The organism is Acidobacteriota bacterium (assembly GCA_035471785.1).
Lineage (GTDB): Bacteria > Acidobacteriota > UBA6911 > RPQK01 > DATIPO01 > JANQFM01.
The window spans coordinates 1-45,552 of the sequence record DATIPQ010000034.1 but is presented as its reverse complement, the minus strand read 5'-3'; the positions used below and the strand labels follow the sequence as shown (position 1 = coordinate 45,552).

The following is a 45,552-nucleotide window of genomic DNA, read 5'->3' as shown; positions in this document are numbered from 1 at the left end:
GGCGCGCCACGAAGGTCGACCCCCTTCGCTCGCTGCGCACGACCTAGTGCTGCCTGTCAAGAAATTCTGAGCCAGGACCACCCTCCGTTTCTTGTCCTGCAACGGACAGATTCGCGGGCCCCTTCCTCCTCCAAAGGCAGGAGGCCGAGGCAAGGCTTCGGAAGGCCGGCAGCGACTGTGCTGAACGTCGAGCACAAGCCCCCTGAAGGGGAGCCATTCGCTAGCCCAGCGACTGTGTTGAAAGTCAAGTCCGGGCTCGCCGAAGGCGAGCGATTCGCCAGCCCAGGGTCAGCCCCGGCGAGCGCCAGCGAGACGGCGGCGCCACCCTGGGTTTCGGACGGCAAAGGTGCGAACGCTGAAAGCGTGGAATAACGCGACGGGGAGGCTCAAAACTCCTGATGCACTGCACTAGGTGAGCACCAGGTGGCCGTCGCGGATCTGTCCCTTGCAGCCAGAAACGGGGGCACTATCTTCAATCCTCGATGCGCTTGGCGGTGAAGACGCCGTTGGGCTGCTTGAAGACGAGCTGGGTGGCCCTTTCGCCGCCCTCCTCGTCGAACTGAAACTCGACGCTGAAGCCCTGCAGGTCGCCGATGTTGAACTCGGTGCCTTTGTAGGGCTTCAAGGTGTAGGTGGGCTGGCCGGTGATGGACAGGGTCAGCTTGTCGCCTTTAACCGCGATCGTCATCTTTTGGGGACCGAGTTCGAAGCGGCCGGTGAAACGGGCCAGGTAATCCGGATCGGACAAGCGGGCCTCAGCTTCGCGCCGGAAGACGATGGGATCCACCGAGGGCTCGAAAGGCGCCGAGACGCTGGTGATGTCGCCCCTCAGGTTGGTTTCGAACTGCAGTTTGAAGTCCTCGAAGGTGCGGTCGTCGGGATTTTCCAGTCCGTTGAAGGTGTCGTAGTGCCAATGCTCCAGAGGCGTCACGATGCCGTTGTAGGTGAGCGTCAGTGCGTCCCCGTCGTAGGCGATGGAGAGCTTGCCGTAGCCAGGATGGACGTAATCGCCGGCATAGTCTTGCAGGGGATGGGAATGCTGGGTGCCGGTGATGCGCAGGGTCTCCTTCTTCTCCTCGCTCTCCTTCTGCATCTCGAGCCCCTTGGCCCGGTTTTCCAGGGCCTCAGCCATCCAGTCCTTGCCTTCCAGGTCGAGGATGCGGTCGGTGGCGTGGGCGGTCAGCAGCGAAGGCAGGGCCGAGGCGTTCTGATTGGTCAGGACAACGATTCCCAGTCCTTCGAAGGGATACATGGTGACCAGGGCTGAGAAGCCGTCGATGTTCCCGCCATGCTGGACGCGGTACTTGCCCTGGTAGGTACTGAGCATCCATCCCATGCCGTAGCTGGCCGGCGAACTGCGGCCCGAGGCGGGAAGTCCAGGAATGACCATTTGAGGCGTCACCAGTTCGGTCAGGGTATCGAGCTGGATGATCTGCTCGCCTCCAACCTTGCCCTTGTTGAGGAAGACCCGCATCCACTGCACCATGTCGTTGACGCTGGAGTTGATCGACCCGGCCGGCCCCACGTTGCTGATGTCGCGGAAGTTCATGCCCTCGATCTCTTCCTCGTGGACCTGGTAGGGCAGAGCGTAATCGTCGCTCTGCTGCGAGTCGGCCACCGAGAAATTGGTGTTGATCATTCCCAGCGGATCGAGGATGCTTTCCTGAATGGCCTGCTCCCAGGTGGTGCCGCGGAGTTGTCCCACCAGGTATCCGGCCATAACGAACATCAGGTTGTTGTACTGCCAGACTTCGCGCAGCCCTTTGCTCAACGGCAGGAACTGAAGGCGATGCAGGATTCCCTCCCGTCTCAGGTCGCGGTTGTTGTACCAGACCAGGTCGTGGCGGGGCAGCCCGGTGCGGTGGTTGACCATGTCGCGGGGAGTGACGCGATTGCCCACGAATTCATCGTGAAGCCTCCACTCGGGCAGATATTCGCGCACCGGCATGTCCCAGTCCAGCCTGCCCTCATCGACCAGGAGGCCCATGGCGAAAGCGGTAAAGGCTTTCGAGGAGGACCCGATGGCGAAGAGGGTATCGGGGGTGACGGGCAGGTCTTCTTGCCGGTTGCGTTTGCCGAATCCCTTGGCGTAGACCACTCGGTCGTCGGCCACCACTCCCATAGCCAGCCCCACGGCCTGCCAGTCCTCCAGCCCTTTCTCGATGAACGCGTCGAAGCCCTCCAGCGACTGAGCGGCCTTGGCCGCCAAGTTCTTGCCGCGGGTCAGTTTGAAGGGAATCGTCTGTCCGGCCTGAGTGAAGTCGCCGCTGATGGTCTCGCCGTCATCGGCGAGTTTTCCGGCAAAGGTCGGATCGCCCGGGGCGCCGGGGATCTTGAAAGACACGTCGTTGCGGGAAAAGGCCACGTCCTGCAAGGGCACGCCGCTAGCGCCTTGGGCAGGTATGGATATCTTCCCGGTCCAGACGCCGTCCTCGAGAGCGAAATCGACCTGGATCTCGAGGGAATTGGCGGGGATCTCTATGGCGCCTTCCCAGTGTCCTTCAATGGACGGAGTCTCAGCGCTCGAAGCGGCGCCGACGGCAAGAACGAAAACCAGCCAAATGGTCAAAATACGGGTATTCATCGACAACTCCTCCTCATGCTGCACATGCACTCTGCTGACTCCGCCTCTACGGGCGAAGACCGGGATTCATTCGTGGAGAATGTCGAGGGCTAAGACGGCTCCCACCTTCCAGAGACCTGCCAGCCCCAGAAGTCTGAGCAGGAGCAAGTCTGGTGGGAGGCGCATCCTTGCGGCGATGGAGGAGACCCGACACCAGGACTAAATGGGCCAGACCAAGGCGGTGGCCCAACTTGAGTAGCTCTGGATGAGTTCCAGACTGCTCCCACACCTCATTGAACGCTGCGAACGGAGAAACTGGAATCTCCACCCACCTCAAAAGTCTCCACCGGCTCACCCGAGTTGTCCATTGCCTCCATCGCCGCAGGGATGCGCCTCCCACCCTCTGTGGAGCGGTTCGGCGGGAAAGCTGGGCTGAGACGCCTGCAACGTTCAGGCAAGCAGTTCGGCCGGCAGCTTACCCGTGGGCACATCCCGGCGGCAACCACTACGGCTCAGCGGGCTGCTCGCTCTCTCCAAATGGGCTACCATACGGCCATGCTGAGAACCGCCTTGTTTCTGATCGCCACGCTGCCCTTTTGCGTCAGCCTGGCCGCCCAACATGCCATCGAACGGCTGCCGTCGCCAGCCGGCAACGGCAGCGCCCAACCCAGCCTGACCACCGGTCCTGACGGACGCGTCTACCTCAACTGGCAGGTAAAAGAAGGCGATGACGTCCTGCTGCGCTTCGCCATATGGAACGGCGAGTCCTTCGCCGAGGCCCGTACCATCACCCGCGGACCCGACCTGCTGGCCAACTGGGCCGACTTTCCTTCCCTGGCAGCGACTTCCGACGGGTTGCTGACGGCCCACTGGATGGTGCGCCGCGACCAGCGTTACTCCTACGACGTCTACGTCTCCCGCTCCGCCGATGAGGGCAAGACCTGGACCGAGCCCGTCCTGCTCCACAAGGACGGCAAGTTGGCCGAGCACGGATTCGTCAGCTTCATTCCCCACCCCGACGGACGGCTGGGCGCGGTGTGGTTGGACGGGCGCGAAATGGCGGCGGCCGAGGGCTCGTCGGGCGACGGGCATGGGCACGGCGGCTCGGGCGGAGCGATGACCGTCCGTTACGCCGAACTCGATTCTCAGGGCCGCCCTGGCAAGCGTCAGGTCTTGGACGCCCGCGTCTGCGAATGCTGCCAAACCGACGCCGCTGCGACCTCGGCAGGGGCCGTGGCTGCCTTCCGCGACCGCTCGCCCGAAGAAGTCCGCGACATCGGCATCGCGGTGTACGATGACCGCCAAGAGGCTTGGCAGGAAACCAGCATCGTGGCCCCAGACCACTGGAAGATCCCGGGATGCCCGGTCAACGGTCCCCGCCTCGACGCCGACGGCGACCGCGTGGCACTGGCTTGGTTCACCATGGGGCGGGACGGAGTACCCAAGGTCAAAGCCGCCTTCTCCACAGACGCCGGACGCACCTTCTCCACTCCCACCGTCATCAGCCAAGGCCTCACGCTCGGGCGCCTCGACACCCTGCTCCTGCCCGACGGCAGCGCCGTCGTGGCCCTGCTTGAAAAAGCCGGCAAAGAGGCCGCCGACCCCGACATCCGCCTCAAGCGCATCACCCCGGACGGCACGCTGACCCACGACCTGAAAGTCGCCCCCACCAGCGCCCGACGTCCCTCCGGCTTCCCCCGCCTCGCCCTCTCCCACAACCACATCTACATCGCCTGGACCGACCTCGCCGCCGACCAGGTCCGACTGGCCCGCCTTCACCTGCCCGAATAAGGCCCGCCCTTTCTTGTAAAGAACAACCCGGCCCAAGGGGGTCTGGTAAACTTACGAGGATCGACGGTCGGCCGCGGGCGGCCGGCTTTTTACTGAGACGAGGACGGAGATGGCTCGTATTTACAAGGCTCCCCGCGGATCGACGGAACCCAACCTGGGACGCACCCTTCCTTCTCTTCTCATCGAGGCTCTGGAAAAGAACCCCTGCCCCAAGGCCCTCAATCAGCGCAGCGGCGACGGGTGGCGTTCGTTTTCGACGGGAGAGTTTCTGCGCCTTTCCGAGGAAACCGCGCTGGGATTGCTGGAAATCGGACTGGCGCGGCAGGACCGCATCGCCCTCTTCATGCATTCCGACGTGTATTTCTGCGTGGCCGACATGGCCTGCCTCATTGCAGGCATGATCGACGTCCCCATCTACCTGACCCACGCCCCCGAGTCGATCCGCTTCGTGATGCGCCACGCTCAAGCCCGTGCGCTCTTTGTCTCAAACATGGAACTGCTGGAAAAATTGGGGCCATTCCTGGGGGAACTGACGCGCACCAAGGCCATCATCGTAGCCCAGACCGAGGACTTCGCCGAGCCTCCCACCCATCCCGACATCCCCGAGGACGTGGAAGTGCGTACCCTGCACCAGGTCCGCATGCTGGGCCGGAAGCTGCTGGAGAAAGATCCCGAGGCGGCTGCCCAACTGAGGGAAGAAATCGATCACCGCGACGTCGCCACCATCATCTACACCTCGGGAACCACCGGCAAGCCCAAGGGCGTCATGCTCACTCACGAAAACATCAGCTTCAACTCGCTGGGAGCTTTCCACGAGAACACCGTGGTCAAGAAGGGCGAGGGACGCATCTTGTCCTTTCTGCCGCTGACCCATGTCTTCGCCCGCATGCTGCAATACGGCTACATGAACTACGGCAGCGAAGTCTACTTCTGCGAGCCGGAGGAAGTCTCCCGCCTGCTCAAAGAAGTCAAGCCTTCGGGATTCGCCACCGTCCCCCACTTGTTGGAGAAGGTCTACGAAAAGATCGTCCTGACCGGCGCCCAATTGACGGGAACCAAGAAGCGGGCCTTCGACTGGGCGCTGAGGCTGGCCAAAAAGTACGACCACAACAAGCTCAAAGGACCCCTCTTCCTGGGACAGCTCAAACTGGCCGACAAACTGGTCTTCAGCAAGTGGCGCCAAGCCCTGGGCGGCGAGGTGGAGTGCGTCATCAGCGGAGGCGCCGCCCTGCGCCCTGAACTGAACAACCTCTACCTGGCCGCCGGAGTCACCGTAGTGCAAGGCTACGGCATGACCGAAACCTCCCCGGTCATCACCTACAACCGGGTGGAAGACAACCACCCCGGGACCGTGGGGACGCCCCTGCCGGGAGTGGAGGTGACGCTCGCCGAGGACGGCGAGATCCTCACCCGCGGACCCCACGTCATGCGCGGGTACTACCGCAATCCCGAGGGCACCCGCGAAGCCGTCGACGAAGAGGGATGGATGCACACCGGAGACATCGGCAAGGTCGTCAAAGGCCGCTACCTCAAGGTGACCGACCGCAAGAAGTCTCTTTTCAAGCTCTCCACCGGAAAATACGTCTATCCGCAACCTCTGGAGGGCCGCCTGACCGCCCAGCCCCTGGTGGACGAAGCGGTCGTTGTGGGTCCCGACCGGAAGTACGTGACCGCCCTCCTCGTTCCCGACGAGGAAGCCCTGAGGGTGTTCGCCAAGATCAAGGGCCTGGACAAGGACGCCCCAGTGGAAGAACTGTTGGCGGCGACGCCCGTCGTCAACCGTTTCGACCAAATCGTGCGCGAAGCCAACGATGGCATGCCTTCCTGGGTGCAGATCCAGTATTTCCGCCTCATCACCGACGAGTTCTCGGCCGAGAACGGACTCCTCACTCCCACCCTCAAAGTCCGCCGCCCGGTAGTCTACGAACGCTTCGCCAAAGTGATCGACGACATGTACCGGGAATCGCCGCAAGAAGCCCGCAAGGCCTCCTAGCAATTCCTCCGTCCTCTCTTGCCATTAGAAAAATAGGGCGCTTCCCTGGGATAACCAGGGACGTCGCGACAGAGGAATGACGCGTCGAACCCTTAACACAACCTAGGAGGTTAATCATGTCAGTACCTGTGCTTGGCACCTATGAGTCCGAAAACGGGAACTTCAAAATCCAGATCACCTCGGCAAACCCGAGCAACGGTCAAATCGAAGGAACCTACGAGACCAACTACAGCCCCAAGGGCGGTTTCAAAGTCTCGGGGAAGATCGGGAACTATTCCTGGGTGGCCCCCGCCGGTAATGCCCCCTTCGTCATTACCTTCTCCGTCCTGCGGCGTCCCGACGGCTTCCCCTATGCCATCAGGGACACCTGGACGGGCGCCTATCAGAAAGGGGATACCATGTGGCTGGACGGCTCACGCTCCTACATCAACGAAGCAGGCAATCCGCAGCAAGTCGGAGGCCTGGGCACTTTGACCTTCTCGATGTAAGGACGCTCCTGGGTAACTTCCGGGAATGTCCTTAGCTCTCACGGGAGGGTGAAACCCGCTGCCGGCGGGCATCTCGCCCTCCCGCCCCTTTTCCGCCGCCCCTCAAAGCCCGCCCTCTGCCGAGAAATCGCTTGACAGGTGATCCCCGCCTATGTAATGTGACGTTATCTAATATCGGATGAGGGGGTACGGCGGATGCAGATACCAGACATCACACACCTGCAATTCAAGGTCTTGTGCCAGTTAGCGGGACGGGAGCGTTGCGGCGCCGAGGTGCGGGAGCAGCTTCGCCAAGTAGGGGTGCGTCAGACGGGTCCCGCCTTCTACCAGATGATGTCGCGCATGGAGAAGGCCGGATGGGTGGAGGGCTGGTACGAGCAGGCTGAAATCGAGGGCCAAGTGGTCAAGACGCGCCGCTACCGCCTCACCGAGCCCGGCGCCAAGGCTCTTCGCCAGACCCGCGAGTTCTACCTGGAAAGCCTGCGCAGGCTGGAGGAAAACGAGGGGTTGGCCGGTGCTTGAGCGAGTGACGCGAAGACTGGGCGCGCTGCTGCCCGAGAAGTACCGCCGCGAGGTCTTCGAACCCGTCTGCTCAGACTGGCGCATGGCCCATCTCAAAGCCAGGAAGGCAGGGCGCGGAAGCAGGCGTTTCGGACTGGTGTTCGGGTCCGGGCTGGTGCTGCTCTTCCTTCACTGCCTGTGGATCTCCTTGAGGCAGGAATCGGCATCCCGGAAAGGATCGGCCAAGATGAGATGGATTCTTCAAGACATACGCCTGTCGGGGCGCGGCTTGATGCGCAACCCCGGATTCGCACTGGCCGTGGTGGCCGTCCTGGCCCTGGGCATCGGAGCCAACAGCGCCATCTTCACTTTTCTCGATCAGGTCGTCTTCAGGCCGCTGCCTTTTCCCGATCCCTCGCGGGTCTTAATGCTGTCGACCTTCAATCCGCGCCAGGGGAGCGAGCGCGAAGAGGTCTCCATACCCGACCTGATCGACTGGCGCGAGCGCAACCGCTCCTTTTCGTCGCTGGTGGGCTATACCGCCTGGGGACTGGTCTTGAGCGGCGACCACGAGCCGGAAGACATCGCCACGGTGGCCACCCAGGCCGGACTCTTCGAGGCTCTGGGCGTGAGTCCTCTGCACGGACGGACCATCCTCGAGTCGGACGAACCCACCCGTGCCGTCATCCTCAGCCATCGCCTCTGGCAGAGGCGATTCAACGGCGACCCTTCGGTGGTGGGACGCACCGCCCGCATGGACGGCCAGCCTTACCTGGTGCTGGGCGTCATGAAGCCCGACTTCGCCTTTCCCACCCCCGCCGTGGAGGCCTGGGTGCCCCTGCACGTGGAGGCTCGGGAGCAATCCCGCCGCTCGCGCTGGATACAGGTTATCGGACGGCTCAAGGAGGGAGCGACCCTGGAGCAGGCGCGCCAGGAGTTCAACGCGCTGGCGGCGGCATTGGGCCAGGAGCATCCCGACACCAACAAGGATTGGCAGATCGCATTGGAACCGCTTCCTCAAGTGGTAGCGGCCCAGGCCCGCTCGGCCCTGTGGATGCTGCAAGGAGCCGTCATCCTGGTCTTGCTCATCGCCTGCGTCAACGCCGGCGCCCTGTTGCTGGCGCGCTGTCACCTGAGGCGCCGCGAGATCGCCATCCGCAGAGCGCTCGGGGCCGGACGCGCACGCATCTTCCTGTCGGCCTTGACCGAGAACTTTCTGCTCTGCCTGGGAGGCGCGGCGCTGGGAGTGGCAGCGGCGGCGCTGGGAGTCCGCGTGTTGGCGTCAATGATGCCGGCCACTTTGCAGTCCTACGACTTCTACAAGGCCTCCGCGGCCGCCTTCCCCCTGCTCAAGCAGGCAGGACTGGACTGGAGAGCGGTGGTCCTGGCACTGGGGCTCAGCTTGGCGACGGCCGCAGCGCTGGCGCTGCTCGCATCGGGCTTCACCAGAGGAGCCTGGTCGCAGCGGCTGCGGGAGGGAGGGGGCACCGACGTGGGCCACCGCTCACACCGCGCGCGCCGCCTGCTGGTGGCGCTTCAGGTGGCGCTGGCCCTGCTCCCCCTGGCCGGAGCCGCTCTCCTTTCCCGCAAGTTCGTGGAGCAGCTTCAGGTGGACCCCGGTTTCGAAGTCGACAACCTGCTCACCTTCGAGGTGGGGATGGGACACCTGGAAAAGGCCTCTGACCGGGCGGCCTTCGTGCGCCGGGTGCGGGACGAAGTGGCTTCAATCGCGGGGGTGGAGGCTGCCGGATACACCACCGTACTGCCTTTCACAGGCGTCGACTGGCGGGCCGGCTTTCACATCCTGGACCGCGATCCCGCCGCTCAAGACACCGACCCCACGGCCCTCGTCCACCGGCTTCACCCCGAGTACTTCCGCGCCTTGGGAATCGCCTTGCAGCGGGGACGCCTTTTCGATTCCCGCGACCACTCGGCCAGTCCGCTGGTGGCCCTGATCAATGAAGCCGCGGCCCGCCGCTACTGGGGGAATGACGACCCGCTGGGCGAAAAGATCTACTTCCGCTCGCCCCAGCAGAGCTTGCAGATCATCGGCGTGATGGCTTCCATCCGCTCCTCCGGGCTGAGCCACGAGCCGGTGCCCGAAATCTACCTGCTCTTCGACCAGAGTCCCGCCCACTACTTCCGCATGGCGGTCCGTACCCCACTTGGGCCCGGCCAGGTCATGCCCGCCGTCAAGGAGAGGATCTGGGCCGAGGACGCCGAATTGCCCGTCACCGAGGTGTCCAGCATGCAGGAGATCCTCGACCGGACCATGGCTCCGCAGCGTTTTACGCTGACCATCATGGGACTCTTCGCGGCGGCGGCGCTTCTGCTCTCCGCCACCGGAACCTACGCCGCCATCGCCTACCTGGTGGCGCAGCGCCGCAGGGAGATGAGCGTACGCATGGCGCTGGGCGCGGGACGCGGACAACTGATGTCGCTGGTGATCCGCACCGGGATGCGGCCGGCCCTGGCGGGGTCGGCGCTGGGACTGGTCGGTGCCGCCGCTCTTTGGACCTTCCTGGAACGCGTGATGGGCGGGTTCTCGTTGGCCGACCTGACGGCCCTGGCCGCTGCCGTCTTGCTGCTTTTGGCTGCTGCCCTGTGCGCTTGTTGGCTGCCCGCCCGACGGGCCTCGTCGGTCGATCCCGCTTCAGTGATCAGATCCTCTTGAAGGACCAGAAGAAGCAGAAAAAACAGCAGATTAGGCATCCGCCTGCCGAAAGAGTATCGTAATAGAAGCGTAATTGCTCTAAAGCAACAATGGCTACTTCTGTTCACCTCTCTCCCAAGGAGGAGCTATGTCGACCTGTTTTCGGGTGCTTTTTCTAGCACTAATCTCCCTTGCCTTTCTTCAACCGCTGGTGGCCCAACCCGTCGAGGGCATTACCTTCGGCAGAGTCATTGCCGGAGACTTGACCGACGAGATCGATGCTTCCACCGAACTGCTGCTGACCAATCGCGATGCCCAGCAAAGCGACTGCGACGCAATTGTGTTTTTCACCGGAGCCTCCACCGCAGGGGGCGTTCCCGTGGTTCTCTTCAATGGGGAAACCCGGCCCAGCAACGCTTTCGAGGTGCAAATCCCGCGGGGAGGAGCCAGCAAGATCACCATTACCGCCGAGGGCCCCTTGGTCGAAGGCGCCGTATTGGTGGCGCCCCTGGCTCCCTGCGGCCAGGACTCCATCAACGGAACGGCCCGTTTTGTCCTGAACGAAGGCGGCGCCCTCAACGAGCTCTACACGATCGCGCCCAACAACCGGAATACTTGGCTGCGCAACAATCAGTGCTTCGCCATTTCCACCTGCCTGCGCACCGGTCCCAGTTCGGGCTTCGGCAACAACCTGGGACTCGCCACCACACCCGTTGCGCCCGGTTTTCCGGCGCCCAGCGGAACCATCCTGGAAACCACCGTTTTCGATGAGAACGGAGATATGGCGGCTGGACCCGGCACCCAGGTGCTGCCCAGCGAACACCAGGCCTTCTTTCCGCTCAGCAACTTTCCCGGCCTCTCCGACGGCGTCTACACCCTGGTTATTTGCCTGTTCAGCCCCGACACTCAATTCAATGTCGATCTGACCACCATTCAGGTAGGAACCGACAACCAGGGCAACGCCCAGTTCGACGCTCCGATCTTCGCCGACGGCTTTGAGTCCGGGGACGTCTCGGCTTGGACGAATCAAACCCCTTGAGGGCCAAGGGGAGGGAGGAGATGGCGGAAGGGTTTGCGTCCGCCATCTCCCCCAAAGGGCCCAGGCGGGAAGGGCAGCCGGGGCAGAGAAAAGTGAGCCCGGGCTCAGAGCGAAGTGAGGAAGGCCAGCAGCGCTTCTTGCTCCTCTCGGCTGAGGCGGTTGAAGAGTTCGATGACTCCCGCCGCCTCATTGCCGTGTCGGGCAATGGCTTGCGATGGGGTCGCGGCGCTGCCGTCGTGCAGCAGAGGACGCCGGAAACGAAGGCCCCACAATGAGGGAGTGCGGATCTCGTTGGCTGCGGCGTCCGCCTGTTCGATGCCGTCCCCGGTGCCCACGTCGTGCAACAACAAATCGGAGTAGAGGTTTACGAGCCGGCGGTCGAAGACCGGATTCGGATTGGGACCGGTCATCAACGTGGGGACATGGCAACCCGAGCATCCCACCAGGCGGAAGAGCGCTTCGCCCTCACGGACCTGGGCGGTGCGCGGTCCCCTCTCGATGGGAGCCAGGAACTTCATAAAAGCTTCAAAGGCGTCGATTCCGCGCAGGCCGGTGAGGGGCTCCACCCCGTCCTCGGGGTCGGGCACGGGATCGCACAGTGCAAGCGTCTCCGGGTCGATGCCCGCCGCCATCTCATTGCGGAAGAGGTCGTTGGTGATGCCCATCTCGTTACGATAGGCGTCGGCCCCGAAGGCCAGCAGGGTAGCGTGCTGGGCCTTCCATCCGAAGCGCCCCACCCGCTCTTCTCCCGAGTCGAGATCGATGACGCGGGCGGCGCGTCCGCTGATGCCGTCTCCGTCGAGGTCCTCGGGATCTTCCAGAGCCAGCAGCGTGGCATCGGCGATGGCCTCCACCAGACCTGCTCCGAAGAGCGGGATGGGAACACGGCGCGAGACCACGTTGGCCGCAGGCGGAATGCTTGGCTGGCATACCTGGTTGGGCAGGGCGAAGAGGTGATAAAGGGTATCGCCGCCCAGCACGGTAAAGGTGCCGTCATCCTCCAAGCGTCCGGCCCGCACGCCCGCCACGGGACTGATTCCGCCGATGGCCGGCGTAGCGTGGCATTGTGCGCAGGACAGGCCGTTGAAGGCCGGACCTAGACCTTCGCCGGCGTCCTCCACCTCCAAAAAATCGTCCAAACCGATGCGGAAGAGTTCGAACTCGTCGGCCGTAATGCCCGCCAGCGGATTGCCCGGCTGGGAAGGACGGCCTTGACGGGGCTGTGACCCCGGCTTGGTCCTGAGTTCCTGGGGGCTGAGCGCGGATACGCTTGGCAGCGGGCTCCAGTGGAATGCCAGCAGGCCGAGCGGAACAAGACCCGAGAACAGAAGCGCCAGTAGTTTTTTGCTCATTACTTCACCACAATCTGTCCGCGCATCAACGTATGTCCGGCGCCGCAGGCTTGCGAACAGTGAAAAGGAAAGGTTCCTTTTTCCTGGGCTCGGAAGAGGACGCGGGCCACTCCCCTTCTCCGCTTGGGCACGACGACGTCAACGCCCGCGTCGGGGATGAAAAAGCCATGATTGGTATCCAGGCTGCGGATGCGCAATTCCACCACTTCGCCTTGAGTAAGCTCGATTTGCGAGGGAATGAAGTGGAAACGCTCGGCCACGATGTGAATGACCCGGTCAGCCTCGTCGGCCTTGTCTGAAGACAAGGGCCATCCTCCCAGCAGCCCGCCCGCTGTCACAGCAAGAAGGGCGACCAGGATCAAGCTCCAAAACGCATTCCTGAAAAGAATCTTGTATTGCATTAGAACCACCATCCGATTCCGAAATTGAGGACGTTGCGGGCCTTGATGAAGCGGCTCTCGTTGCGCAGTACGGTGTAGTCGAACTTCAAAGCCACGTCAGGATCGGGAAAGAAGGTAAATCCCGTCACGAAGGCATCACGGTCGAATTCCCCCAGCGGCAGAAAGCCCTCGGCCATCTTGTGCTGAGTGTTGAAGTTCTCGTAGCGGTGAAAGAACACCAACTCCTGGCGCCAGAACGAAGGCAGCACTTGAGCCGCACCCTCCAGGTAAAATCCGCGCATCTGCTCGGCGATGTTGGGATTCACGCCGGTCGTGAGCTGCAGACGCGAGTTGAGACGAGCCGTGTCGCTGATGTTGACGTGCGCGAACTGCCCCCGAAAGCCGAAGCGGCCCATATCAAGGCGACCGTCAAACTCGAAAATGTCGACGCGGGGATTGATACCGGGCGTTTCGAATCCGGCCTGGCTGGTCCAGAAGCTGGTCCCCAGCAGGAGCCCGGGCAACCCATGGTATTCCAAGCGGCCGGTGAATCCGGGATTCTCGGAAACCGATTCGAAGGCCTTCTGGGGAGCCTCGGCCAGACCCTCCTCGGCACTGATGAAAGAAGCGTTGAGGGGAGACATGACATAGGCCCGGTAGACGAAGCCCTTGCCCAGGTCACCGTGAATGCCGACCCCCGGATCAAACCAGGTGGTGGGGATGATGAAGGTATCCACAAAAGGCCGTTCCACCCCGTTGAAGGTAGGGGGCTCATGCCTTTCATTAATCAGCCCCACCGGAGCCAGCAAGACCCCGGCCCGGAAGTTGAGCCAGGGCTTGACGGCGAAGTCGAGGTACGCCTGCTCCAATTCCAGTTCACCGCTCCTTTCAGCGCCTTCGACGAAGGCGTGTTCCAGTTCCAATTCGCCCCAAAAGCGGATGCGGTCGGTGAACTGGTGCCCGTAGAGAAGCACAAAGCGGTGAAAGTCCGCGATTCCGGGCTGTGACTCCGGTTTGTTGAAGTGGAATTCCATATACCCGGAATAGGGCATGCGTACTTCGCTGGATTCATACGCGATCACGCCTTCGTCGGTCGGCAGAACCTCCGCCATGGGAAGCTCTTGATCCTGCTCTTCTTCGGTCCCGGCGACCGATTGCGGCGGCTGGGCCTCTTCCTTACCGCCTTCGCGGCCAGCCTTCTCGGCCTTCAATTCTGCAAGCTCGCCTTCCAACTGCCGGATGCGCTCTTCCAGCATTTCAAGTTTCCGCACCAGATCTTGCGACTTGGCTCCCTCCTCTGACCATTCCGCCAGAACCGGCGAGAAGAAGAGAAACAAAAGAGGAAGCAAAAATTTAGTATAGGCTAATTTCAAAATCAGACTCCATGAAATTCAAAATATACAGCCCCTAAACAGCTCCGTCAAGTCACGGCCTCCAAGTCGCCTTCGTGCAGCGTTCAAGAGGCGCCACGCCGGGAGTGCAGATAGGGTAAAGTGGAGACATGCTGGGCGTGCTGCTGGTTTTGGCGTTGCTGACGGGAGTGGCGGCCATGCTGGTGGTGCGTCTGGCGCCGCCGCCATGGATGGGTCTGGTGGTGCTCGCGGGCATGGCCGGAGCGGTGCACATGACAGCGCTGCTGGCACTGGCCCAGTGGCGGGCCCGCCGCTTGGAGAGCGATTTCCGGCAGGCTCCGGCCCAGGTCGTGAGCAAACAGGGCCGGGCCTTTCGCCTTTACTTTCTGGCGGGCGGTTTGATGCCTGTCTGTGTCCTGGCGATCGTGTCGGGAGTGCTCTTGCTGCTGCTGGGAGCGGGCCATGCGTCGGCCGCTTTGCTGGGAGCCGTTGCGGGAGCCGGCGTAATCGCTCTGCTGGGCGGACTGCAGGGACTGCTGCTGCCAGGCGCAGCGCGGGCCACGCTGGCGCTGTGTTGGAAACGGCTTCCCCACCCGAGCAGCTTGGTCAGTTCTCCGCCGCTAGCGGTTCCCCGGAGGATCTGGAAGCTGCTTTCCTCGGGCCTGCTCATCACAAGCCGCTACCGCAGCGTCGCCGACGCCGATCTGAGATCGCCCCGACCGGCCTTGCCCGGCTTGACCCGGGTGCTCGACCGGCAGCGGACGGGAGGCGGGGGGCGTCCTCCCCGCCTGGTGGCCGGCGGATGGACTTGGCCGGCCCGCGATCTCGTCCATCGCGCGCTGGCGGTTGCCGCTTTGGTGCTGTCACTGTTCCCGCTGATGTGGCTGGCCGCCGCACTGCTGCCCGCCGGCGCCCCCCCGGGCATGAGCCAGCAACTTCGGCGCCTGGCCTATTCGCGTCCCGGCCCGGGTCAGTCGCCCGCACAATCTTCGCGCGATTCCGGAAACGGTTCGGACAGCGGGGACCGCTCCGCTGAGGAGAGCGGGCAAGGCGGCCAGGAGGGCGATAAGGGATCCTCCTCCGGCCGGCAAGGCTCGGGACAAGCAGAATCCGGCCAGCCCTCCTCCTCCTCGCAGGATTCCGCTTCGGAAGGCGATTCGCAGTCCGGCGGCCGGGGAGACCCGCCGCAGGGGCAAGAGGCGAGCGGCGGAGAAGGAGGCTCGGGAGAGTCCGCCCAACAGGAAAACCAAGGCGATTCGGGGCAGGGATCGACCTCAGGCGAAGGCGAGGGGCAAAGCGAGTCCGCCGGAGAAAGCGGCGAAGAAGGTTACGGGCGCTCGGGCAACGACCCCGAAATGGACTTCCAGCAACCGCTGGTGGAGGTGCCCGAACTGAATCCCCAGGAGGCCCTGGAGCTGGACTTGCCTCCCCTGGAAGACGGCCGGCCCGGCCAGCAGCCGTCGTCCCGGGAGAGCGGAGAGGAGCCGCCTGCGGAGGCGGTTTCGCGGGACCGCATGGCGCCTGCCAGAGGGCGCAGTCCCGCCGGCGAGTCCTCCTCGCAGCGGCTGCCTAACTGGATTCGGGTACTTTGGGACCGGATCTCGCAGTCCTCGGCCGGCGATCAGCCGCCCTTTACGCGAAAGGAGAACCCGTGAGCCGCAACGTGCAGCACTTCGCCTCCACCCTGCTCGAGTCGGTGGGACGGCGCATGTACGGACTTGAAGAAGTCACCCGGCTCTGCCTGTGCGCCCTTTACTCGGGCGGCCACGTCCTCCTGGAAGGCAATCCGGGGCTGGGCAAGACCGACCTCATCAAGAATCTGGGACGCCTGCTGGCGCTGCCCTTCGGACGCATCCAGTTCACGCCCGACCTGATGCCCGCCGACATTACCGGGACTCTGATGCCGGACGCCGGCGGACAGCTCGTCTTCCGCCCCGGACCGGTTTTCACCTCGCTGTTGTTGGCCGACGAGATCAACCGCGCCACTCCCAAGACTCAGAGCGCCATGCTGGAAGCCATGGCCGAAAAGCAGGTCACCGTGCTGGGCGAGAAGCGTCTTCTGGAACGTCCTTTCATGGTGCTGGCCACCCAAAACCCCATCGACATGGAGGGCACCTACAACCTGCCCGAGGCTCAAGCCGACCGTTTCATGTTCAAGATCCTCATGCCCGTGCCCGGAGCCGGGGTGCTGCGCCGCATCGTGGGCAAACGCGCCGGACGCAATGCCCGCGGGGAGATCATCGTCCCCCTGGGAGAGCCTGAGGAGGAAAAGCCCGCGGCCCTGCCCCGCGATTTGGAGGACTCGCGCCGCAAGTACCAGGAATTGCGGCGTCTCATTCACGACATGGCTCCGCTGCCGGCGCTTGAAGAGCACGTCGCCAACCTTTTCCTGGCCTCCAACCACCGCCTGTCGGAAGCCTCAGGCCTGGACAAGCGGCAAAGCGAACGGCTTGCCAAGCTGGGCCAACTTCTCCTCTACGGACTCGGGCCCCGCGCCGGAATCGACCTCATGCGGGGAGCCAAGGCCTATGCCCTGCTCTTCCGCGAGGGAGCGGAAACCGCCGAGGGCATCGACCTGGTCAAGGTTGCGCGTCCCGCCCTGCGTCATCGGGCCCTGCTCGATCTCGACTGGGACGAGCGCTACCGCCAATTGACCCGCCAGCCAGAAACACGAGAGTCACATCTGCGCGAACGATTGCTGGCCGACTTCATCTACCACGCCGCGCCGTCCACCGCCGGCTACCGCGACACCCTGCGCAGCGACCCCGACCTGCGCCGCTACATCGGAGAGGAACAATGGTAGTAACCGCCAAGGATCGAAGCTTATGTCCTGAGGGGTGGCGCCGCCGTCTCGCTTGGGCTCGACGGGCCCCTGGGCCAGCGCTAATGCCGCTTACAGACAAGAAACTGAGGGCGCTGGCTGAGGATTCATGAACGGCAGCACTAAGGCGCGATCCGAGCCGGGATAGAGACCATGGCAATAGAACGTTCCAACCCGCTGACGGCGGCGCTCTTGGAACGCTACCGTCTGCGGGCCCGCAAGCTGCTGCGTCCGGGCATGGTCGGAGCCCACCAGACGCGGCGCAAGGGGCAGAGCCTGGAGTTCCGCGAGTTTCAGCGCTACGCCCGGGGCGACGACATCCGCCACGTCGACTGGCGGGCCTCGGCCCGTTTCGGAGGCAAGCACGACCTGCTGGTACGCAGCTTCGCCGCCGAGGAGCAATTGACGCTGGTCGTTTCCCTGGACACGCGCCCCAGCATGCTGCTGCCCGAGGCACTTCCCAAGCTCCAGGCCGCCCTGTGGACGGCCCAAGCCCTGGGAACCATCGCTTTGCGCTCCTCAGACCGGGTGGTCCTGCACCGGCTCTTCGGACCCGCCGCGGGAAGCGCCGCCGAGCTGGCGGGCACGGCTTCAGTCACGGCTCTGGCGCCCGCCCTCAAGCGCCTGGCGCGTCCGCTGTCGGGGCAGGACGAAGAACTGCCTGCCAATCTCAGCCTGCTGGGACGCCTGCTCCCTCCGGCCGGAGTGTGGGTCATTCTCACCGACCTTTACTTTGACTCCGAGGCGACGGCGCGCCAATTGGGACACAAGATCGCCGCCGCTCAAGACGGCTTGCGCTGGGTCATCCTCATCGACCTCGACTCCTGGCCTCACGAAAAGGCGCTGCTGGGAAGGGGAGCGCGGCGCATCGAAGGGCTGCGCAGGCGCCAGGACGATCCGCGGGTGGAGCTTGACGAATCGACCTTGAGACAAGTGGAAGAGCGCATCCGATCGGGCAAGCAGCGCCTGCGCAACCACCTGCGCCGCAGCGGGCTCGACTGGCTGCACTGGGCCTATCCCGCTCAAGAGCGCTTCGACGCAGAATCGTTTTTTCGCGCCTGCTTTCTCGATGATCCCGTGCTGGAACGGCTGTTTATGCGGGAGGCGAAGTGACCCTGACCTGGCTGGCGGCACTGATGGGTGCAGTATTGGCGGCCATGGTGCTGGCCCACCTGGCGCGTCCGCGCATCGAGCGGCGCAGGATCTCCTCCAGACGCTTCTTCCGCGAACTGCCCCCCATCAGCCGTTCGGCCCGGCGCTGGCGTTGGAATCCGCCGCCCATGACGCTCTCCTTCTGGCTGCGGGTGGCGGTTGTCGCGCTGCTGCTGGCCGCCCTGCTCTCGGTGGGCCTCGAGTGGGAGGCGGGTGCGGTGCAGGTCTCCGGCGCCGCCCTCCTGCTCGACACCTCGGCCAGCCTCTCCACCGGCGTCCCCCAAGGCGGAATCCGCTTTGAGGTGGCCCTGCAACGGTTGCAGGAACTCTTGCAGCAAGTCCGCCCATCGGGTCAGGCCTCTTGCTTTCGATTGCTGGCCTTCGACCTCGAAGTCCGGGAAATCGCGTCGGGAAGCGCCTCCCAGGTCCTGACCGCGGCCCAGAGCCTCTCTCCGCGGGCGCTGGGGACCAACCTTGACCTGGTTCGACAAAGCGCGCGAAGGCTGCTGGAGGGAGAGGTCGCAGGCCGTCAGGCGCCGTCCGTCCAGCCTACCTGCCCGGTGGGTGCGGTGGTGGCCATCAGCGACCGTCCGGCGCCTCAATGGGCCGCCGAACTTTCGGCCTGGATCGATATCGGAGGTCCCGTCGACAACGCCGGCTTCACCACTCTGTCGGCCCGCCGCGACCCCCTCACCGGACGCGTCGATGAAGTCCTGGCCGAGCTGCGAAGCTGGGGTCCGCCTCCAGCCCGAGCGCGCCTGCGGGTTCAGGCGCCTGACGGGTCCATCCTCAGCGACCAGTCCCCCGCCTGGGAACGGGGACGCGCCAGCCTGCGCTTCGCTCCCGCCAGAGCCGGACGTCATCGCCTCGTCCTGACGTCCCCGGACGCCTATGACTACGACAACCAGGCCGTCATCGACATCCCTCCAGCCCGCCGCCTGCGGGTGGAGTGGGGCATCCAGGCCCCCGCACTGCTCCAGCGGCTGGGATGGCAGCGCGCAGCGCCGACCGTCAACGGCGCCGGGCAAGGCCCCGACTTGAAGGTCCTGCCCTGGACGGAACTGGCAGATGCGTCCCCGGCCTCACAGAACGCCGTCCCCGCCCTCTACCTGGGTCCCGGCTATGCTCAACCCTCGGGCGGGGAGGTTCCCCCCTCGACCCAGATCTCAGACTTCCTCGAATCCAGCCCACTGCTCGCCGGACTCAACTTCGACGTTGCCGAAGCCCTGGGCATCGCCGCCCCTCCGCAGCCCCTGCCCGAAACCTTCACGCCCGTCCTTCGCGGACTCAACGGAATCTGGATCGGACTGCGCGCCGACCCGCCCGCGGTCTACATCCCCGGCCCCCCGCTAGGCGGCGAAGACGACGCGGGACGCTTCTCGACCACCGTCTTTTTCAACGCCGTGCGACATCTGCTGGGCCACCGTCCGCTGCCTCCCCTCTACACCCTCACCACACCCTCCCAACCGCTGCCCGAAGGCAGCCGTCTGGCCCTTCATGACCAGGAAGGAAATACCGCCTACCAGCCCCGTTCCCTGGGCAACCTCTCCACCCTTTCACCGGTCGCGTCCCGAGCCGCTTCGGCGCCCGTCTGGCCGGCTCTGCTGGTCTTCAGCGCCGCCCTCTTCCTGGCCGAGACCCTGCTATCCGCACGAAAGCCTTGAAATAGCCTGCTGCAAAGGGAGTTCAGGATTTGCAGCCCTTGCTCCGATGGGCGGCTTGCATTACACTCTGCGGCTATTGACGAGGAGATGCCATGATTCTAGCCGACCATGAGATTCGCAAGCTGGCCCTCGAGGAGCAAATGATCGAGCCCTTCCAGGACGGACAGGTGCGGGGCGGCGCCATCAGCTACGGGGTCAGTTCCTTCGGCTACGACATGCGCATCGCCGGCGAGTTCCGCGTCTTCACTCCCAACGCCTGGAATAGCGTGGTCGACCCCAAGGACATCGACGAGCGGGCCATGGTGGAATACGCGGTCGACGACCACATCCTCATCCCGCCCAACTCTTACGCGCTGGGACGCTCGCTGGAATACTTCAAGATCCCCGACGAGGTGCTGTGCGTGGTTCTGGGCAAAAGCACCTACGCCCGTTCAGGAATCATCGTCAACGTGACTCCGCTGGAGCCGGGCTGGGAAGGTCACGTCACCATCGAAGTCAGCAACGCCACTTCCCTTCCTGCCAAGATCTACGCCAACGAAGGCATCGCCCAAGTGCTCTTCTTCCGCGGCAACCGTCCTCACACCACCTACCGCGACAAAGGCGGAAAGTACCAGGGCCAGACCGGCATCACCCTACCCCGCATGGAAGAGCCATAGCAGCATTACTCCTCTGGGCAACATTATTTCCTTGCCGACTTCAAGTTGCGCTGCTATTTTAAAGATATCGAATTAATTAAGACTCTTAATTAATTGGCTAACAACCACCATCCACGGGAGGTAGAACATGCAACGGATTAACGGACGCAGTCGAATGTGGCACTGCCTTTTTGCGGTTTTGCTGATGGTTTCGAGTACATCCAGCGCCTGGGGACAACCCTGTCAGAATCTGGTTTTCAGCGATGAGTTCGATGGGACCGCGGTAGACACGGGCAAGTGGGAGTTTCAGGAAGGGGACGGCTGCAACATCGGGCTGTGCGGATGGGGAAACGGCGAGCTGCAGTGGTACAAGGCCGAGAACGCCACCGTGGCAGACGGCATCCTCACCATCACCGCCAAAATGGAGCGGATGCGGGGCAGCCGCTACACCTCGGCGCGCCTGCGCACCGCCAACCGGCCCGGCGGCGGCGAATGGACCAACGGACGCTTCGAGGCCCGCATCAAGCTTCCCGAGGGACAGGGGTTGTGGCCGGCCTTCTGGATGCTTCCCACCGATCCCGACGTGGGATGGCCCAGCAGCGGCGAGATCGACATCATGGAATCCACGGGTCAGGCCTCGATGTTCGCCAGCGGCACCATTCATTTCGGCGATCCCTTCCCCGACAACTCCTTCACCGGGGCCAGCATCCTTAAGCAGCCGGGAAAGTGGTCGGACGACTTCCACGTTTTCGCCATCGAGTGGGACCCCTTGGAGATCCGCTGGTATGTGGACGACCTGCTTTACTCAGTCAGGACGCCCGCCGATCTGGGAGGGCACAGTTGGCCCTTCGAGAACTATGCCTACCACTTTCTTGTCAACGTGGCGGTGGGGGGAACCCTGGGAGGAACGCCCGATGACAGCATCTTCCCCCGCAGCATGCTGGTCGATTACGTCAGAGTCTACGACCGGGGGCAGCCCTCCCTGTCGGGGCCCCACATCGTAGGACCCGCCGCCTCAGGCGTAAGCTACAGCGTCATCGACGAGAACGGCACGGGCGGCAGCTACGCCTGGACGGTGCCCGCCGGAGCCACCCTGGTCTCGGGTCAGGGAACCTCCAGCATCACCGTCGATTTCGCCGACAACGGCAGCGGCGCGGTCGAGGTCAGCGTCGACAACAGTTGCGGCACCGCCGACCTGAGCCTGCCGGTCTTCGTGGAGCCCACGCTGACGCCCCAGTTCGTCTTCGACGACTTCGAGTCCAACCGCAACGTGACCTATACCTTCGTGGAAGGCTCTTTCGACCCTTCCGCGCCCAATCCCTCTCCGGATTCGGTCAACAGCAGCGCCGTGGTGGCCCAGTACGTCAGGGAGCCGGTGCCTTTCGACGTGATCGCCATGCAGACCGCGGATTTAACCGACGCGGGACTTTTGGTGAGCGGGCAAGAGGCCTTCTTCTTGGACGTGCTGACAACAGCCCCGGCGGGAACGCTGATCTTCCTGCAGCTTGAGGATTCCTCACTGGCCACGCCGGAGAACTTCCCCGCCGGACGTCATTCCCGCTACTCAGCCAACACCGGGCCCGGCAGCGGCTGGCAGCGCTTGCGCTTCCGGCTGGACGCCCGCCTGGACGGCAATGTGGCCGACACTCAGGTCGACTCCATCATTATCCTCTTCGATTCCGGCAACTCCAGCAGCGACACCTACTACTGGGACAATTTCGACCTCTACGGAATGGGGGGCGGAGGCCAGGATCCGGCCGCAAGCGTACACGTGGAGAACATCGCCACCGGCACGCAGGGAGCCGGAATGGGACAGAAGTTCGGCACGGCTACGGTCACCGTCCGCGACAATAACGGCGATCCGGTGGCCGACGTGAACGTGACCGGGACCTTCAGCGGGACCTTCAGCGAGACCGCCAACGCCGTCACCGACGCCAACGGAGAAGCGGTCTTGCAGACCCAGTCCACTGCCGGCGGGAAGGTGACGGTCAACGTCTGCGTCGACAACCTGAGCCACGCCACCCTCAGCTACGACCCCTCGGCCAACCAGGTCACCTGTCAGTAGCGCCGCGGGACGCGCTTTGGGCTCAAGCCGACACGGTCCGGTCCTGCTGGTCTGTGGTCTTCTCCCGATAACTTTCGAAGCGACCGTTGACGTAAATGACGCGGTGTTCCAGGCGGGCCAGGTAAGACGCCGCCACCGAAGCCCGGGCGCCGGTCGCGCAGTGGACGAGCAGCGTCCTGTCGGCGGGGATGTCCTTTCGATACTCGGGCAGGCGCGTGTAAGAGGCGTTGTGCGCGGATGGCACGTGCCCGGCCGCGAATTCGGCGCCGGTTCTGACGTCCAGCACCAGCGAGTCTGCCCGCAGACGCAACTCCTGTAGGGCACTGATGTCGACCTCCTCGATTGCGTCGGCTTGGCCTCCGCCCTGAAAATAGCGTTCCAAGGTGGAGGGGTCGGCGAATCCGGGCAGATTGTCGTAGCCGATGCGCACCAGGTCGCGTACGGCTTCTTCCAGCCGGTCTTCGTCGATAATCAGGTAAAGGGGCGTCGTCTCGTCTTCGACGACCGAGCCTACGGCGGTATTGAAGATCCTCAGCGGCGCATAGAGGCTGCCGGGGATATGGCGGGCCATAAAATCGGAACGGCTGGTGCGGGCGTCCACGATCAGGGCGTCCTTGCGCTTCGCCACCTTTCCAAGTTCTCTGGCCGTCAGGCTCCGGGGGCGGGGAAGATCGCTCAGCAGAGGAACGCCGTTCTTGTTGTCGCGCTTCATGCGGGCGAAATAAAGAGGAGGTTCGGGCTGACCCTCGAGGATGAAGTCGACAAAGGCGTCCTCGCCTTCCCTGGCCTTCTCGAAGGCCGGACTGAAGCGCATCTCGTAGCCGGCCGTGGTCATGGGAACGGCTCCCAGGGCCTTGCCGCAGGCCGACCCCGCACCGTGAGCCGGCCAGATCTGGAGGAACTCGGGCAATTCCAGAAAGCGCCGGGCCGAATTGTAGAGCCGGAGGGCCGACGGCTTCATCGCTCCCTCCACTTTGGCCGCCGTCTCCAGCAGATCGGGACGGCCCATGTCCCCCACGAAAACGAAATCGCCGGTGGCGATGCCCATGGGCTCCCCGGCACCGCCTCCACGGTCGGTCACCACGAAGGAAAGATGCTCGGGCGTATGCCCCGGAGTATGCAGCGCTTTGAATTCGATCTTGCCGATCCGGAAGGTGTCTCCGTCTTTGAGCAGGACGGCGTCACGGTCGCCCAACTTGACCCACTCATAGCGCCACTCCTCGCCTCCCTCGTCGGAGAGGTAAAGCCTTGCGCCCAAGCGATGAGCGAGCTCCCGGGCGCCGGACAGAAAGTCGGCATGGATATGGGTTTCGGCCACCGCGGCGATGTTCAGATCCTCGGCCTCGGCGACCTGTAAATAGCGGTCGATATCGCGCTCAGGATCGATCACGATGGCCTCGCCCGTGGCTTGGCATCCGATCAGATATGCGTACTGGGCCAGCTTGGCGTCTTTGATTTGCCTGAAAAGCATTTTTTCTCTCCCAAATCTTCTCTCACAGCTTAGCAACAAGTAGTGCTGAAAATGAAGCGTTGGCGGGAAAAACTTTAGCGGTGGACATTCGAATGTGTCAGGATTGAAGAAGATGACCGACGAGCAAATCAGTCAGGCGATCTCCTACAACCGAAGGCAGGGCTTCAGCACAGAGGAAGTCGAGTTCATTCAGCGAACCGTGGGTTCGGAGGCGGACGGACTCTGGGGATCCCTGACGGTCAAGGCGATCTGGCGGTGGCAAAAGGACCACGACATTCCCCCGGACGGCAAAGTCTGGCGCAACGATGCTGGAAACACCTGGCCCCGTATCAAGCAGGCCGGCGCCGAGGAAGAGCACGGCATCTTTCGCGTCGGCCTGTGGATCGATGATCCGCCCAGCCGGGTGCTCGAGGCAGGCTTCGCCGATGCGCTGCAAGAGATCGGCGCCACTTCGGCGGCCATCATGGTCAACGCCTCCAACACCCGGACCAGCGATCCGCCCTGGAAGCCTCTGTGGTCAAGCGGCCAACTTGTCCGGGCCGCCGAGCTGTTGCGGCAGCGGAACATCGAACTGATCCTGACGGCTTGGCCGCGGCCCTCGGCGAGCCAGATCGGAGAGATGAGACCGGCCCTGGCAGAGTTGCTGGATGCCACCGGCGCCGAAGCCCTGGAACTCGATGCCGAAGGGAATTGGAGAAGCCGTTTCCTGGAAGGCTTCGCTTCAATGCAAGAAGCCGGGCAGGCGCTGGCAGGAGAGCTCCGAGCCCTGCTGCCCCCCGGCGGACGCTTGGAACTGACCACCTATCCCTTTCATTCCGAATTCACTTCCTCGGCCGCCCTTTCACCTCATATGGACGTCCTGTTGCCCCAGGCCTACAGCGTCTTCCGGGCCGACGACGACGCTACTCATTGGGGAGAGCAACTGGCGCCCGGAAACATGCAGCGGCTGGCTATCGAGAGGGCCCGCAGCGTCTCCGGCCCCGCCGTGGCCTGCGGACTGGCGGCTTATTTTCAGGACCGCTATCCCGGCCACAGCGCCCAGGACTCGATGTCTAGCGCTCTCCAGGCCGTGTCCGCCGATGGCGTCTCCGAGATCCGCTACTGGTCCTCCAAGTGGACCATCGGCCATATGAAGAACGCCTATGCCGAGGCCTTCTTGCGCGGAATTCCCAAAGCGGACGCGTGAAGTCGAGCCGCGCCTTTTTCTCCTTGTAACGGGATGGCCGGCCAAGGACGACAGCGGTTCCCACACCGGTACGCACCCAAAAGACCCCAAAGAGGAAAAAAACATTGACCGGCCCGCCGACTTTGCCTACAATGTAAGCATCATGGCCAAGGCGGAGTTCATCGGCGAATTCGAGCAACTGGTGCTGCTGGCGGTGCTGCGCTGCGGCGAGGACGCATACGGCGTCAGCATCGGCGCCGAGATCCGCCGTCAGACGGGACGCAGCAGCTCGCGGGGCGCCCTCTACGTCACGCTGGAACGGCTGGAGAAGAAGGGCTACCTGCAATCTCGCCTGGCCGACTCTTCGCAGCAGCGCATGGGACGTCCCCGCCGCTACTACCGGCTATGTCCGGCGGCCCTCAAGGCCTTGCGGACGCAACGCCAGGCGCTGCTCAGCATGTGGGAGGGATTCGAGGAAGAGCTGGAGCCGTCTTCATGAACGCTCGCTCCGACCGGCGTCCTCAGGTTCCCGGCTGGACGGAAGCCCTGCTTTCCCGGCACCTTCCCGCCCGCCTTTCCAGCGAGGTGCTGGGAGATTTTGAAGAAGAGCTCTTAGAGTTGCGGCTGAGCTGGCCGGCCCGCCATCTCTGGTGCCTGCGCCAGGCGTCGTCGGTCTTATTCCATTCTCTGCTCGGCAAGTTCTCCTCGCCAGGGAGACTCCCCAAGAGACGAGGAGATTCTTTCATGAACGCTTTCGGTCAAGACTTCCGCATCGCATTCCGCAAGCTTGCAAGGCGTCCCGTTGTGAGCTTCTTGGCGCTATTGACGCTGGCCTTGGGCATCGGCGCCAACAGCGCCATCTACTCCGTCGTCTATGCCGTCATGCTCAAGCCTTCGCCTTACCCCAACGCCGAGCGGACGCTCATGTTGGGAATGCGGGGCGAGGACTCTTCGGTCTCCTTCAGGGAGTGCCGCCAGGTCCTCGACAAAGCCGCCACTCTGGAGAAGGCGGGCTGCTACTCGGGCTGGACGGTGAGCCTTTCGGGAGACGACGACGCCGTCCTGCTGCGCGCCGCGGCGGTCTATGGAGACTTCTTTGAAGTGCTCGGCCAGCCCGCCCTCCTGGGCCGGCTGCCCTCGGCTCAGGAACTGGAGCGTCATGAGGAACGGCCTGTGGTCATCAGCTCACAATTGTGGCGGACCCGTTTCGCTGCCGACTCGTCGGTGATCGGCCGCGAGGTCCTCTTGGACGGCTCTCCCGCCACCATCGTGGGAGTCCTGCCCGATTCCTTCGAGATTCCCAACCCTGGCGTCCAAGCCTGGTTTCCTCTGCGGCCCTTCCAGGAGCAGGGAGACTACCGGCGCTACCGCTACCTCGACGTGCTGGGTTTGCGCCGCTCCGAGACCGGACCGCAAGCCGTCCGCCAGGAGATAGAGGCCTTGGAGATGGGGATGCTGGCCGAAGTGGTCGACTCGCCCCAGGAGGTCGTCGACTGGACGACGACGGTGACTCCTCTGAGTGCCTACCAATCGGCTCAGGCGCGTCCTCTGCTGAATGCGCTTTGGGCGGCGGCCGGCTTCGTCTTGCTGATCGCCTGTGCCAACGTCGCCAACCTCCAGCTTTCGCGCGCTTCGGCGCGGCAGCGCGAGATCACGCTGCGCCGGGCCCTGGGCGCCGGACGCCTGAGACTTTTGCGCCAATTGCTGGTGGAGAACGTCCTGCTGGCGGTGAGCGGAGGAGCGCTGGGACTGGCCGTAGCCTACTTCGCCGTCAACGGACTGCGCCGCTTTCTGCCCGCTGAAACGCCCCGAGTGGCCGAAATTGCGCTTGATCACCAGGTGCTGCTCTTCACCCTGGCAGTCTCCCTGGCCGCTGGACTGCTCTTCGGACTTGCCCCCGCCTTGCGCTTGAGCCGCCGTCGCCATTTCTCAGCCCTTGGCGCCGGACGCACGCTGACCGCCGACCTCGGCCAAGAACGCCTCAGCCGCCTCCTGGTGGTGGCCGAGACGGCTTTGGGGCTTGTTCTGGTGGTGGGAGCCGGACTGATGGTGCAGACCCTGCACCGCCTGACCAGCGTCGATCCGGGATTCGGCGCCCAAGGCGTGATCCGAATGGAACTTTCGGTACCCCGCAACCGCTACCCCGAACAGGAGGAGGTGGTCCGTTTCTTCCAGAGGGCCATGGAGGAAGTGCGCAATCTGCCCCAGGTCGAGGAAGCCGGACTCGTCCACCTCACCCCCTTTACCGGATACAATTGGGGCAGCCGCTTGGAGATCGAGGGACGGACCTTCTCCGATCTTCAAGAACAGCCCATGACCGACTGGCAGATCGCCGACTCGGGCTACTTCAGGGCCATGCGCATCCCGCTGCTGCAGGGACGGACTTTCGACCCGCGCGACATCCAGCAGGGCGCCACACCGGTGACGGTCATCAACCACGCCCTGGCCCAGACCCTCTGGCCTGGCGAATCGGCTCTGGGCAAGCGCATCCGCAGCGGCCAGGAAGGCGACGTATGGGTGACGGTCGTGGGGGTGGTGGGGAACGTCCGCCATCATGGGTTGGACCAGCCTCCGCTTCCCGAAATGTATCGTCCGCTGGGACAAAGGAGCCTGCGCGGGATGCACGCCGTAGCCCTTGCGTCGGGCCCACTCGAGGGGGCCATCCCCGCCATCCGCGATACCTTGCGCCAGCTTGATCCCCAAGTGCCGGTATCCCACCTGGCTCCCTTGGAGGAAAAGATCCAGGGGTCGATGCGGGACCGAAGCCTCATGCTGGGTCTGTTAGGTTCTTTTGCGCTGCTGGCCTTGCTCCTTGGAGCCGTCGGCATTTACGGAGTGTTCTCCGACGGGGTGGCCCGCCGCCTTCCCGAACTGAGTATCCGCATGGCCCTCGGGGCCAGCCCTTCCCACCTCAAACGCCGAGTCGTGAGCCAAGGGCTCAGGACCGCTCTGGCGGGCGTGGTACTGGGACTGGCCGCGGCCTTGGGCCTGTCCCGCCTGCTGGAAGGCCACCTCTTCCAAACCGATCCCCACGACCCCCTGTTGTTGGCCTCTCTCTCAATCTTTCTGCTGCTTGTTTCGGCGGCCGCCTGCTACCTCCCTGCACGGCGCGCTTCCCGCACCGACCCCCTGCAAGTCCTGCGCGACGTGTAGGACGGCCTTCAGGCCTTGGCATGAGGCTTGCTCCTCTTCGAGTAGGGAACAAAGCCTGTACGGAGAGGAGGACCGCCATGAAGGCTCTGTTGTCGCTTTTGTTGCTGGGCGGATGGGGTTGGGCACCTCAGGATTCAGACGTCCTGAACAAGCCAGCCCTGCTTAGGGAAGCCCATCAGGCGCTATGGGATTACTGCGGCGAACGCCAGAATCGCGGACACTGCCGGCAGCCGGGGCAACCTCGGATCGGTCTCCTCGCGGGACCCATCGTGGTTCCTGACCACCACAGCCTGCACCGTAGTCTCCCAACGCCCGATTCCATTACTATTGAAGGCCTCGTCCAGGAGGCGACCGGAGGCATCATCCCCGGGGCCACGGTCCGCTGCCTGTCCCAGCAGGGCGAGCTGCTGCACACAACCATCAGCGGCGACTCAGGACGGTTCTCCTTTCCGCCCTTGCCACCGGGCCCCTACCAGATCTCGGCCGCCTTCTCCGGCTTCAAGCAAGCCCTCATCGAGTTCGAACCGCAGGGCACGCCGATGGCCCCTTTGAGGCTAAGGCTGGAAATCGGTCCCTCCAGCGAGGTGGTCGTGCAGCACCTGCCCGAGAGAGCCGGGGGGCCGCGAGATCTGGCTGTGACGCTGCTGTCCTTGGAGCAGGCCTCAGGATTCCTTCCTTTTGCGGTCCTGCGTACGCAAGAAGGCAGCCGGGTACTCACACGCAGTCTGGGCAAGGGAATCGAAGCCTACTCCAGCCAGTCCGAGTGGCTGCAGGACCTGGCCCGTTCGCGCAAGTTCTATGAGGTTGCGCTCGACCTGCCCGGCGGACCCCAGCGCCTGGCTCCCTACCTGCAGAACTGGGCCGCCCAAGCCGCCTCGCACAGCTATCTGCAGCTTCGTGATCTGACGGAAGATGAGCAGCCTCTCTTCATCGCCGCCGCCATCGATATCTATGTCGTGTCCATCTGGAGACAGATGGAGGACTTGCCTGCCATCGATCTGCTCACCGACCCGCCGGTGGAGGGAGCGTCGCAACACCTTCATTACCTCTTGGACAAGGTCGCCGCGGGACGAGATGACCTGGAAGCCCTGGGCGCTTTCCAACCCCAGCACCTGGACACCCTGCGCCCTTTCCTGGAGGCCCGCCTGGGAATGTTTTCCCTTCACCGGGAGCAGCGCGAACCGTTCCCAGACGAACCTCCACGCCTGCTGGTCGCCTTTCCGGTCGGTCCCTGGCTGATCTATCTGGATGCCGATTCAGACTCGCTGGAAGTGGAATCCCTGCTCATCGACGATTGAGAATGGGGCCCCGGCCTCCGCAGGAAGTTCTCTATGAGGCGAATGCGAACTGTGATACGTTTAACTAACTAATAGACATAAAGTCCGCCAAGAGGCTGAAGAGGCATCGGACCTCAGGCCATCCGCCGCCAGTTTGGAAGCGCCACGCATTCACCATCGTTTCGCATGCGCCTGCTTGTTCCATGTAATCCTCTTTGAGTAACAATCAGCTTCACACTCGCTCGACTCGTCGCCTCCAATCTCCGCGGATTTTGCGCGGACACTTTTGCCCAAAGGAGGCACCCATGTTGGCAAACAACCGATCAAGCCTGAGCGTTCTTGCAGCCGCGGCGGTGCTCGCCGTGGCTCTGACGGCCCTGCCCGTCATGGCTCAGGAGCGCAGCAACATGCAGGAGAGAATTGACCAAGCCATCTCTCTTCTGGAGCAGTCCAAGTCCTGCGAGACAGCCCGGGCTGCCATCGACCTGGGATTGCAGATCCTCTATGGCGGCCTGCGTCCTTTGCGTTCCAAGGGCTCGGAGGCTTCCATCGAGGCCGACCGCGCCATCAGCCAGAACGAGCGAAACTTCGCAGAGGCTCTGCGGCGATACTCAGAGGAAGGAAGCTGCGCCGAGCAGCAGGCTCGGGCCTTCGATCTCAAGATCTTCGTCGAGGAGATGAACGAGGTCGCCGAGGCCGTCTCCCGCATCACCGAGCAATGCGGAGAAGGCGACCGCATCGACCAGCAGCCCTGTGACCAGCTCAGGCCCGTTCTCGACGAGGAGACGGGTCACGAGTTCGCGGCCTTCCCCGGAGACGGCCAGGAAAAGGAAGAGGCCCGTGCCGACCGTACATTTCCGCCGGTGCGCATTATCCGTCCCTCCTACTCGGTCAAGCTGCGCAGCGGATTCGTCCCGCCCTGGACTTTCGGGTGGGATGAAGACGTCGTCCTCACTGAAGCCCTGGCACCGGGCGAGTGCACCGTCATCTTCAAGGAAACCAAAGGGCTGATGATCCGCTTGCACTTTGAGAGGATCATCGTCGTCACCGATCCCTGGGTAACTGTCTTCGGGGCTCCCAGGGGAACCAAGATTCCTATTTGGCGGCTGGAGTTCGTACCCTCCGAGTACGTCAAAGAGTGGAACATCTGCAACCAGCACACGAACATCAAGAAGACCGTAACTCAACGCGTCAAACAAGACCGCGCTTTGAACTACTTCTGGCGCTTCTATCCCAAGGGCCGCTACAAGCACTGACCCGGCCGGCTCACTCTACGGGGCGCGGCTCGGGCCAGGGCTTGAACTGATGCCTGGAGCCGCGTCCCGGCCCTGCCAAGGCCATCCAGTAAACACTCGTCACCACTTTTTCGTCCCACTTCTTGACGGATGCGCGACCAACGTGCCGCAATGGATAGGGTCGAAATTATGAAAGTCCGCCTCAAGCATCAACAGCTCGCCAGGGAGCTGGAAAAGCGCAATTTGAGCCTCAATCACTGGGGACTCAAGATGGGCTTGAGCAAGGGGCATCTTTCGCTGCTGGTCAATGGCAAACGGCCTTATCCCAGTCCTTCGACGCGGCGCAAACTGCTGCGCGGGCTGGAAACCGATTTCCATGTGCTCTTCGAAGTCGAAAACGACGAGAAGAGCAATTCCGGCGGCGCCGGCATGAGTTCTTCATTCAGAACTCGCTTGTCCCCTCAAGGTCCCCGAGGAGCATCGACGATGGAAAGCATCCGCCAAGACATCCGCACCGCCTTTCGTTCCCTGGTACGGCATCCCTCCTTCGCGCTGACGGCCCTGCTGACGTTGGCGCTGGGTATCGGCGCCAACACGGCCATCTTCAGCGCCGTCAGCGCAGTGCTGATCAATCCGCTGCCCTATCGCCAGCCGGGCCGCCTGGTGGCAGTGTGGAACCTGCTGGCTTCAACCGGGCCGGGATTCTCCCATCTCTCGGGGCCGGAATACGTCGACTTGAGCCGGCGCAATCAATCGCTGGAGAGTCTGGCGGCGGGCACCCTCGATTACCAGTCGCTGACCGGACGGGGAGATCCTCTGCGCCTGGGGGCGGCATATGTGAGCGGGAACTTCTTCTCCACGCTGGGCGTGGAGGCGCTCCATGGACGCACCTTGCAGCCCGCCGATCTGGCTCCCGAGGCCCCGCCCGCGGCCCTGCTCAGCCACGGACTGTGGAGCAGCGTCTTCGCCGCCTCCGCCGAGGTGGTGGGTCAGACCATCCAGCTCGACGGACGCGCCTACGAGGTGGTGGGCGTGCTGCCGGCCCGTTTCTCCGTCCGCAACCCCGACATCCCCCTGCTGCAGCCTCAGGACGTCTACCTGCCTTTTCCCTTCCCCTTCGAGCGGCTGGAGCGCGACTCCCGCTTCCTGCTGGCCATCGGACGCCTCAAGTCCGGCGTCACGCCCGCGGCGGCCCAGTCCGACATGGACGGGGTGGCCAACCAACTGGCCGTCGACTTCATCGAGGACTACCACGACAAAGGCTACGGCATCGCCGTCGAGCCGCTGGACGAGCAAATCGCCGGGCAGTCGCGCTTCTCCCTGCTGGCTTTGCAGGGCGCGGTGGGATTCCTGCTGTTGCTGGTGTGCGTCAACCTGGCGACTTTGCAACTGGCGCGGGCCGCCGCCCGCCGCAGCGAGGTGGCCATCCGCATGGCTCTGGGCGCAGGACGGCTGCGCCTGGCCCGCCAGTTCCTGGCCGAAGCCCTTTTGCTGGCCCTGCCCGGAGGGATCGCCGCCATCGGACTGGCCCACCTGGGGGTGGACGCCATACGCCGCCTGGGGCCTTCCTCCATCCCCCGTCTGGACGAGCTGGCCATCGACACGCGCGTCCTGCTCTTCGCGGCCGCCGTCTCGCTGGCCGCCGCCCTGGTCTTCGGGCTGGCGCCGCTGCTGCAGATCTCTCTCAAGCGCTTGGCCCGCAACCTGGCCGGGGACGCCCGCAGCGGCGGCCGGCGCCGGGGCGAGATGCGTCTGCGTCAGGGACTGGTGGCCGCCCAGGTGGCCCTGGCCCTGATGCTCACGGTGGGCTGCGGACTGATGCTGCGCAGCCTGCTCCACTTGCAGGCCGTGGACTCGGGATTCCAGGGCCGGGACGTCCTCACCCTGGCCATCTCGCTGCCCTCGGCCAAGTACCCCGAGCGCCGGCAACAGGTGGCTTTCTTTGAGCGCCTGGAGCAAGCCTTCGCCGCTGTTCCGGGCGTGGACTCGGTCGGCGCCGTCTCGCGCCTGCCCTTCTCCCACACCAACATGAGCGGAGGCGTCACCATCGAAGACCCCGCCAGCGAGCCGGGGCCGGTCAAGTACGAACTGGCCCGCCGCCACGCCACTCCCGGCTATTTCGCGGCTATGGGCATCGAACTGGTGGAGGGGCGCCTTTTCGACTCGCGGGACCAGTCCGACAGCGCCCCGGTGGCCCTCATCGACGACCGCCTGGCGCAACGCCTGTGGCCGGGCCAAAGCGTCCTGGGACGCCGCCTCCACCGCGGCGGACTGCAGACCGAGCGCCCCTGGCGCACCATCGTGGGCGTGGTGCGCCACGTCAAGCACCGCGGACTCGACGTGGAGGGACGCGAGCAAGTTTATTTCCCCCTCACACAACAGCCCGACGATACCGGATTCATGTTCATCACCGTCCGCTCGCCGCTTTCGGCCTCGGCGCTGACGCCGTCGCTGCGCCAGGCCCTGCGGACGCTCGATCCCGACCTGCCCCTGTCTCAACTGGCCTCCATGCAGGAGCGCGTCGCCTCCTCCTTGGCCCAGCCCCGCTTCTACTCGCTGCTGCTGGCCATGTTCGCCCTGCTGGGACTGTGCCTGGGATCGATGGGAGTCTATTCGGTGATCGCCTACATGGTCCACCGCCGCACCCGCGAAATCGGCCTGCGCATGGCACTGGGAGCCCGCACCGATGAGGTCTTCCGCATGGTTGTCCGCCGCGCCCTGGCCCTGGCGGTTGTGGGCATCGCCGCCGGAACGGCCGCCTCGCTGGCCCTGGGCGGCTACCTCTCCACGCTGCTCTTCCAAGTCGTCCCAACCGACCCGCTCACCCTGGCCGCCAGCGCCCTCATCCTCCTGCTCATCGCCCTGGCCGCCGCCGCCTTCCCCGCCCGCCGCGCCGCCTCCCTCAACCCCACCTGCGCCCTGCGGGTGGACTGAGGCTTAGGGGAACCGGGGAGGGCAATCCGGCGTGGAAGAGGCATGGGAAATCTCACACAAGACGTACGTTTCGCGCTGCGGGTGCTTTGGAAGAATTGGGTCTTTACGCTGACGGCGGTGCTGGTCATCGCGTTGGGGATCGGGGCTAATACGGCGGTTTTCAGCATCGTCAACGGCGTGCTGATCGACAGCCTTTCCTACCGAGAACCCGAGAGTCTGGCATTCCTGTGGGCCGACGGCTCGGCCCGCAACGGAGTCGACCGGGTGGCAGCCACCAGCGGCGACTTCCTGGACTGGAAAGAGAGCCAGGACGTTTTCAGCGACTTGGCCGCCTTGCGCAATTCCTCGCTGCGCCTGACCGAACGCGAAGACCCCATCGTGCCGCTGGTCCACGAGGTGACCCACAACTACTTCGACCTGCTGGGCGTGCAGCCGGCCCGCGGACGCGACTTCCAGCCCGACGACGAAGAGGGCCCGGCCAGAGTCGTCATGGTCAGCTACCCGCTCTGGCAGGCCGCTTTCGGAGGCGACGAGTCGTTGCTGGGCAGCGACGTCGAGCTGGACGGAGAGATGTACACCGTCATCGGCATCACTCCTCAGGACTTCTACGCCGCCCACATCTTCGCCACCCAGCCTGGACTGTGGACTCCGCTGTCGCTGGCCGGCCGCGAAGACGACCGCCGCACGCGCGATTTGGCCGTGGTGGGAAGACTGGCGCCCGGACGCAGCCTCGAGGAAGCCGAGTCGGCCATGAAGGCCATCGCCGCCAACCTTGCGCTGGAGCATCCTCGGACCAACGAGGACTGGTCGGTCAATGTTGAAGCCATCACCGATGACGTGGTGGGCGACTTCCGCCAGACCTTCACGCTGTTGCTGGCGGCGGTGGCGGCGGTGTTGCTGATCGCATGCGCCAACGTGGCGGGAATGGTGCTGACGCGGGCCCGGGGACGTTCGCGCGAGATCGCCCTGCGCACCGCTCTGGGCGCCCGCCGCACCCGCATCATCCGCCAACTGCTGACGGAAAGCCTGGTGCTGGCAGGGGCGGGCGGGGCTGCCGGACTGCTGCTGGCCTGGAACTGTTTGGGTCCGCTGACGCGCTTGATTCCCCAGAGTGCGGGGGTGCCCTTCCTGGAAAAGGTCAGCCTGGATTCCAGCGTGCTGCTCTTCACCCTGCTGGTATCGCTGGCCACCGGCATCGCCTTCGGACTTCTTCCAGCCTTCCAGGCCAGCCGCCTCAACCTCAGCGAATCGCTCAAGGAAGGCGCCCGCGGCTCCGTCGGCGGACGCCAATCGCGGGCCCAGCGCGTACTGGTGGTGGGACAGGTGGCCCTATCGCTGATGCTTCTGGCGGGCGCCGCCCTCATGCTGCAGACCTTCGGACGGCTGACCGGACTGCATCCCGGCTACGATGCCGAGCGGTTGCTGACACTGCGCCACTCGGCCCGCGGCGAAGGACTGCAAACAGCCGCCCAGCAGGTGCCCCACTTCGAACAGTTGATCGAGCAGCTCAAGACCTTGCCGGGTGTCAGCCACGTCAGCGCCTCCAACACGCTGCCTCCCCTGGCACCCTTCATCGTGCGGAGCTTCCAGATCTCGGGACAGTCCGCCGAGGAAGGGTTCGAGCCCTTGGCCATCCGCCGGGTGGTGGCCGCAGACTACTTCGAAACCATGGGCATTCCCGTCCTGCGGGGGCGCACGCTTGGATCCTTTGACCGCGCCGACACCCAGCCGGTCACGGTGGTCAACCAAGCCTTGGTGGAACGCTTCTTCCAAGGCCGCGATCCCATGGGAGCCTTGATTACGCCCCAGGGAGGACAGCCCATGCAGGTAGTGGGTGTGGCCGCCAACGTCCGCTCGCGGGGACTCGATCCGCGTCCCCAGCCCGCCTTCTACACCCCACTGGCCCAGACGCCCATGACGCCGCTCAACCTGGTGCTGCGCGTTCCCCAGGGCGATCCCATGGCCGTGGCCCGCGACGCCGAACGCATGATCTGGGACTCTACCGACAGCGGCAACGTCTACGGCATTCAAACCCTGGACCAGCGCATCGAAGACCTCTATTGGCGTCCTCAGGTGGCCTCCCTGCTGCTGGGCGGATTCGCGCTGCTGGCTCTGCTCTTGGGCGCCGCCGGAATCTACGCCGTCCTTTCGGCCTCGGTCACCCAGCGCTTCCAGGAGATCGCTATCCGCGGCGCTCTGGGAGCCCGCCGGGCCGACATTCAGCGGCTGGTGCTGGGAGAAGGACTGCGCTTGGCCTTGGGAGGGGTGGTGATCGGTACGCTGGCGGCACTGGGACTCTCGCGGCTCATCGCCAATCAGCTCTACGGCGTCAGCCCCACCGACCCTGTCACCTACGGTGCGGTGGCGGCGACGCTGCTGGCGGTGGCCGTGGCCGCTTGCCTCATCCCGGCCTACCGCGCCACCCGCATCGATCCCATGCAGGCCCTGCGTTCGGAATGAAAACCCTGGCCTTCAGTCGTCGCACTCGGCCGTCAGCACCCATGTGCTCGAAATGCAGGGCACGCCGTGCCGCCGGGAACTCCACCGCCGGAGCAAGCGCCCAAGCATCTTGACGCGCGGGAAAAAAAGTTTATGGTAGGAGCCGTTCATCCCCAAAAAGGAGCTTCACATGCTGCGAACGATCATCGCCGTCGTGGTTGGGTACATCGTCATGGCCCTGCTGGTCTTCGTTCTACTCACCATAGCTTGGATGGTGGTGGGCCCGAGCTTCGCCTTTCAGCCGGGGACCTCCAAGGTCACCTTGGGCTGGATCGCGGTCAATCTTCCGCTCAGCTTTATCGCCGCCCTGGCCGGAGGCTGCACAGCCGCTTTCATCGGGCGCAGATCCGCCCCGGTCAAAGCGCTGGCTTGCTTGGTGTTGGCACTGGGACTGGTCTTCGCCGTCCTGCACTTGGCGGTCGACGACCCTAGCGGACAGGAAGCCGTCAGCGAGGTTTCGACTGCCGAAATGAGCGCATTCGAGGCTGCTTCGGAAGCCGTCCAGCCCGCCTGGTACAACTTCCTCATTCCCTTCGTGGGCGCAGCGGGAGTCCTCCTGGGAGGACGGCGCATTCCGGAAACGGCCTAGTCCCGACAGGCACCTTCAGGATCGCCGCAGGGATGCGCCTCCCACCAGCCTTGGGTCAGCCTGCTTTTCCAGCAGCATCGGAGTGGCTGGCCGCATTCAAGGGATGCCCAACAGCCATCCATGGCTGCTCAGCCGGCCCGCAAAAGAGTGCTGATCGCCGCAGGGATGCGCCTCCCACCAGCCTTGGGTCAGCCTGCTTTTCCAGCGGCATCGGAGTGGCTGGCCGCATTCAAGGGATGCCCCGCAGCCAGCCATGGCTGCTCAGCCGGCCCGCAAGAGAGTGCTGATCGCCGCAGGCATGCGCCTCCCACCAGCCTTGGGTCAGCCTGCTTTTCCAGCGGCAGCGGAGTGGCTGGCCGCATTCAAGGGATGCCCAGCAGCCAGCCACGGCTGCTTCAGCCGGCCCGCAAAAGAGTGCTGATCGTGGCAGGGATGCCCCACAACAGGCTTGTGTGCTCGCTCTTCTTGTTGCATTCAGGCGGCTGCGGCCCAGCGCCCGCGAGGCTGGAAAAGGCAGGCGGATGCACGGCTGGTGGGAGGCGCATCCCTGCGGCGATCCTGACAACGCTGCCAGCCCGCTCCCCAGGCCCCTCCTGGGCGGCAATCCCTCTGCTAAAGTAGTCCCAAGAGCATGAACCTGGTTTTTGAGCCGCTTTTTCCCTGGACTCATCTGGCTGCAGCGTTGCTGGCTGCGGTGCTGGGGACGTTGGGGTGGAGCGCCTGGCGCAAGGGAGCAGACGGCTGGCGGAGCTGGACGCTGGGGCTGACAGCGGCGGCAACCTTCTGCTGGGGGCTGGCGGCGCTCAATCCGTTGCTGCTTGAGGAGCGGGGCGAGGGGCTGCGGCTGGTGGCGGCGCTGGACGTGTCGGACAGCGTGCTGCGGGCCGAAGGCGGATGGGAGGCGGTGCGAACCCGCACCTCGCAGGCCCTGGGGGAAGCGATCGGACGGTTGCCCGCCCAACTGCGGACTTGGGCTCGGGCCGACCTGCTCACCTTTCGCGAAAACGCGGCGACGGCCGCCGAAGAGATCGAGTTAGGCGACCTGGAAAGGGCCGTGGCCCAGATCACTCAGTCCGACTTCGCCGTGGGGATGGAGAGCGATATCGAATCGGGCCTGCGGGCCGCCGGCGGACGCATCGCCTCCAGCGGACGCGCCGGGGCCGTGGTGCTGGTCAGCGACGGCAACCAGACCCGCGGAGACGCCTTGGCCGCCGCCCGCGACCTGGCCCGGCAGGGCGTTCCCGTCCAGGTACTGGCCGTGGAAAGCGCCGCTCCTGATTTCGCCATCTCGGCCGCCGACTTGCCGCCGCGGGTGGAGGCCGGCGTCCGCACCTACCTGCGGGGCGTGCTCCGCCACTTTCGTCCCGGCCCCGTGGAAGGCCGCCTGGAGATCCGCCTCAATCCCGGATTCGAGCAGGGACACCGCTTCGGACGCAGCCTGGCCCAGGAGATCGCCATCGAGACGGAAGGCTGGGTGCGGCTGCGCCAACCGCTCTCTTTTCAGGGCTACGGACTGCAATTCGCGGAACTTTCGCTGCAAGGCAACCAGGGCGGCCCTCCCCATCGAAGACGGCTCTTCACCCACGTGACCCGTCCGCTGCGGGTGCTGGCGGTGGGCGGCGACCAGCGCTGGATCGGAGCGATTCCTGAAGGCGCCTTCCAGATCGTCCAGCGCCGCCCCGAGGACTTGAAGCGGGACGAGGACGAGGACGGGGGCTGGAGCCGCTACGACGCCGTGGTGCTCAGCGGAGTCACCTGGGAGCGCTTTCCGCCCGGCGTGGCGGAGGAGATGGCTCAGGCCGTCCGCCGCCAGGGCCTGGGACTGATGATCATCAACGGCGACCACCAGGGGGCCAAGCCCGAGGCGCTGAGCGTCCTCATGAGCTACAAAAACACTCCCCTCGACCCCCTGCTGCCGGTGGAACCGGGTCCGCGGCCGCACACTCAGGAACCGCCGCCGCGCCACGTGGTCATCGTCATCGACGCCTCGGGATCGATGGGGGGCAGGCCGCTGCGCCAGTCCAAGGAAATTGCCGCCCACATCATCGTCAACCTGCTGCGCGACGTCGACCGCCTCGATCTCATCACCTTCACCAGCGGCGCCCGCTACCTGGTCAGCAACCTGCGCATGAACGGCGAGTCCAAGCAGCGCGCGCTGGAGATGGTCAGCGCCATCCGCGCTTCGGGGGGCACCGATCCCAACCGGGCCCTCAAGCTGCTGCAAGAGCGCTCCATCGAGCAGTGCGGGCTGATCTTCATCTCCGACGGCGAATTCGAGAAGGTATCGGCGCGTCCCGACTGCCGCGCCACCGTCTTCGCCATCGGACGCAACAGCGTACCCTCCGGCTCGCCGCTGCACGATCTGGCCGACCCCTTCCCGGTGGGTCCCGGATTCAATCCCGGCGCCATCGACATCCCCTTCTTCGACGACCGTCCACGCGACCGCTACTTCGAGCCGGGACGCTTCACGCCCCTCACGGTGGAAGGCGAAAGCTACGGCCTGCCCGCACCGCGCCTGCCCCTCGAAGGCAACGCCGTCAGCCGGCGCCGCGAAGGCTCCCAGATCGTCACCTTGCGTCCCAAGCTGGCCGATCCGGTACTGGCCTACCGTCCGGCCGGGGAGGGCACCGTGGGCTTCTTCGGAAGCGGCTTCCCACCGTTGTGGCTGGATGATGCTTCGGGACGGGAGGCGATCAGGGCTTGGATTTCACGCGTGGTGGCCTACAACGCCCGCAACCGCTACCACTTCGAGATCGAGGACGTAGGCGATGCCCTGCGCGCCACTCTTTCGCTGAGCACCGAGTCGGGAGCTATCCCCGCCGTCCAGCGCCTCTCGGTGCAATTGGAAGTCGCTTCGTCCAGCCCCGACGCTTCCGAGGATGGAAGCGCCGGCCAGCCCCCTCAGCCCGTCCCCTTCCAGCCCGATCCGGCCGGTCCGGGAACCTTCACGGGCGTGATCCCCAACCCGCCGGGACGGCCGGCCCGCCAGGCCACCCTGGTCATCCGCGAATCGGGACCCGAGGCCCTGCAGCGCCCCCAGCGCGTCCCCATCCTCATCCCCGCCTCGGCACAAAGCACGACGGCCCTGACCCGCGAGGCCTACTCCTACGGAACCAACCGTTCCCTCCTGCGGGCCATCGCCCAAGCCGGCGGCGGAACCTTCTTGGGCGAATCCGACCGCCCGCTCCTCCAATCCGCCCTCGGCGAAGCCCCTCCCGTGTCCCTCTGGCCCTACCTCTCCCTGCTGGCCGCCGCCCTCTACACCACCTCCATCGCCCTGCAGCGCTGGAGAGCGTAGCTACTCGGACGAGGAGAGCCCCTTCAGCTCCAGGCCGACGGCCGCGATGGCTTCGATGGCCGGGAGGAGCCTCCGGCCCAGATCGGTCAGGCTGTACCAGACCGTGGGAGGGGAGGTGGGCCGCTCCTGGCGGCTGACGACGCCGTCCTTCTCCATGCGCCGCAGGCGGGCAGTCAGCGTCTTGGCCGAGATGCCCTTGAGGTCGCCCTTGAGTTCCATGAAGCGGCGCGGATTCTCGCGCAAATACCAGATGATGTTGGGAGTCCAGGTACCCCCCACAAGCCTCATGCATTCATCCAGCGGACAGCTTGGAGGCGGCGGCTTCACAAGGCTCTTTCGGTGACGGATCATCGGCATTCTTCTCCCCTAAAAGCTCTCCAGGCGGTTACCAAATGGCAACCGGCAATGTGGAAACCAACGCATAAGGGCCTACATCCTAGGCTGCGTTTGCGAATGATACTCACAGCCAACAAGGAGCGAATGCACATGCATCAAGATAACAGAACAGCCATCGTGACGGGGGCATCCAGCGGCATCGGACTGGAAATCGCCAGGACGCTCTTGCAGAGCGGCTACCAGGTGGTGGCCAACTCGCGTCGTATTTCCCGGTCGAAAAAGCTGACCCCTTCGGAAAACCTGGTTTTGATGGACGGCGACGTCTCTCAGCCCGAGACGGGAGCCCGATTGGTCGAAACGGCCAGGCGCCAGTTCGGATCGGTCGGCCTGCTGGTCAACAACGCCGGCGTCTTCATCCCCAAGCCTTTCACCGAATACTCCGAGGACGACTTCCAGACCCTGTTAGCCACCAATCTGGCGGGCTTTTTCCACGTCACCCAACCGACCGTGGCTCAGATGATCAGCCAAAAGTCGGGGCACATCGTCAACATCTCAACCACCCTGGCCGTGCAGCCCTTGGCGGCGGTACCTGCGGCGCTTCCCATCCTCACCAAGGGGGGACTCAACGCCGTCACCCGCGCGCTGGCCATCGAACTGGCCGCACAAGGCATCCGCGTCAACGCCATCGGCGCGGGAATCATCGACACGCCCATGCACGACCCGGCCAACCATGACTTCCTGAAAACGCTGCACCCGATTCAGCGTCTGGGAGAGGTCTCGGAAATCTCCCGGGCGGTCCTTTACCTCAGCGAGGCTTCTTTCGTCACCGGAGAAGTCCTTCACGTCGACGGAGGCGCTCATGCAGGCCGTTGGTAAGACTCCACACCGGAACTGGCTTAGACGCTTGAGGCAACTCGGTTTCAAGTTGCCCCCGCCGCCCTCTCCCTTGGGCAGCTATAGTGGCGCCGTGCAGGCGGGAGAACTGCTCTTCCTGAGCGGAATGCTCCCCCTTATCGAGGGCAAACCCGCGATCACCGGAAAGGTCGGCCAGGATGTGACAACCGAGCAGGGGCGTGGGGCGGCGTTGATCGCTGCCCTCAACGCTCTGGCCACTGCCAACCATCACCTGGGAGAGCCCACTCTCCTCAGGTCGGTGGTGCGTGTGGGAGTCACCGTGGCCTCTGCGCCGGACTTCACCCAGCACCCGGCTGTCGCCGATGGGGCTTCCAGGCTCTTTGCCGATATTTTCGGCAGCGAGCCGGGGCATACCCGCCTGGCGGTCGGCGTTGAAAACCTGCCCTTGGGGGCGCCCGTGCTGCTGGAAGTCATTTTTGGCATCGGCGAAGGAGAAGCCGGCTACTGATGGAGAAAGCGTTGATGAGCAAATGGACTGAGACGGCCTTGACCAAGAGGCTGGGCATCCCCTATCCGATCATACAGGGACCCATGGGCGGCGGATTCTCCACTCCATTGCTGGTCTCGAGCGTATCCAATGCAGGCGGTCTGGGATCGTTGGGGGTCTTTCATCTCTCCCCCGAGGACATCCTCAGGGCCGCTGACGAAATCCGCCAAAGCACCTCCCGGCCCTTCGGACTCAACCTGTGGGTCTCCAACCACGACGAGGCCGCCAAGGACTATCCCCTTCACCGTCTGGAGGAGGGGATGGATTGGATGGAGCCCTACTACCGCGAACTGGGCCTGCAGAGGCCGGCCCAGCCGCCCTCCCTCACCTATCAGGACTTCGAAGCACAGGCGGCGGCCGTCATCGAGGCCCGTCCGGCCGTCTTCAGCTTCGTCTTCGGGATTCCCTCCGAGAGCATTCTGGAGCGGTGCCGGCGCCAGGGTATCCTGACGGTTGGGGCCGCCACCACGCTGGATGAGGCCGAGGCGCTGCAAGAAGCCGGGGTCGACATGATCGTGGCCTCGGGCCTGGAGGCGGGCGGTCACCGACCCTCCTTCATGGCCGAGGCCGAGGACTCGCTGGTCGGCACCTTGCCGCTGCTGCGCCAGATCGTCTCCAAAGTCGGCCTGCCGGTCATCGCAGCCGGCGGAATCGCCGACGGGGCGGGCGCAGCGGCGGCACTGACTGGTGGAGCCGCCGCCGTTCAACTGGGTACGGCCTTCCTGGCCTGTGAGGAATCGGGCGCCCCTCCCCTGCACCGGCGCATGCTCTTCAGTCCTGAGGCGCGGCACACGCTTCTAACGCGCGTCTTCAGCGGCCGGCTGGCCCGCAGCATCCGCAACCGCTTGTATGAGGAGTGGACCGAGACCTCTGCCCCCATTGCCCCCTATCCGCTGCAGGGCCGGCTGGCCGGCACCCTGCGCCAGGCCGCCATCGAGCAGGGCCGCAGCGACCTCATCTCCCTCTGGTCCGGCCAAGCCGCCCCCCTCCTCCGCCACCGGCAAGCCGCCGAACTGATGGGCTCTCTGGTCGCAGAGGTCGAAAGCGCCCTGGCGGGCAAAAGGTCGAGTCAATAGCGAACGCGTGACAGAACCAAACTTCTCCACGGGGGATCTCCTTTGGAATCCGGAGATCCTATAGCCTATGCCAAAAGCATGTCATTCAATGGCTTCACCAGCGTGCCTGCCGTTACTCGTCGAACGAATTGGGGAAGCCCGCGTTGCGGGTGGAGGAGATCATTTCGTCGACCTTCTCTTTGAGAGAGGACTTGTAGGCATCCAACTTGGCGGCCAAAGAGTCGTCGCCGGTGGAGAGGATCTGCAGGGCCAGCAGGGCAGCGTTCTTGGAAGCGTCGAGGGCCACGGTGGCCACCGGGACGCCGGAAGGCATCTGCAAGATGCTGAGGACTGAGTCCCATCCATCGATGGAGTTGGAAGACTTGACGGGGACGCCGATGACGGGGAGGGTGGTGACGGCGGCCAGCATTCCAGGAAGGTGGGCTGCGCCTCCCGCCCCCGCGATGAGGGCCTTGAGCCCGCGCTCGCGAGCCGTGCCTCCGTATTGCATGAGGCGTTCGGGAGTGCGGTGGGCCGAGACGATGGTCAACTCGTACGGCACATCGAATTCCGCCAGGGTCTCGGCCGCCGCCTTCATGACCCGCAGGTCGGACTGGCTGCCCATAACGATTCCCACCGAAGGCGAATTGCTGCTGGATTGGCTCACGATATCTATCCTCCTGCCACGACCTTCAGAGTTCGCTTGACGTAGCGGGCTTTTTCCTTGGCGCGGGAGAGTTGAGGGTCGACGATGGTGATGTGGCCCATTTTGCGGTAGGGGCGGGTGTAGAACTTGCCGTAAAGGTGCAGGTGCAAGCCCTCGACCTGCAGCACCTCCTGCATGCCCCGGTAGCGCGTCTCGCCGTCGTATCCGGGGGCGCCCAGCAGGTTGACCATGACGGCCGGTGCCAGGGCGTGAGTGCTGCCCAGCGGGAGGTCGAAGATGGCGCGAAGGTGCTGTTCGAACTGCGAAGTGAGGTTGGCTTCGATGGTGTGGTGTCCGCTGTTGTGCTTGCGGGGAGCCAGTTCGTTGACCAGCACCCTGCCCTGGCGGTCGAGAAACATCTCCACCGCCAGAAGTCCCTCGATCCCGAGCTTCTCGGCCACGGTGCAGGCGATGCGGGAGGCCTCGCGGGCCGTCTCGTCATCGAGTTCGGCCGGCGAGAAGAGGAACTCGACCAAATGCTCCTCGGGATGGAATTCAAGCTCCACCACCGGAAAAGCACGCACATCTCCCGAGGGGTTGCGGGCCACGATGACTGAAATCTCTTTTTGGAAGTCGACCTCCCGTTCCAGCACCGAGGGAGCCTGGAAAGCTTGGACGAAGTCTCCGGCGTTGCTGAGACGCTGCACGCCGCGCCCGTCGTAACCGGCCCGGCGCAGCTTGAGAAATGCGGGAAGCAGCCCGGCGTGACGGGACAAGTCGTGGCGTCCCTCCACCAACTCGAACTCCGAGGTGGGAATGCCGTGCTCCTCAAAAAACTGCTTTTGCAGGCCCTTGTCCTGAATCAGGCGCAAGACCGACGACTGCGGACGCACCAGCCGTCCTTCTTTCTCCAGCGCCTCCAGCGCGTCGCAGTTGACGTTCTCGATCTCGATGGTGAGCAGGTCGGCCTGGCGTCCGAACTCGACGACCTGGTCGAAGTCGGTCAGGTCGCCGGCCTGGAACTCGTTGGCGAAGCGGCTGCAAGGAGCCTTGGGGTCGGGGTCCATGACGGTGCAGGCGATATTGAAGTCCATGGCCGACCGGATGAGCATCTTGCCCAGTTGTCCCCCGCCCAGAATCCCCAACTTGAAACCCCGGTAGAAGTCTTTCATTTTGCAGGGCCGATTATAGGTGGAGCAGCCCGCCGGGCAAAGGTCACCGGCCTGATCGCCGGACTGGAGCCTCGACGAGACGTATACTCAGGGCATGAGCCGGGCGCCGCGCGATGTCGATTTTTCTCGCTTTCCGCTGGAGGACGCAGTGCGGCTGTTGGGCGGGGTGGCGATGCAGGTGATGCGGCAGGTGCTGGCGGGGGGAGCGGAGGCGGATCGAGAGGGAGGCAAGGAGGCAGAGGAGGACGTCCTGCGGCCGCGGCTGTCGGAGATTCAAGTTCGGCTGCTGGAGAAGAGCCTGGGACAGGCAGGCACGGGAGAGAAGGAGAAGAAGAGCAAGGGCGGCTGGTGGACACGGTTGAGGGGCCTGCTCAGGCTGAAGCGAAACAGCGCCAGCCGCGAAACTCAGCAATCGAAGCCCTCGCCCGCCCCGGAGGTGCAGGCGGCACCCTACCTGACGACCTTGCGCTGGGCCCTTGGGCACGAGGCCGGCGAAGAGGAATGGCGGCGACAGATCCTGGGCAAGATGTGGGACGAGTTGGGGGGGCGTCCCGGAGGCGCCATGCCCGATCTGCTGTGGGAACTGGCAGGCCAAGCGGCCTTTCGGGATCCGCACTTTCAAAGGCTGGCGGCGGAAGCGTCCCTGCGCCATCTCAAGCACAATCGGCTGCTGACCGGCGAATTGACGCCTCTCCAGTTTCATCCCAACGCCTTCTGGTTTCTGCTGGCCGTAGCCGAGTTGCCCGCTCCCCGGCTGCAACACCTGGCCCGGCGCAAGCTGCTGGAAGACCAGTGGACGGGAGAGTGGGAAGCCTGGCTGATGGGACTGGTGAGTCAACGCTTTCCTCAATCGCTGGACAAGCTCAGTCTT

General features: G+C 64.4%; 33 protein-coding genes. 25 read left to right on the top strand and 8 right to left on the bottom strand.

Features of this window, described 5'->3' with window-relative positions:
* Positions 1 to 472 precede the first annotated feature (472 nt).
* Positions 473 to 2,584 carry a serine hydrolase gene (locus VLU25_05240; GenBank protein ID HSR67326.1) on the bottom strand — a complete coding sequence of 704 codons (2,112 nt, stop codon included), beginning with the start codon at positions 2,582 to 2,584 and terminating at the stop codon, positions 473 to 475.
* A 534-nt stretch (positions 2,585 to 3,118) separates the two neighbouring features.
* Here VLU25_05240 and VLU25_05235 point away from each other — a divergent pair.
* The 6 genes from VLU25_05235 (at position 3,119) to VLU25_05210 (ending at position 11,028) form a co-directional block, all read left to right on the top strand.
* A complete protein-coding gene (locus tag VLU25_05235) occupies positions 3,119 to 4,354 on the top strand; it encodes a sialidase family protein (GenBank protein ID HSR67325.1) in 1,236 nt (411 codons plus the stop codon).
* Positions 4,355 to 4,463: 109 nt separating this feature from the next.
* Positions 4,464 to 6,347 carry a long-chain fatty acid--CoA ligase gene (locus VLU25_05230; protein ID HSR67324.1) on the top strand — a complete coding sequence of 628 codons (1,884 nt, stop codon included), beginning with the start codon at positions 4,464 to 4,466 and terminating at the stop codon, positions 6,345 to 6,347.
* Between the two features lie 116 nt (positions 6,348 to 6,463).
* Positions 6,464 to 6,835: a hypothetical protein gene (locus VLU25_05225; protein ID HSR67323.1), complete on the top strand. Its 372-nt coding sequence runs from the start codon at positions 6,464 to 6,466 to the stop codon at positions 6,833 to 6,835.
* A 195-nt stretch (positions 6,836 to 7,030) separates the two neighbouring features.
* Positions 7,031 to 7,357, top strand: coding sequence for a PadR family transcriptional regulator (locus VLU25_05220; GenBank protein ID HSR67322.1), 327 nt, complete (start codon positions 7,031 to 7,033; stop codon positions 7,355 to 7,357).
* Between the two features lie 4 nt (positions 7,358 to 7,361).
* Positions 7,362 to 10,010, top strand: a complete 2,649-nt coding sequence (locus VLU25_05215; protein HSR67321.1) for an ADOP family duplicated permease — start codon at positions 7,362 to 7,364, stop codon at positions 10,008 to 10,010.
* Positions 10,011 to 10,137: 127 nt separating this feature from the next.
* Positions 10,138 to 11,028, top strand: a complete 891-nt coding sequence (locus VLU25_05210; protein ID HSR67320.1) for a hypothetical protein — start codon at positions 10,138 to 10,140, stop codon at positions 11,026 to 11,028.
* A 104-nt stretch (positions 11,029 to 11,132) separates the two neighbouring features.
* Here VLU25_05210 and VLU25_05205 read toward each other — a convergent pair whose 3' ends face one another.
* From VLU25_05205 to VLU25_05195, 3 genes are all read right to left on the bottom strand, one after another.
* Complete coding sequence (locus VLU25_05205) at positions 11,133 to 12,380, bottom strand: di-heme oxidoredictase family protein (GenBank protein HSR67319.1); 1,248 nt, start codon at positions 12,378 to 12,380, stop codon at positions 11,133 to 11,135.
* Positions 12,380 to 12,685, bottom strand: a complete 306-nt coding sequence (locus tag VLU25_05200; protein ID HSR67318.1) for a cupredoxin domain-containing protein — start codon at positions 12,683 to 12,685, stop codon at positions 12,380 to 12,382. The genes VLU25_05205 and VLU25_05200 overlap by 1 nt, the downstream gene beginning before the upstream one ends.
* Before the next feature lie 95 nt (positions 12,686 to 12,780).
* On the bottom strand, positions 12,781 to 14,109 hold the full coding sequence (locus tag VLU25_05195) for a hypothetical protein (protein ID HSR67317.1): 1,329 nt from the start codon (positions 14,107 to 14,109) through the stop codon (positions 12,781 to 12,783).
* Positions 14,110 to 14,261: 152 nt separating this feature from the next.
* Between VLU25_05195 and VLU25_05190 the strand changes: the two genes are divergently transcribed.
* The 6 genes from VLU25_05190 to VLU25_05165 all read left to right on the top strand — a co-directional run bounded on the left by VLU25_05190 (position 14,262) and on the right by VLU25_05165 (position 22,449).
* On the top strand, positions 14,262 to 15,767 hold the full coding sequence (locus tag VLU25_05190) for a hypothetical protein (protein HSR67316.1): 1,506 nt from the start codon (positions 14,262 to 14,264) through the stop codon (positions 15,765 to 15,767).
* The gene (locus VLU25_05185; protein HSR67315.1) at positions 15,764 to 16,915 is read left to right on the top strand and encodes an AAA family ATPase; all 1,152 of its coding nucleotides are present in this window, start codon (positions 15,764 to 15,766) and stop codon (positions 16,913 to 16,915) included. The genes VLU25_05190 and VLU25_05185 overlap by 4 nt, the downstream gene beginning before the upstream one ends.
* A gap of 171 nt (positions 16,916 to 17,086) precedes the next feature.
* Positions 17,087 to 18,046, top strand: a complete 960-nt coding sequence (locus VLU25_05180; GenBank protein ID HSR67314.1) for a DUF58 domain-containing protein — start codon at positions 17,087 to 17,089, stop codon at positions 18,044 to 18,046.
* Entirely contained in the window at positions 18,043 to 19,749 is a 1,707-nt protein-coding gene (locus VLU25_05175) for a hypothetical protein (protein HSR67313.1), read from the top strand. The genes VLU25_05180 and VLU25_05175 overlap by 4 nt, the downstream gene beginning before the upstream one ends.
* Positions 19,750 to 19,841: 92 nt before the next feature.
* Positions 19,842 to 20,405 carry a dCTP deaminase gene (dcd, locus tag VLU25_05170; GenBank protein ID HSR67312.1) on the top strand — a complete coding sequence of 188 codons (564 nt, stop codon included), beginning with the start codon at positions 19,842 to 19,844 and terminating at the stop codon, positions 20,403 to 20,405.
* Positions 20,406 to 20,532: 127 nt separating this feature from the next.
* Positions 20,533 to 22,449 (top strand): family 16 glycosylhydrolase, encoded by a 1,917-nt coding sequence (locus tag VLU25_05165; protein ID HSR67311.1) that lies wholly within the window; start codon positions 20,533 to 20,535, stop codon positions 22,447 to 22,449.
* A gap of 22 nt (positions 22,450 to 22,471) precedes the next feature.
* On the opposite strand, the gene VLU25_05160 is transcribed toward VLU25_05165, so the two are convergent.
* Positions 22,472 to 23,920 carry an MBL fold metallo-hydrolase gene (locus tag VLU25_05160; protein HSR67310.1) on the bottom strand — a complete coding sequence of 483 codons (1,449 nt, stop codon included), beginning with the start codon at positions 23,918 to 23,920 and terminating at the stop codon, positions 22,472 to 22,474.
* 112 nt (positions 23,921 to 24,032) lie between these two features.
* Here VLU25_05160 and VLU25_05155 point away from each other — a divergent pair, with 112 nt between their 5' ends.
* The 9 genes from VLU25_05155 to VLU25_05115 all read left to right on the top strand — a co-directional run bounded on the left by VLU25_05155 (position 24,033) and on the right by VLU25_05115 (position 40,070).
* A complete protein-coding gene (locus tag VLU25_05155; GenBank protein ID HSR67309.1) occupies positions 24,033 to 25,106 on the top strand; it encodes a peptidoglycan-binding domain-containing protein in 1,074 nt (357 codons plus the stop codon).
* A gap of 142 nt (positions 25,107 to 25,248) precedes the next feature.
* Complete coding sequence (locus tag VLU25_05150) at positions 25,249 to 25,584, top strand: helix-turn-helix transcriptional regulator (GenBank protein HSR67308.1); 336 nt, start codon at positions 25,249 to 25,251, stop codon at positions 25,582 to 25,584.
* The gene (locus tag VLU25_05145; GenBank protein ID HSR67307.1) at positions 25,581 to 28,238 is read left to right on the top strand and encodes an ABC transporter permease; all 2,658 of its coding nucleotides are present in this window, start codon (positions 25,581 to 25,583) and stop codon (positions 28,236 to 28,238) included. Before VLU25_05150 ends, VLU25_05145 begins: the two co-directional genes overlap by 4 nt.
* Before the next feature lie 77 nt (positions 28,239 to 28,315).
* Positions 28,316 to 29,536 carry a carboxypeptidase-like regulatory domain-containing protein gene (locus tag VLU25_05140; GenBank protein HSR67306.1) on the top strand — a complete coding sequence of 407 codons (1,221 nt, stop codon included), beginning with the start codon at positions 28,316 to 28,318 and terminating at the stop codon, positions 29,534 to 29,536.
* 284 nt (positions 29,537 to 29,820) lie between these two features.
* The gene (locus VLU25_05135) at positions 29,821 to 30,771 is read left to right on the top strand and encodes a hypothetical protein (GenBank protein ID HSR67305.1); all 951 of its coding nucleotides are present in this window, start codon (positions 29,821 to 29,823) and stop codon (positions 30,769 to 30,771) included.
* 168 nt (positions 30,772 to 30,939) lie between these two features.
* The gene (locus VLU25_05130; protein HSR67304.1) at positions 30,940 to 33,684 is read left to right on the top strand and encodes an ADOP family duplicated permease; all 2,745 of its coding nucleotides are present in this window, start codon (positions 30,940 to 30,942) and stop codon (positions 33,682 to 33,684) included.
* A 42-nt stretch (positions 33,685 to 33,726) separates the two neighbouring features.
* Entirely contained in the window at positions 33,727 to 36,144 is a 2,418-nt protein-coding gene (locus VLU25_05125) for an ABC transporter permease (protein ID HSR67303.1), read from the top strand.
* Between the two features lie 169 nt (positions 36,145 to 36,313).
* Complete coding sequence (locus VLU25_05120) at positions 36,314 to 36,772, top strand: hypothetical protein (GenBank protein HSR67302.1); 459 nt, start codon at positions 36,314 to 36,316, stop codon at positions 36,770 to 36,772.
* A gap of 631 nt (positions 36,773 to 37,403) precedes the next feature.
* Positions 37,404 to 40,070 carry a VWA domain-containing protein gene (locus VLU25_05115; GenBank protein HSR67301.1) on the top strand — a complete coding sequence of 889 codons (2,667 nt, stop codon included), beginning with the start codon at positions 37,404 to 37,406 and terminating at the stop codon, positions 40,068 to 40,070.
* On the opposite strand, the gene VLU25_05110 is transcribed toward VLU25_05115, so the two are convergent.
* On the bottom strand, positions 40,071 to 40,421 hold the full coding sequence (locus tag VLU25_05110; protein HSR67300.1) for a helix-turn-helix domain-containing protein: 351 nt from the start codon (positions 40,419 to 40,421) through the stop codon (positions 40,071 to 40,073). It lies immediately after the preceding gene.
* A 135-nt stretch (positions 40,422 to 40,556) separates the two neighbouring features.
* On the opposite strand from VLU25_05110, the gene VLU25_05105 reads away from it, so the two are divergent.
* The 3 genes from VLU25_05105 to VLU25_05095 are packed head-to-tail and all read left to right on the top strand — an operon-like array spanning position 40,557 to position 42,884.
* A complete protein-coding gene (locus tag VLU25_05105) occupies positions 40,557 to 41,282 on the top strand; it encodes an SDR family oxidoreductase (protein HSR67299.1) in 726 nt (241 codons plus the stop codon).
* 28 nt (positions 41,283 to 41,310) lie between these two features.
* Complete coding sequence (locus tag VLU25_05100; GenBank protein ID HSR67298.1) at positions 41,311 to 41,769, top strand: RidA family protein; 459 nt, start codon at positions 41,311 to 41,313, stop codon at positions 41,767 to 41,769.
* A gap of 14 nt (positions 41,770 to 41,783) precedes the next feature.
* Complete coding sequence (locus VLU25_05095) at positions 41,784 to 42,884, top strand: nitronate monooxygenase (protein HSR67297.1); 1,101 nt, start codon at positions 41,784 to 41,786, stop codon at positions 42,882 to 42,884.
* A gap of 112 nt (positions 42,885 to 42,996) precedes the next feature.
* Here the strand turns inward: VLU25_05095 and purE are convergent, their stop codons facing one another.
* Complete coding sequence (gene purE / locus VLU25_05090) at positions 42,997 to 43,488, bottom strand: 5-(carboxyamino)imidazole ribonucleotide mutase (GenBank protein HSR67296.1); 492 nt, start codon at positions 43,486 to 43,488, stop codon at positions 42,997 to 42,999.
* A 47-nt stretch (positions 43,489 to 43,535) separates the two neighbouring features.
* The gene (locus tag VLU25_05085) at positions 43,536 to 44,681 is read right to left on the bottom strand and encodes a 5-(carboxyamino)imidazole ribonucleotide synthase (protein ID HSR67295.1); all 1,146 of its coding nucleotides are present in this window, start codon (positions 44,679 to 44,681) and stop codon (positions 43,536 to 43,538) included.
* A gap of 94 nt (positions 44,682 to 44,775) precedes the next feature.
* On the opposite strand from VLU25_05085, the gene VLU25_05080 reads away from it, so the two are divergent.
* Positions 44,776 to 45,552: hypothetical protein (locus tag VLU25_05080; GenBank protein HSR67294.1), on the top strand; the 777-nt coding region annotated here is incomplete at its 3' end.

Bases quoted from the DNA above. Each gene is read 5' to 3' on its own strand.
- VLU25_05130 (HSR67304.1), top strand. From the start codon at position 30,940: ATGAAAGTCCGCCTCAAGCATCAACAGCTCGCCAGGGAGCTGGAAAAG.
- VLU25_05230 (HSR67324.1), top strand. From the start codon at position 4,464: ATGGCTCGTATTTACAAGGCTCCCCGCGGATCGACGGAACCCAACCTG.
- VLU25_05120 (HSR67302.1), top strand. From the start codon at position 36,314: ATGCTGCGAACGATCATCGCCGTCGTGGTTGGGTACATCGTCATGGCC.
- VLU25_05225 (HSR67323.1), top strand. From the start codon at position 6,464: ATGTCAGTACCTGTGCTTGGCACCTATGAGTCCGAAAACGGGAACTTC.
- VLU25_05115 (HSR67301.1), top strand. From the start codon at position 37,404: ATGAACCTGGTTTTTGAGCCGCTTTTTCCCTGGACTCATCTGGCTGCA.
- VLU25_05160 (HSR67310.1), bottom strand. From the start codon at position 23,920: ATGCTTTTCAGGCAAATCAAAGACGCCAAGCTGGCCCAGTACGCATAT.
- VLU25_05220 (HSR67322.1), top strand. From the start codon at position 7,031: ATGCAGATACCAGACATCACACACCTGCAATTCAAGGTCTTGTGCCAG.
- VLU25_05190 (HSR67316.1), top strand. From the start codon at position 14,262: ATGCTGGGCGTGCTGCTGGTTTTGGCGTTGCTGACGGGAGTGGCGGCC.
- VLU25_05095 (HSR67297.1), top strand. From the start codon at position 41,784: ATGAGCAAATGGACTGAGACGGCCTTGACCAAGAGGCTGGGCATCCCC.
- VLU25_05085 (HSR67295.1), bottom strand. From the start codon at position 44,681: ATGAAAGACTTCTACCGGGGTTTCAAGTTGGGGATTCTGGGCGGGGGA.
- VLU25_05105 (HSR67299.1), top strand. From the start codon at position 40,557: ATGCATCAAGATAACAGAACAGCCATCGTGACGGGGGCATCCAGCGGC.
- VLU25_05125 (HSR67303.1), top strand. From the start codon at position 33,727: ATGGGAAATCTCACACAAGACGTACGTTTCGCGCTGCGGGTGCTTTGG.
- VLU25_05205 (HSR67319.1), bottom strand. From the start codon at position 12,380: ATGAGCAAAAAACTACTGGCGCTTCTGTTCTCGGGTCTTGTTCCGCTC.
- VLU25_05155 (HSR67309.1), top strand. From the start codon at position 24,033: ATGACCGACGAGCAAATCAGTCAGGCGATCTCCTACAACCGAAGGCAG.
- VLU25_05240 (HSR67326.1), bottom strand. From the start codon at position 2,584: ATGAATACCCGTATTTTGACCATTTGGCTGGTTTTCGTTCTTGCCGTC.
- VLU25_05110 (HSR67300.1), bottom strand. From the start codon at position 40,421: ATGATCCGTCACCGAAAGAGCCTTGTGAAGCCGCCGCCTCCAAGCTGT.
- VLU25_05235 (HSR67325.1), top strand. From the start codon at position 3,119: ATGCTGAGAACCGCCTTGTTTCTGATCGCCACGCTGCCCTTTTGCGTC.
- VLU25_05135 (HSR67305.1), top strand. From the start codon at position 29,821: ATGTTGGCAAACAACCGATCAAGCCTGAGCGTTCTTGCAGCCGCGGCG.
- dcd (HSR67312.1), top strand. From the start codon at position 19,842: ATGATTCTAGCCGACCATGAGATTCGCAAGCTGGCCCTCGAGGAGCAA.
- VLU25_05150 (HSR67308.1), top strand. From the start codon at position 25,249: ATGGCCAAGGCGGAGTTCATCGGCGAATTCGAGCAACTGGTGCTGCTG.
- VLU25_05140 (HSR67306.1), top strand. From the start codon at position 28,316: ATGAAGGCTCTGTTGTCGCTTTTGTTGCTGGGCGGATGGGGTTGGGCA.
- VLU25_05210 (HSR67320.1), top strand. From the start codon at position 10,138: ATGTCGACCTGTTTTCGGGTGCTTTTTCTAGCACTAATCTCCCTTGCC.
- VLU25_05165 (HSR67311.1), top strand. From the start codon at position 20,533: ATGCAACGGATTAACGGACGCAGTCGAATGTGGCACTGCCTTTTTGCG.
- VLU25_05145 (HSR67307.1), top strand. From the start codon at position 25,581: ATGAACGCTCGCTCCGACCGGCGTCCTCAGGTTCCCGGCTGGACGGAA.
- VLU25_05180 (HSR67314.1), top strand. From the start codon at position 17,087: ATGGCAATAGAACGTTCCAACCCGCTGACGGCGGCGCTCTTGGAACGC.
- purE (HSR67296.1), bottom strand. From the start codon at position 43,488: ATGGGCAGCCAGTCCGACCTGCGGGTCATGAAGGCGGCGGCCGAGACC.